The organism is Clostridium muellerianum, from assembly GCF_012926525.1.
In the GTDB taxonomy this organism is placed as follows: Bacteria; Bacillota; Clostridia; order Clostridiales; family Clostridiaceae; genus Clostridium_AM; species Clostridium_AM muellerianum.
In genome coordinates this window covers 288358-346028 of the sequence record NZ_JABBNI010000025.1, presented here as the reverse complement: position 1 = coordinate 346028, position 57671 = coordinate 288358, and the positions used below count along the sequence as shown (strand labels likewise).

Genomic DNA, 57671 nt, shown 5'->3' with positions numbered 1-57671 from the left:
ATACCTGAGAAAGTAGAAGACATAAAGGCAAGTCTAATACTTACAAAAAAGGCAGTAGAAGTGGCTATAGGCAGACATGTAGGAACTATAAAAAGAAAATTTGGTGGGGAAAGTGGTTTTATAGCTTATGGTAAAGATTTATCTCAGGTTAAATATATTATAGGAACTGGAGGTGCTCTTACAAGGCTTCCAGAAGGAGAAAAAAATCTTTTAAGTATAAGAGTTTTAAAGGATGAAGTTACTATGTTGCCTAAAAAAGGCGCTAAGGCATTAATAGATAAAGATTATATTATGGCTTCAGCAGGGGTTTTAAGTAGAATCAATAGAGAAGCAGCAGAAGCTCTTTTGAAGCAAAGCTTAAATGTGAATGAAACTATGGAAATTAAAAGTTTTTAAATATTAATAAAAAAGGAGAATTTGTTTATGAAAAGGGAATACCCTTGTGTAGAAATAGATTTGTGCAAGATAACACATAATGCAAAGACAATTCTATCAATGTGCAGCAAAAAAGGTATTGAGGTGGTTGGGGTAACTAAAGTGTTTTGTGCAGAATTATCTGTGGTTCAAGCAATATTGAAAGCTGGAATTACACATTTGGGAGATTCTAGAGTAAAAAATTTAATGAATATGAAAGACATCTGTTGTAAAAAAACTCTTTTAAGAATTTCAATGGAAAGTGAAGCGGAAGAAGTAGTTAAATATAGTGATATAAGTCTTAATTCGGAATTGGAAACTATTAAAGTTTTAGCAAAAGCGGCTAAGAATATTAATAAGGTTCATAATATTATACTTATGGTTGATGTAGGGGATTTAAGAGAAGGTGTACTTGTTAAAGATGTTATTGGAACTGTTAAAGAAATATTAAAGCTTGATAATATAAAGCTAGTAGGTTTAGGAACTAATGTTACATGTTATGGAGGAGTTCTTCCTGATAAAAATAATTTGGGAAAATTGGTAAAGTTAAAAAAAGATATAAAAAATATGTTTGGAATAGAAATTCCAATAATTTCAGGAGGAAATTCCAGCAGCCTTTATATGGTTATGAATGATACTATACCAAAAGAGATTAACCAACTCAGAATAGGAGAAGGAATTTTATTAGGAAGAGAAACAGCTTTTGGCAAACCTATACCTAAGTGCTATGATGATGCTTTTATACTCAAAGGTGAAATTGTAGAAGTTAAAGAAAAGCCAACAGTTCCTACAGGTGAGATAGGAAGAGATGCTTTTGGTGAAAAACCATATTTTAAGGATATAGGAATACGTAAAAGAGCTATTGCAGCTGTAGGAAGGCAGGATATAAAGGTAGATGGACTTACACCTTTAGACGAAAATATAAGCATTTTTGGTGCAAGCAGCGATCATCTAATTTTAGATATTACAGATAGTTCAAAAGTTCTTCAGGTTGGAGATATAGTAGAATTTAAGATGGATTATGGATGTGTTCTTGCTGCTATGACTTCACAGTATGTAAAAAAGTATTATGTAAAAGAATTAAAAGTAGCTAAAGGCAATACAAAGTCAATTAATCTTGCTTAGTGTGAATTTTGTTTTCACACTAAGTTTAGATGAATTATTCAGGGGCATAATTACTGGATAAATTTATTAATTAGGAGGAATTTTTATGAAAAGAAAGATAAAGGTAATAACTTGGGGTTTAGGTTCCATGGGAAGTGGAATAGCTAAAATGATATTAGGAAAAAAAGGGTTTACTATAGTCGGAGCTATTGATATGGACCCTAACAAAGTTGGTAAAAAACTTTGTAACATATTAGATTTAGAGGAAAACGACGACAACTGTTGTATAGTTACAGATAAACCTGAACAGGTTATTAAAAAAGGCTTTGCAGATGTATGCATGATAGCTACAGCTTCCTTTACAAAAGTAGTATTTCCATTAATAAAGATGGCAGCAGAGGCTGGAATGGATGTTGTAACTACAGCTGAAGAAATGTCATATCCAAAGGCTTTAGATCCAGAATTATCAGAGGAAATGGACAAGATAGCAAAAGAAAACAAAGTTTCAATATTGGGAACTGGCGTAAATCCTGGTTTTATTATGGATTTGATTGTTATTGCATTAACGGGTGTTTGTGATAACGTTGATAATATAAATGTAGCTAGAATAAATGATTTGGCTTGTTTCGGTAAAGCCGTTATGGTAGAGCAGGGCATAGGACTTAAAAAAGAAGAATTTATAGAAGGTGTAAAAAATGACACTGTAGCTGGACATGTTGGTTTCTTACAGTCCTTTGGAATGTTTGAAGAAGCTTTTAATGTTAAATTCAATGATGTAAAACAAGAAAAAGAACCAATTCTTACAACTGTTCCACGTTCTACAGAAATAGTATCAGTTAAACCTGGTGATGTAGCAGGGTGCAGACAATTGGGATATGCTTCATTAGGGGATAAAGTGTTCGTTAAAATGGAGCATCCTCAACAAATAAGACCAGAGCTTGAGAATGTGGGAACAGGAGATTATATAACAATAAATGGTGATCCTAAAATAGATCTTCAAATAAAACCAGAAATTCCAGGAGGTATTGCTACTATTGCCATATGTGTTAATATGATTCCTCTTGTAATGAATTCAACACCTGGACTAAAAACTATGTTAGATTTACCAGTGCCAAGAGCTATTATAGGTGATGTGCGAGATATAGTTAATGATAGAGAATAAGTATAATAATTTTATCATATATAAATATATAAGGAAAATTTTCATTAAGTAAAAATTAATTCAGATGAAGTTTATTTTAGTAGTGAGTAAATTTATATAAACTTCATCTGAATTTTACTACAATTTATTAGTTGAATAGAAAATGTTTAATTTTACAACTTTAAAATAAATTTTCAGAAAAGTCATAAAAAAGATGAATTTTGAATAAAATAATTCATTACATATCGGTAGATTATTGCCAATAAAAACAGCTGTTAGAGAGTCAGTAAGCTAAGCGCTGTAAGTAATAACCTTGATTTTAACTTTTCTTACTCCCTAAAACTTTATCAAAGTAAATTTCAAAAAATTATACACTTAAAACTAAAATCATATAAATATGCAGGATAACTTGTATATGTAATCATTGATAATGTAAAGTTTAATAAAATAAAAATAAAAAAACTGAGGGGGATTATCTAATGAATCTATTTAGGAAGAGGAGTGTAGAAGACTTTAGAGAGATAACAGAGGGGAGTGGTTTAAAAAGAAAGCTAACAGCTTTTGATATAGCAGCTCTTGGCGTTGGATCGGTAATAGGAACAGGTATATTTGTGGCAACAGGTCAAGGGTCAAAGCTTGCAGGCCCAGCAGTAATAATGTCATATGTAATAGCGGCCATAACAAGTGCGTTGTGTGCCCTTACTTATGCGGAACTTGCTACTATGTTTCCTGTTTCAGGTAGTACTTATTCTTATACTTACGTGGCTTTTGGTGAAATTATAGCATGGATTATTGGATGGAATTTGATATTAGAATATCTTGTTGTTTCAGCTACTATAGCATCAGGATGGTCATCAACGTTAGTAGGAATTTTCGAAGCTTATAATATACATTTGCCTAAAATGTTGATAAATTCTCCACTAGCAGGTGGTATAGTGGATTTACCAGCTATTATAATAATGGCTATTGTAACCTGGTTACTTTATATAGGGGTATCTGAAAGTGCCAAAGTAAATAATATTATAGTTGTAATAAAGGTAAGTGTAATACTTATATTCATAGCTCTTGGAATAACTCATGTAAATCCTGCAAACTACCATCCATTTGCACCTTATGGTTTTAAGGGAATAATGTCAGGTGCAGCAATTATATTTTTTGCATACATTGGTTTTGACGCAGTTTCTACTGCTGCAGAAGAAACAATTAATCCTAAAAGAGATATTCCACTTGGATTAGGAATTTGTATGGTTGTAATTATTATACTGTATATAGCTGTTTCTTTTACACTTACGGGAATGGTTCCATATAAAGAGATAGATGTAAATAATGCTCTTCCAGCTGCATTAAGACGAATAGGAATTAACTGGGGTTCATCGTTAGTTGCTGTGGGAGCTATTATAGGAATGATATCTGCTTTAATTGTAACCACATATGGTCAGGTAAGAATATTTATGGCTATGTCAAGAGATGGGCTAATACCAAAATCCCTTGCTAAAATATCAGGAAAACATGGGACTCCTGGAATGTGTACCATAATAACAGGTACTTTAACTGCTATTATAGGAGGTCTTTTACCATTGACTGTACTTATGGATTTATGTAATATAGGTACACTATCTGCTTTTGTAATTGTATCAATAGGTGTTATTGTTTTAAGAAAAACCATGCCAGATGTTGAAAGAAAATTTAAATGTCCAGGAGTACCTTTTACACCTATAGTAACAATACTTTTTTGCTTTTATTTAATGGCAAGTCTACCTGTAGTTACCTGGATTAGATTTGCCGTATGGACGGTAATTGGCATTTCAATTTACTTCTTATATGGCAGGAAACATAGCACATTGAATAGTGATCAGGATATTAGCGGACACGTAGGAAAGTATTAGAAGTGTATGTTAGCATTAATATAAGATTTCCAAATTAAGCACATTAAACAAAGTTAAGAGTAAATAGGTTTAACCCTTAACTTTGTTTATTTTGTTTTTCATCCAATAGTATACATCCATTAAATTCTTTATTTTAAAAGATATATGACAAGGATGTTAAGTACTGGATAATTTTAAATAGAAATTAGCCTATCTACCCCAGCCACCCCAGCCGCATGGGTTAGGCATACAGGAAAAAGGAGCGCAAGAAATAGGATAGAATGGGAAACATCCACAATTTGAGGAACATCCACAACTTGAGAAACACCCACAACTTGGGAAACAACATCTGCGACGACGATGATGATGTCCTCTGAAACCTATATCTCCATATTCAAAATCTTCTTCAGGACTGAAATCTTCATCTTCTTCCCTAAGATAAGGATATGACATTGGATAATATGGATACATTTCTTCGTAATAAGGATACATTTAAATTCCTTCCTTCAAAAATTATTATAATATATACTATGCTGATAGTAAAAAATTGTGATTAAAAGAAGCTATAATATTTAGGCATCTTCAAAAAAATAATAAGTCCATCTACTAGTCTATTTTGAGTCATGCGGCGTCGGCAGAACCCTTAGATAGTTCAACTATCTGCGGAACCTGCCTCCTTGCCTGACACAAAATATCCTTCGCATGTGGACTTATTATTTTCTTTCAGATGCCTTACTTAATAAAATATTAAGAATTAGTTTATTGAGTTTTAATAAATTAAGAAGTATAATGTATTTGTAACTATATAGCATAGTAATAATAATGTGTAAAGGTGGATCCAATGAAAGTTTATTCATTTATAGTTAAAAACATACATAAAATGATAAAGGAAGGTAGATGAGGGAATATGAACATAGCATTTTTCTTGACTCCTAAAAATGAAGTAGTATGTGAAAATATAAATTCAACTATGAGACAAGCTCTTGAAAGAATGGAGTATCATAGGTATACAGCTATACCTATTTTAGATGACAGAGGAAAATATGTAGGCACTCTTACGGAAGGGGACTTACTTTGGAAATTAAAGAATACCCAAAATTTAGGTTTCAAAGACACAAATAAAATAAAGTTAAATGATATACCAAGAAGAATGATAAATAAACCTGTTCATATTAATTCTAATATAGAGGATTTGTTTTATACTTCTGTAAATCAGAATTTTGTTCCTGTAGTGGATGATAATGATATATTTATAGGAATAATAAAAAGAAGCGATATAATAAATTATTGCTACGAAAATTTTTTGAAAACTAGGGAAAGAGTTTAATCATAACATAATGCGAAGCTTTGCTTCGCATTATGCTTATATTGTAAAAAAATATGATTTTTTACTTTAACATTGAATATAAGTAAACGAATCTTGTAGCGTGTTCTTGCTCATCAGTTATAATTTCAAAAAGTTTATCCCTCATATTTGGATTCTTTAACATAGAATGAATTTCTCTATAGAGTTCTACTGCTTCTAATTCTCCATCGATACTGGTTTGAACTGCTGATATAAGATTATCATATTTTTCAATATTAGTTGGTAGTGGAATGTTTATCTTTCTTCCTGTAAGTTGAGTGTAAATCTGATTAAACATTTTATAGTGTTTGATTTCATCATCATATGCAAACTTTATCTGTTTTTTTACTGTAGGGTCATCAGTCATTTCCATCATCATTCCATATTTTACCCTATCATGTCTTTCATCTTTCATAGCTTCAATAAGCAATTCCATTAATGATCTTACTCTATACATATTTTCTATTGGATTAAAATAATTAAAATCCATATTATAATACAAAATTAATTCCTCCTAATATCTTAATCTACAATTTATTATATGTTGCATTTCATAATAAAGTGAAACTTATTATATAGCTATTAGATTTTTTACTAAAAAACAATTAAGTTACAGTATAAAAAAATACATTTAGTGAGCAATGTTGTGTAAAATAAATAGAAAAATAAATAAAAATAAATAAAAATAAAGGAAAACAATGAAAAATGTAGAATATTTGTATAGAACTATTATATACAATTTTAAGGGAGGACAAATAGTATGTTTAAAAAATTAGATTTAGCAACCAAATTAAGTATTATACTTGGTACTATAATATTTATTGGAATTTTGCTTATAGGAGGGATTACACTTAAAAAGGTTAAACAAAATTGTTATAATCAAGCAAGTCAGCAAGCAAAAGAAGTATCAAATGCTTTTGCAAAAGATATAAATGGAGATTTAAAAGTATCACAGGCTACTGTTGAAGGAATAAGAAATACAGTTCTATTTTCTAAAAAATCAGGAAGTTTAAGCAGGGAACAGGTAATTGAACTTTTAAGAAATGAACTAAAGAATAATAAACAGATATTAGGAATATATACAGCTTGGGAACCTAATGCATTTGATGGCAAGGATAGCAGTTATATAAATAAAGATGGACATGATGCTACAGGTAGATTTATTCCATATCTTGTAAGGGAAAATGCAAATATAAAATTAGAAGCTTGTGCAAATTATGATAAGGAAGGTGAAGGAGAGTATTATTTTCTTCCTAAAAAAACGAAAAAGACTTGTTTAATAGAGCCTTATACATATAAGATAGATGGTAAAGATACTTTAATTACATCTTTAACTGTACCTATATTTGATGATAATGGAGTCTTTATGGGAGTTTTAGGAGCAGATGTGGAATTAAAAAGTCTTCAGGAGGTTACTAATCAAGCAAAACCAATGGGTGGATATGCATCAATAATTACAGATAAAGGTAAAGTTGTTGCACATGGTAAAAAAACAGAATTAATTAATAAAAATATAGTGGATGAGGATAAAAGTGAACAAGATAGTATTGGAAAAGTTTCTAAAGGAGAAAGTTTTCAAATACATAAAAAAGATGTGGAAACAGGTTTAATATCTTTAAAAGCATATTCCCCTATAATTTTAAATGGAGTAGATAACAAGTGGACATTTGTTTCAATAATTTCAGATTCACAAATGTATGTTGATTATAATCAACTTTTTAAAATAATAATGAGTTTAAATATAGTTATTACTTTAGCAGTAATTGTATTTATATTTATGCTTATTAAAAAAATTATTAATCCTATAAGTGTTGAGTGTGAGCATTTAGAGGTGCTTTCTAATGCAGATTTTACTAGAGAAGTGCCTCAAAAGTTTTTAAATAGTGAGGATGAAATAGGTAGTCTTGCGAAATCCATTGATAAAATGCAAAATTCTATTCGAGAACTTGTTATGGGGGTTAAGTCAGAATCATCAAATGTTAAAAATGTAGTTACTGATACTGTAAAGTATATGCAAGAATTAAATTCAAATATAGAAGAAGTTGCATCAACTACTGAAGAATTATTATCAGGTATGGAAGAAACAGCAGCATCTACAGAAGAGATGAATGCTACGTCAAGTGAAATAGAAAGAGCAGTAGAAGTTATAACTATTAAGTCTAAGGAAGGTGAAGAATCAGCTAAAGAAATTGATAATAGAGCAAAAGAACTTAAAATGAAGTTTTTTGAATCGCAAAAGCAAGCAACAGAAGTTTATGAAGAAACTAAGAAAAAACTACAAAGTGCTTTAGATGAATCCAAATCTGTTGAGGAAATAAGGACTCTTTCAAATACCATAATGGAGATAACAGAACAAACTAATCTTTTAGCGCTTAATGCTTCAATAGAAGCAGCAAGGGCAGGTGAGGCTGGTAAAGGCTTTGCAGTTGTTGCAGATGAAATAGGGAATCTTGCAGAAAATTCTAAAGATGCAGCTGTAAAGATTCAAGAAATAACAAACAAGGTTATAGGTTCAGTAAATAGTCTTTCACAAAGCGCAAATGGCATGATGAATTATATGGCAAATGATGTTAAAAAAGATTATAAAACTATGCTTGATGCAGCAGATAAGTATAGTGTAGATGCAGATTTTATAAAAAACATGGTTTCAGAATTCAATGATGTATCAAATCAAATTTTTGATGCTATTAAGAATATGTCAATAGTAATAGAAGGTGTGACTACTGCGGCAAATGAAGGGGCAAATGGAGTTTCTAATGTTGCAGAGAAATCTACTATAGTAGCACAAAAATCAGAGGAAGTTAAACAACTTTCAAACAAAGCTAAAGAGGGAAATGAAAAACTTGAAGAACTGGTTTCAAGGTTCAAAATATAATAATATAAAGAACAGAACATTTGAATATACCTTAACTATTAGAAAATTTTCATTACTAAATGAGCTTGCTGATAAACTGTTTTATGGGCAGGATTTTACTTGTTACACAAAAAGTTATGGATTAAATCAATATTAGGCATCTTCAAAAAAATAATAAGTCCATCGACTAGTCTATTTTGCGTCATGCGGCGTCAGCAGAACCCTTAGATAGTTCACTATCTGCGGAACCGACCTCCTTGCCTGACACAAAATATCCTTCACATCTGGACTTATTATTTTCTTTCAGATGCCTTATTTGATTTAAACCATAATTTTATATAACATATTTTAGAACACATATATAGTGACTGAAACTACCTAATAGTACAAATATGTGAAATATTTCATGAAATCCTAATATTTTTATGTTTAACTTTGGCCATTTGGCAGCATATATAATCCCTCCAACAGTATAAAATATCCCTCCAAGTAGCAACCATACTACACCACTTATTGAAAGAACTTTTGAAATAGGAGATATAACAAAGATTGCTAGCCAACCCATACCAATATAAAATGAGGTAGAAATCCATCGGGGAAGATTAAACCACACCATCTTAAACAATATGCCAAGTGCTGCCATTGACCATACAGTAACAAATAAAACCCATCTTAAGGTACCACTTAAAGCTATTAGGCATATAGGAGTGTAAGTACCAGCAATAAGTATAAATATCATAGAATGATCTAATCTTCTTAAAAATTTAATTACCTTTTCTGAAGAATTTACCAGATGGTAAACGGAACTTGCGGTATATAAAAATATTAAGCTTAAACCAAATATTATAACACCTGTAAGTTTAAGACCACTTATAGATGAGGATGAAAATACAACCTTCGTTATAAGTAAAATTAACCCTACTAGTGATACAATGGCTCCAAACATATGAGTAAAACCATTAACAGGTTCTCTAAAAATTTTTTTCATAATATTACCTCCATATAATTAAAATTGAAAGCATTTTTCAATTTGTATGTCAAGTGAGTCATGAAAGAACCTATCCAATGGCGTAGCAGCTGTTAACTAAAATCTAAGAAAAAGCAGAAAACCAAAATCTATGATTTTGTGCCAATCATTTTCACTTCGTAGAATAGGAGCGTTACAGATGATAGCCAACGGATAAAAATTGTTTAAAGTAGCATTTATCATATCTAAATAAATTATATATAAATTTATTATGTACTACTATATATATTATATAACTAATATATATAATTTCAATTTATAACTAATGTTAAAATGTAAGCTAATTAACCGTTTAATAATAAATTTCTTCGAAATACTTCAGAATGCTTCAAATACATATACAACAAGATGTAGTTTTCAAAACTATATCTTGTTGTATATGTATATTATACGTTTCTATATCTTAAAAATATGATAATAAATTAAAAAGTTAAGTTAGTGGTATTAAAATTAATTTTAATACGAGAAATAGTGATATTGTGTTAAGAATTTATTTAGTACAAAAGAAAGTATATTAAATAATTACTAAATTAATTTTGAATATTTAGAATATATAAATTTTTAATTTGCAATATAAACCTTAAAATCCAGTAAACTCATAGTCTATGTAAGATATTAAAAACAAAATAAAAGTATAAATATACAGAAATATAAAAAAAGTAGTTGACTATATGAATATAATTTGTTAAACTTCTAAACATACTAAGCGTGATTAAAAACTGAATAAATAAACAATATGATATAGAGGCCGCGGTTGTTATGAGTACTGATAATTTAATAAATTATAGGAAAGGAACACTCGCCGAAATGCATAAAATGTTGATTTTATGCATTGGGATTATACTGAATAAGTATAGTACTGTCTTTAAAAAATTGCCCGATTTTTTAAAGGAGTGCTTGTCATATTGGGGCAAAAGGTTTTGTTGTTGTACATAACAGTTGTGAGTGCCTTTTGCTCATAACTGTTTTTTATTTACCAAAAAAACTAAATTTAATATAAACAATATGGTATAGAGGCTGCGGTTGTCATAAGTAATGTATATTTAAAATACAGGAAAGGGATATCTGCCGAAGTGCATAGACATTAAAGTTGATGTACTGGGACTATGCTGAATAAGTATGGTACTGTCTTTAGAAAATAGCCCAATTTTTTAAAGAAGTGCTTATCATATTGGGGCAAAAGGTTTTATTGTTATACAAACAGTTATGAGTACCTTTTGCTCATAACTGTTTTTGTTTTATTCATGTTAGGTTTGAGAACAATTAATTTAAAAATTACGTATAAAATTAAGAAAAGAGGAAGATAGCATGAAATTATTTGGAACTATGAATGTGAATAGTAAAGGACATCTAGAAATAGGAAAATGTGATACTTTAGAATTAGTAAAAGAATTTGGAACTCCTCTATATGTAGTAGATGAAAGGTTAGTTAGAAATACTTGTAGGGAATTTAAAGAAAACTTTAAAATAGAAGGTATTGATTCTGAAGTTATATATGCATCCAAAGCATTTTTAAATTTAGCTATTTGTAAGGTTATCTATGAAGAAGGATTGTGCTTAGATGTGGTATCAGGAGGAGAACTTTATACAGCTTTAAAAATAAATTTTCCTGTAAGTAGGATTTATATGCATGGGAATAATAAAACAGAAGATGAATTAACTATGGCTATTGAAGCTGGAATAGAAAGAATAGTAGTAGATAATAGAGAAGAATTAGGAAATATTGAATATTTATGCAAAAAATTAAACAAAAAAGTTGATGTGCTTTTAAGGGTAAATCCAGGAATAGAAGCTCATACTCATGAGTACATTCAAACTTCAAAAAATGATTCGAAGTTTGGAGAGTCTATATTTGATGAAAATATGGGTGAAATTATAAAAAAATTTCAGAATAGTGGGAATGTAACTTTAAAGGGATTTCATTGTCACATAGGTTCTCAAATTTTTGAAGAAAAATCATTTTACTCAGAAGTTTCAGAAATGATTAAGTTTTTAGTAAGAATGAAAAGTCAGTATGGATTTAGTACTGAAGAGTTAAATTTAGGAGGAGGCTTTGGGGTATATTACTCTGAGGGTGATAAACCTGTTGATTTAAAAAGTTGTCTTAAAAACATGCTTTCAATACTTAAAGAAGAAGCGCAAAAATCAGGTTTAAATATTAGAAAGGTTATGATAGAACCAGGCAGATCAATAATTGCTAATGCAGGTACTACTTTGTATAAAGTAGGAGGAACTAAAAAAACTTATGGTGGTAAGCAGTATGCATTTATAGATGGAGGTATGACAGATAATCCAAGAACAGCATTATATGATGCAAAATATGAGGCTGTAGTTGCAAATAAAATTAATTCAGAAAATATTGAAAAGTACACATTAGCAGGTAAATGCTGCGAATCTGGGGACATAATAATAAAAGAAATTGAACTTCCCAAGGTTGAAAAGGAAGATATTTTAGCAGTATTAAGTACTGGAGCATATAATTACAGCATGTCCAGCAATTACAATAGAATACCTAAGCCAGCAGTAGTATTTGTTAAAGAAGGTGAAGCTAGACTGGCAGTAAAAAGAGAAACTTATGAAGATATTATTAGAAACGATATATTGATTTAATAAAGGAGGTAATGAACGTTGATTACAATAGTACAAAAATATGGTGGAACATCTGTAGGAACAATAGATAAAATAAAGGCTGTTGCGAAAAAAGTAATAGAGAGAAAGAAGCAGGGCAATGACATTGTAGTAGTAGTTTCTGCTATGGGTAAGACTACAGATAAACTTATAGATATGGCAAAGGAAATTTCTGAAAATCCTAGTAAAAGGGAAATGGATATGCTTATATCAACTGGAGAACAAGTAACAATTGCACTATTATCTATGGCATTTCAAGAGTATGGATATGACTCGGTATCATTAACAGGATTTCAAGCTGGAATAAGAACAGGAGGAGTTCATACTAAAAATAGAATATTTGATATAGATATTAAAAATGTAGAAAATCATTTAAAAGATGGAAAGATAGTTGTAGTTGCCGGATTTCAGGGTATGAATGAAAATGGAGATATAACAACTTTAGGAAGAGGTGGCTCAGATACTACTGCTGTAGCATTAGCTGCAAAGCTTAATTGCACCTGTGAAATATATACTGACGTAGATGGAATATATGGTGTTGATCCAAGAATTTGGCCTAATGCAAAGAAGTTGGATTATATAAGCTATGAAGAAATGATGGAAATGGCAAGCTTAGGGGCTGGTGTTATGGAAACAAGAGCAGTGGAAATAGGATGTAAATATAAAATTCCTATTTATGTAGCATCAACACATGGAAACCGAAAAGGAACTTATATAAAGGAGTATGATGAAACAATGGAAGAAAAAGTAATAACAGGCCTTTCAATTAGTGATGACGTTCTTATGGTTACAGTTAACAATGTACCATATAATGCTAAAAATATATCAATAATATTTGACAAGTTGGCTAAACATCATGTAAATATCGATATGATAAGTCAAACAGCACCGTTTAATGGATATATAAATGTTTCCTTTACTGCATCCAGGGAAGATGTAAATACGATTAACGATGTTGAAAAAGAATTAAATGCTGAAATACAAGGTATTAAAGTTTCCAAGGAATCAGACATTACAAAATTATCTGTAGTTGGAATAGGTATGATGAAGCAGTCTGGAGTTGCAGCTTCTATATTTACCATATTTTCAGAAAATGATATTGAATTTAAGCAGGTAACTACTTCAGAAATAAGTATATCTTATACTTTAGATTCAAAGGATAAACAAAAAGCGGTAACAGTTTTAGCAGAAAAATTAAACTTATAGAAGTTAATAACTTAACTTTCGCACACATAAAGTTTTGACTTAATATGAGCATAATGCAACACAACTGCAAGTAGCCGAAGAAATTTTCACCGCCCTTTGTATCGCATTGTTTTTAAACTGCGGAAGTTGAACTCTTAATTATTAGATCTTAATTATTAACTGAAAAATATGTATGAGGTGATTGAAATGAAAAAAGCAAATATTGCTATTGTTGGGGCAAGTGGAATGGTTGGAAGAACATTTTTAAAAGTATTAGACGAAAGAAATTTTCCTATTGATAATTTATACCTTTTTGCATCAAAGAAATCTGCTGGAAGCAAGATGGAGTTTAGAGGTAAAGAATATGTAGTAGAAGAATTAAATGAAGATTCATTTAAAAGAGATATAGATATAGCATTATTTTCTGCTGGTGGAGATATTAGTAAAAAATTTGCTCCTATAGCAAAAGAAAATGGAGTAACAGTAGTAGATAACAGCAGTGCATGGAGAATGGATAAAGACATTCCCTTAGTAGTACCAGAAGTGAACCCAGAAGATGTAAAGAAAAATACAGGAATTATTGCAAATCCTAATTGTTCCACTATTCAATGTGTAGTGCCACTTAAAGTATTGCATGATGCATTTAAAATAAAGAGAATAATTTATTCTACTTATCAGGCAGTTTCTGGATCAGGAGTTGGTGGAATAAAGGATTTAGAAAATGGTATAAAAGGAGAAACACCTAATAAATATTCTTACCAAATAGCTTACAATTGCCTTCCTCATATAGATGTATTTATGGAGAATGGATACACAAAAGAAGAAATTAAAATGATAGAAGAAACTAAAAAGATATTAAATGATTATGATTTAAAGATAACAGCAACTACAGTTAGAGTTCCAGTGAGATATGGACACAGTGTTTCTATAAATTTGGAATTTGAAAAACCTTTTGAACTAGATAAGGTATTTGAACTTTTAGGAAACGCTAACGGAATAATTTTACAGGATGATGTTAAAAATACGGTTTATCCAATGCCAATAAATGCTGAAGGAACTGATGAAGTTTATGTTGGAAGAATAAGAAGAGATTTTAGTATAGAAAATGGGCTTAATTTATGGGTTGTAGCTGACAATATAAGAAAAGGCGCAGCTACAAATACAGTTCAAATAGCAGAAGTATTAGTTAAAAATCTTTAATTTATTTTAGGAGGGTTATTTATGTGTTTATTTGAGGGATGCGGAGTAGCGTTAGTTACTCCATATACAGAAAGCGGTATAGACTATGAAAAATTAGGTGAATTAATAGATTGGCAAATAGAAAATAAAACAGATGCAATAATTATATGTGGAACTACTGGTGAAGCTGCAACTATGAGTGATGCGGAGAGAAAAGAAACCATAGAATTTGCAGTTAAGAGAGTAGACAAGAGAATACCAGTTATAGCAGGTACTGGAAGCAATAACACGGCTTATTCCATAGAATTAAGTAAGTATGCAGAGGAAGTAGGAGTTGATGGATTGCTACTTGTAACTCCTTATTATAATAAGAGTACACAAAAAGGCGTTATAGAACATTTTAAAGCTATAGCAAGCAGCGTGGAACTTCCTGTTATTCTTTATAATGTTCCAGGAAGAACAGGTATGAATTTAAAGGCAGAAACAGTGTATGAGCTGTCAAAGGTTGAAAATATAGTAGCCATAAAAGAAGCTAGCGGTGATATAGTTTTGGCAGCTGATATTGCTAGATTATGTGGAGAAGATTTTGCTATCTATAGTGGAAATGATGATATGGTAGTTCCTATATTGTCCCTTGGAGGTAAAGGTGTAATTTCAGTAGTTGCTAATATACTACCAGGGGATACTCACAACATGGTTATGGAATATTTAAATGGCAATGTTAAAGAAGCAAGAAAACTGCAGCTTAAAATGAATGGAGTTATACATGCATTATTTATAGAGATAAATCCTATTCCTGTTAAAACTGCTATGAACCTTATGGGAATGAATGTTGGAAAATTGAGAATGCCTTTAACTACTATGGAAGATAAAAATAAGAAGGTATTAATAGACAATATGGAAGAATACGGTATAGAAGTAAAGGAGAAATAAGATGTTAAAGGTGATAATAAGTGGATGCAATGGAGCTATGGGACAAGTTTTAGCTAAGACCATAGAATCAATGGAAAATACTGAAATATCTGTGGGCATAGATAAAAATGTAGATAGATGTAAAAATAATTATGATGTGTATAGTGATATATGTGATTATAAAGGAACTGCAGATGTGATCATTGATTTTTCTAATCCAGCTGGTTTAGAAAACTTGTTAAATTACGGAATTGAAAACAAAACCCCAATAGTAATAGCAACAACAGGGCTTTCTTCTGAAAATGTGGATAGTATAAAAAAAGCTTCTGAAAAAATAGCTGTATTTCAATCAGGAAATACTTCACTTGGAATTAATGTGTTAACTAGTTTGGTAAAAAAGGCAGCAGCTTCCTTAAGTGAAAGCTTTGATATAGAAATTATAGAAAAACATCATAATAAGAAGGTTGATGCACCTAGTGGAACTGCCTATATGATAGCTAATGCAATAAATGATGAATTAAATAACTCAAAAGAGTTCATATATGGCAGAGAAGGAATAAGAAAAAGAGAAAAAAATGAAATTGGCATACATTCAGTTCGTGGAGGTACTATAGCGGGTGAACATACTGTTATATTTGCAGGTACGGATGAAATAGTAGAAATAAAACATACTGCAATGTCTAAAAACATATTTGCTCAAGGAGCAGTGAAAGCTGCTAAATATCTTGTTAATCAGGATAAAGGTCTATATAATATGGATGATTTATTAAGTTAATCTTAATGATTAATTTGAAGATAATGTAAACTTTAGCTACTTTTATTATAAAAACTTTAATAATAACATAAAATTAGATTGTATAAGTAATTTATAGAGGCGAATATAATATGAGTTTTATATTTAGTTTAATACTACTTGCCTTAGTTATAATTCCTATTATAGTTGAGTGTATTAAAACAAATAGAAAACATAAGTTGCTGCCAATTCTTATTTATTTCAATTTAATAATCATATCTTTTCTCGAAAGATTAAGTGTTAATAGACATTTAATAATACTAGCATTATGTGCTAACTTAGTTTTTGTAATTAGATTTATATATATGGAATATAATGATAGGTATGAAAGTAAAAAATGGTGAGATGTTATATATTAAAAAATAGGTTTTAGCTTTTAAAAAATGGGGCTGTAGCATTAAGAAAATTATATACAATATATTGACTTGTAAATAAATTACAAGAACAGTATGTTGTAATGTTTATTCTTAGTGTCACAGCGCTTTTTTTGTGCATAAAAGAAAACAATCAGCTTACCAAAGCTGTTAACCAAAATACATAATTTTAGTAAGTCGATGGACATTTATTAATACAGTACAAGTAAATTAGTTGATGATATGGATAATCAAGTATTACGAGGAATGGTTTTAATATTTTTGAGTAAGAATAAGAAGATAAAAATAAGGAAAATGAATTCAAATAAGTTTGTAAAATTTTTTTATAGTACGTGTATTTAATAAACTTTTAAAGTATTTATAAAAGTAAAACAACACAATAAATGGAGATGATATTAATGTTTAAATTATTTAGGTTTTTAAAAGGATATGAATTACATATTATAGCAATAATTTTGTTGATTTTTACTCAAGTACTTGCAAATTTGTATTTACCAACTTTGATGGCTGATATAGTTGACAAAGGTATAGTACAAAAGGATATAGTTCAAACTATTTCATTTTTAGGATTCACCGGATCTTATAAAGGGGTAGATTATATTATTAGAATAGGTGGACTAATGTTGCTTGTTTCGGCAGGTGGTGTTATATGCTCGGTTATAGCTGCATTTTTATCTTCAAGAACTGCTGTAGGACTTGGTAGAATTATCCGTAACAAATTATTTACTAAAATTGAAGCATTTTCTCTACATGAATTTGATAAGGTTGGTACAGCAACTCTCATAACTAGGACTACAAATGATGTTACTCAAATTCAATCAGTAACCATAATGATTTTTTCTATAATGCTTTTCGCTCCTTTAACTGCATTAGGTGGCATTTTTATGGCGTTAAGAGAAGATAAAGCTTTAACCTGGATTTTTGCAGTTGTGATACCGCTTCTTGGAGTTATTATTGGAGTAGTTCTTAAGTTTGCTATGCCCTTATTTAAATTGATGCAAGTAAAGATAGATAAATTAAATCTTGTATTACGTGAACAACTTACTGGGATTAGAGTAATACGCGCTTTCAATCGTATAAATACTGAGAAAGAAAGGTTTAATAATGCTAACATTGATCTTATGGAAAATGCTATAAAAGTAAATAAAATTATGGCATTTCTCATGCCAATAATGATGCTAATTATGAATGTTACAACAGTTTTTATTATTTGGTTTGGTGCAAAGAGGATAGACAATGGAGATATGCAAGTTGGTTCATTAATAGCATTTATTCAATATGGAATGCAAATTTTATTTGGATTCTTAATGCTTGCTATGATATTTATAATGATACCAAGAGCTCAAGCTTCTGCAATAAGAATAAATGAAGTATTAGATATGGAACCAGAAATTGTGGATGCAAAGAATACTATAATGGCTAATGAAGAAAGTGGATATATTGAGTTTAAAAATGTAAGTTTTAGCTATGAAGGTGCAGAACAGCCGGCTATTAGTAATATAACTTTTAGTGCAAAGCCTGGTGAAACCACAGCTATCATTGGTGGTACAGGTTCTGGTAAATCTACACTGGTAAATTTAATACCACGTTTTTATGATGTGTCTAGTGGTTCAGTGCTAGTTGATGGTGTAGATGTGAGGAAAATGAGTCAGGAACATTTAAGATCTAAAATAGGTTTTGTTCCTCAAAAAACAGTACTTTTTTCTGGAAGCATTGCTGAAAATATTAGATATGGTAAAGATAATGCCACTATAGAAGAAATTAAGCATGCAGCAGCAGTGGCGCAAGCTGAGGGATTTATTAATAGTATGAATGAAGGTTATGAACATATTATTTCTCAGGGAGGAACTAATGTTTCTGGTGGACAGAAACAACGTTTATCCATAGCGCGTGCTTTAATTAGAAAACCTGAAATATATATTTTTGATGATAGCTTTTCAGCGCTGGATTTTAAAACTGATGCAAAGCTTAGAGCAGCACTTAAAAAGGAAACAGGAAGGGCTACTATGATTATTATTGCTCAAAGAGTTACAAGTGTTATGGATGCAGATAGGATTATAGTTTTAGATGATGGAAAAATTATGGGTATGGGAACTCATAAAGAACTTTTAGATAATTGTGAGGTTTACCGTGAAATTGTAGCTTCACAGCTATCAAAGGAGGAGTTAGCATGAGTGAAAATAATAAAAACAGTGGAAATGAAAGAGGCATGGGACGTCATGGCGGCGGACCAATGGGATCTTTTGCTGGTCCTGTAGTAAAAGCAAAGAACTTTAAAGCAAGCTTAAAAAGGCTTTTGAGTTATTTAAAACCACAAAGACTTAATTTTATATTAGTATTTATATTTGCAATTATAAGTACTATTTTTAGCATAGTAGGACCTAAGATTTCAGGAAAGGCTATAACCAAGTTAGTTGAAGGTTTAATAGCAAAATATACAGCAATAGCAAAAAATGCTGCTTTGATTAAAGCAGGTAGAAAAACACAGATTCCAATACCTGTCATAGATTTTGCATATATAGAGCGTATTATTTTAATACTAATTGGATTATACTTACTAAGTACAATTTTTGCCTTCTTTCAACAATATATTATGGCTGGAGTTGCACAGAAAACTGTTTATAATTTGCGTAGGGATGTTCAGGATAAACTTTCAGTTTTGCCTCTTAAATTTTTTGATGCAAGAACTCATGGTGAGATATTAAGTCGTGTAACAAATGATATTGATAATATTGCAACTACTTTGCAGCAAAGTCTTACTCAACTTATTACATCTATTGTTACTATTATTGGTGTCATCATTATGATGTTAACCATAAGCCCATTACTAACAATTGTGGTTATCTTAACTTTACCTTTATATGTTGTTGTAACAGCTTTTGTTGCAAAACGTTCTCAAAAGTATTTTGCATCTCAGCAGAAAGAAATAGGTATGCTTAATGGTCATGTTGAAGAAATGTATACTGGACATAAAATTGTTAAATCTTTTGGACATGAGGAGGAGTCTATTGAAGAATTTAAAAAAATTAATGATAGATTATATAATGCTGGTTGGAAAGCACAATTTATATCTGGAATAATAATGCCTATGATGAGGTTTGTTAGTAATATAGGTTATGTAATAGTTTGTGTTGTTGGTGGCTATTTGGCAACAAAGGGAAAAATAAATATTGGGGATATTCAAGCATTCATTCAATATTCTAATCAATTTACGCAACCAATAGTTCAAACAGCCAATATTGCTAATATAATACAATCTACAGTTGCATCAGCTGAGCGTGTTTTCGAACTTTTAGATGAAACTGAAGAGATTCCAGATAGTATTGATGCTCAAGTTATAGAATCACCAAAGGGAGAAGTTGAATTTAAAAATGTTTATTTTAGTTATAAAGAACAGGAGCCTCTTATTAAAAATATGAATATTGATGTAAAACAAGGTCATACTATTGCAATTGTAGGACCAACAGGTGCTGGTAAAACTACACTTGTTAATTTGCTTATGCGTTTTTATGAGATAGATGGTGGATCTATTAAAATTGATGGAGTAGATATTAGAAATATAAAACGCATGGAACTTCATAATATGTTTGGCATGGTACTTCAAGATACCTGGCTTTTTAATGGTACTATAATGAAAAATATTGCTTATGGAAAAGAAGGAGCAACGGAAGAAGAAGTTATACAGGCAGCAAAGGCAGCTCATGCCCATCATTTTATTAAGACTCTTCCAGATGGATACAATACTATACTGAATGAAGAGGCTTCAAATATATCACAGGGCCAAAAGCAGCTTTTAACTATAGCTAGGGCAATACTTGCGAGTCCAACTATTATGATACTTGACGAAGCCACAAGCAGTGTTGATTCTAGAACAGAGGTTTATATACAAAAAGCTATGACAGCGCTAATGGAAAATAGAACAAGTTTTGTAATTGCACATAGACTTTCTACAATTAGAGATGCAGAGTTAATATTAGTTATGAATAAAGGAAGTATTATTGAAATGGGTAATCATAATGAACTTCTTGCTAGGAAAGGTTTTTATGCGGATCTTTATAATAGTCAATTTGCTGGAGCAAATTTAGATAGTGAAATTGTATAAATTATACTCTGTTTTAATGAAAGTAAAGATATTTTAGTTCACTAAGTTTTTAGCAGGGTTAAGAAGTGGCTAAAACAAAACATTAAGCATTTAATGATATATTTTAAATGGGACTGTTGCAATAACAATTTTTTTAGTTAGTGTAACAGTCCGTAATATTTATATGCAGAGGTGTTGACCATGCGGTCAATAAGTAGTATAATATTCCTATATTGACCACATGGTCAATGTAAAAGAATTTTATTGGAGGATAATAAAAATGTACGAGAATTTTGAAAAAATATCGGAAGAAAAAAAGAATAGAATTATTAAATCAGCTTTAAAAGAGTTTGCTGTAAAGGGGTATGAAGAGGCATCTACTAATAGCATTGTAAAAGATGCAGGTATATCTAAAGGAATGATATTTCATTACTTTGAGAATAAGAAGAACTTATATTTATATATTTTAGACTACTGTGCTGAGTTATATTTTGAAAAAACAAAAGAAATATGTGAGAAATATCAGGATAGTGCATTTGAAAAATTTAATCAATTATTAGAAGAAAGAACAGAATGGCTTAAAGGTGAAATGTATTTAGGAATTATTATTTCAAATGCACTTTTGTGTAATTTACCAAATGAACTGCAACCTATAGCAACTGGAAAAACTCAAAGCTTAATAGAAAGAATGAAAAAAGTTATGCTTAATAACATAGATAAGTCAGATTTTAATGAAAATGTGGATTTAAATAAGGTGTTTGATATGTTTTCATTTATATTTCAAGCACTTACAATGAGATATTTGAAAAAATATTCTTTTATTCAAAGTGAATTAAAAGAGGAAGAAGTGATAGAAGAATTAGAAATGATGAATAAAGAACTTATATGTTTTATAGAAATAATAAAGCATGGTATTTGCAAGAGAGAGTAAATATATTTTTAAAAGGAGGGATAAAATGAAGGATTATATAAAAAAATTAATTCTAATATTATTTACAATTCCAATATTATTAAATGGGTGTACTTATTTTAAATCAAATGAAAAAGAAAGTATTAGTGCAGCATCAGCTCCAAGAGAAGTTTTTATTTTTGCTGGAAAAATTCAAGCTGATAATTCCATAAATTTGGCTTCCAAAATTTCACCTTCTAAGGTTACGAAAGTTAATGTACAAGTAGGAAGTAAAGTTAATGCTGGAGATCCAATTATATATCTAGATACCACAGATTTAAAGAATCAGCAAAATCAAGCAGAAGCAAAAGTAAATACAGCTAAGGCTGCTCTGGATAAAGTGCAGAGCAAAGCAAGACCTGAAGATATATCCATAGCAGAAGCAGCTATAGATAATGATAATAAAATTTATGAAAATACTCTTAATAATTATAATCGAATAAAAAAGTTATATGATACTGGAAATGAAACAAAACAAAATTTAGAACAAATGGAAGCAAGCTTAAATAGTGCTAAGGATAAGTTGATTTCAGACAAAGGTACTTTAGATAAACTTAATAGTGGTGCTACAAAAGAGGATATAGCTTCATCCCAGGCTTTGGTAAATGAAGCACAAGTTGCAGTAAATTCAGCTGTAAGTCAAGTAAATAATGGAATCATAACTTCATCAATATCTGGAACAGTAAGTGAATGTAATATACATGTAGGAGAAATTGCGGGAACAGGTGTTACTTTAGTTAAAATTGTAGGCAATGATCAGCTTTATATAGATGGATATGTACCTGAAAATGTGTTTAAGAAAATTAAAGTAGGTGAAGAGGTTGTTGTTAAATCAGATGATATACCAGATAAAAGATTTAAAGGTGAAATATCTGTAATAAATCCTATGCTTAGTTCTAATGGAAAAAATGTAGTTAGAGTTACTTTAAAAGAGGGAAATGACATTTTGAAGCCAGGAATGATTACAGAAGTAGGACTTAAAGAGTAGAGGAGATGAAAAAGCATATGAAATCGAAAAAGAAGATAATAATGAGCGGTATATTAATACTTATGATGGTAACTATGGTAGGAATAGTAGGATATTATTGGTATAATAGTACTCATTTTGTTTCCACAGAAGATGCTAAGCTTAATGCAGATTTATTAAAAGTAAGTCCTCAAATATCTGGTAAACTTCTAGAATTTAATGTTGAAGAAGGAGACAGGGTAAACAAAGATCAAATAATTGGAAGACAGGATATAGTGGGACAGACTAGTGATACCTTAGAAAATGCTATTATTCGTTCTCCTATAGATGGAATAATTATAAAAAAACAAGCAAATGTAGGTGAAATGTGTGCAGCAGGTCAGACACTTGCTTATGTAATAAATCAGGATGACATATATGTAACAGCTAATATAGAAGAGACAAAATTAACTAGATTAAGATGCGGTGAAAAAGTTGATATTACTATAGATAAATATAAAAATAAAAAATTTACTGGAAAAGTAGATTCTATTGGTGAAGCATCTACTGCTACATTTTCTTTACTTCCAACGTCCACCAGTGCTAACTTTACAAAAGTTGTGCAAAAGGTACCAGTTAAAATTAAATTAGATAAATATAGCAATGTTAAACTTTTACCAGGTATTAATGTAGTAGTTAATATACACATAAAGTAAAAGAAAAGATTATAAAGGCAGGTGAAAAGTGTGGAAGAAAAAGAAGCTCCTTCTTACAAATGGTTATGCTTAGGAATAGTGATTATTGGAACTTTTATGGCATTTCTTGATACTAGTATTGTAAATATAGCTGTAACAAAAATAATGTCTTCTTTTGGATCAACTTTAGATAGAACTCAATGGGTTTTAACTGGATATATGCTAGCATCAGGAGCTGTAATACCTCTCACTGGATATCTAGAGGACAGTTTTGGAATGAAAAAAGTATATGTATTCTCTTTAATTATTTTTACATTAGGATCATTTATGTGTGGAGTTTCATGGAATATAAATGTATTAATATTTTCAAGAGTAGTACAAGCAATAGGTGGAGGAATGATTATGCCTGTTAGCATGTCTATGGTATATAAAATAATGCCTAAAGATAAGATTGGAATAGCTACAGCAATTTACGGAATAGCAGCAATGGCGGCACCAGCTATTGGACCAACTTTAGGTGGATATATAGTTGAATATTTAAGTTGGAATTTGATTTTTACGGTCAATGTTCCTATTGGAATTATTGGAACCTTTTTAGCTATAGTGATTATAAAGGATAGTAACGGAATGAAAGGACAAAAATTAGATTACATTGGAGTATTAACTTCAACTTTAGGATTAGTAAGTATTCTCTATGTCATAGGTGAGGGATCTAATATAGATTGGGGAGAAATAAAGTATCCATTACTAATTGTTTTTGGAACCTGTAATCTTATACTCTTTGTCGTACAAGAACTCACTACAGATAATCCTTTATTAGATTTAAGAATATTAAAAATATATAAATATACCCTAAGTTTAATAGTAACAAGTATTATAATGTTTGGTATATATGGTTTGTTACTTTTAATGCCGTTATTCTTACAGAATTTAGTGGGCTTAAGTGCTGTGAAAACTGGTATTATGATGATGGCCTATGCATTTGGATCGGCCTTATTTATGATGATAAGTGGCAAAATTTCAAGTAAAATTGGAGGTTTACCTTTAATCGTTTTAGGCATGATTTTAATGTCAGTTTCAACTTATAAATTATATTTCTTAAACCTGGATACAAGTAACAGTATTTTTACTTTATTAGTATTTCTAAGAGGAGCTTCAGTAGGAATTTGTATTATACTGATTCAAAATGAGGGAATGAATGCTTTGCCTAAGGAATTAGTAGGCAGAGGATCTTCTCTTCAAAATACTGTAAAACAAGTAGTGGGATCTTTAAGCATAACTATACTTACAATATTCCTTCAACATAGGCAGAATTTGCATTATTATAGATTGGCTGAGCAGTTTAATAGTATAAGTCCTATAAGTGCAAATTTTTTAAATTCAGCTAAAGAGTATATACTAGGAAAAGGTTTTGAGTCAGTAAATTCTCAAACTGGAGGTTTGTACCTTGCTTATTCATATTTAGGAAAAAAAGCTTATTTGCATGGAATAGATGATGCTTTTATGCTAACTTTATTTATTATGTTAGTAACTATACCATTAGTATTTTTATTTAAGAAAACTGTCTAATGAAAAGATAATCCATGACCATACTGTATTTTACAGTACGGCTGGATTTTTTTGTAAATTATTTGAAGTAAAATTTATATAAGAATCAATTTATATAAAACTTAAAGAAAGCTAAAAATATAATTTATATAAGCTTATAATATAAAACTTCAATACTTTGAGAATTGAAGTTTTTCATTTCATTTAAGCTTAACATATAAATAAAATTTAATGATAAGCTTTTGTATAAAGTGTACTTAATAATTTGTTTTCTGAATGTGAAGTCATTTCTTTTACAATATCTAAATATCTTTGAGATACATCAGGGCATACAGATAGAATACTATCTATAACACTATCGATATTGCTATCATCAACTTTTTTTAAACTGTTATTTTCATCAGAAATCATGTCTGTACTGCTTAAAGAGTTATATATAACATCTGTTATTGGAGATTGCATAACATCATCATTTTCTAAGCACTTTTCTGAAAAATATAAAGTGCCGTCTATTACTGTAAATTCTCCATATGCATATTCTTTTGAACCTTTACCTGAAGGACAGTCATATTTAGTATGTTCAACATGCTTTATATCAAGTATATTTTCTTCTTCTTTTCTTGTTAGAACACACCGTACTTCTAAATCTAATAGTCTTTCTTTCATATGTTCAGAAAAGTTTTCGCCAAATTCTGAAATAAAGTGTTTTACTGATATGGTTTTCTTGATTTTATAATTTTTTCTCATTAATAGATCCTCCTTTAATATATGAAAATACTTTTAATTGAAGGTTTTAACATGCAAAATAAAGTAAATTTTAGTTTATTTAATCCAAAGGCAGAAAGGATTATACACAATACAACAAACTACACTGCACAAGAACTCTAATTGCTTAAACAAAAGAGTTTCTGCAGCTACCTTTCGAGAAAAGGACATTTTTACGTATAATGCTATTGGGTTAAGTTAAAATTTAGATGCATGTTTAAACGTTCTATAAGATAAAAAAACACCTATGAAAAGGTGGTAGAAAATTTAATGTAGATAAAATATTAAAACTTTCAATATTTTAAAGTTGTAGATACATTTTAGAATATTAAGTGTTTCAGATCTTTTATTCTGTTTTTCTACTTAAAACTTGAGTTTAATCTTCTTAAAAGGTGTTGTTGATATCAACAACATTTAGCTTATTCTTCTAGTATACCACAAAAATTGAAAATTAACAAAATTTTTTTCTTTTGTAATGCTAAACTAAGAATAACTTGACAATTTAGTATGAGAAAATTAAAGGCCTACAAAGTTTTATAGCAAAAATAGATGATTTATATAAAAAGCTGTGAAATATAAGGGTTAATATCTTAATTTCACAGCTTTTAAATTGAAAGAAAACTTACATTGTACAAAAAATATGAAATTTTATATGTCATTTTTTAAAACCTTATTATAAATGCATCTTATTATAAGACTAATTTTCATAAGTAGATTTTAATTCTTCATAAAAGTTAGCCTGAGCAGTTTCATAGTAAGGTAGAATCCATATAAAGCCTATACCTAAAGTTAATATTCCAAGCAAAAACCATCCAATAAAACTTAGAACTAAATGGAATAGTCTAGCTTTATGGCCATCCATCATTTCAGTACTTAAATTTATAGCGTCTATAACACTTAAATCGGGATTATCAATTATTATATAGTAAGCCATTGAATACTTAAACCATGCAACAATTCCAGGAATTATTAAAAGTAAAGTCCATAAAATTATAAATAAAGATTTTATAAGCTCTAGTAAGAATAGTTTTCCAAAGGTACCAAAGTTTTTAAAACCATATAGTAAATCCTCAACTAAAGCATTTTGGTTTCTTATTAATTTTAAAAAGAATAAAGAAGAACCTGCATATAATGCACCACTTAATAAGAAACTTATAATATCGAAAGTTGTATTAACTGGTGAATTGTCTACAAAATTTAAATGAACATGAGTATTTAAGAAAGAAATAGAGTTAATACTATCATTAACGGATGATATATTTGAAAAAGAATCTGCAATAAGCCAGCATATAAAACAAACAAGAGCAGCTTTAAGCCAGTTATTTTTCAGTTTTTCTTTAGCTAATTCCTTTAATTCTTTAGAATTTTTTAAAATGTAATTATCTGAAGTCATAGATAATTCCCCCTTAATATTATTAGTATTCGTTAATTGATTATACAGTATAATATACCACATATAACGATAAAAGTCAACCTGTTTTGTGACAAGTTTAGTTATTCATGAATGTGTAAGACAATTTTATCTTATATACAATACTCAAGAAAAAATTGTTGTTTAATACTATATATATTACATTTTGTAAATAAAGGTTATACATAAAATTTAATATATAAATAAAATTAACACAAAGATAATTAGAAATATCAAATATTAAAAGTTTAGAATAATTTTCGTTTATTCAATCTAAAACTGTGACAATTGAAGGCTTAAAATGTATAATTTAACATAATTGTATTTTAAAATTTAAAGTACTAGTATAATATATAATTAATAAAATTATTCCAATTTTTATAAGGGGGACTTCAAATGAATAAAAGGCTAAAATCTATAATAGCGTTAACAGTGGTAACAATGTTATCTTCACAGGCATTTGTAATGGGACTATCAAGCAATGTAAAAGCTGAAAGTGTCAATGTTCAAACCGCAAGTACTATTAATAATTCCTTAGGGGGATTTCAATTAGTTTCTAAAAAGTGGATAGAAGACTTAAAGGCAAATGTATGCATATATAAACATGCCAAAAGTGGCGCACAGCTTATATATGTGCAGAATGATAGCGATAATAAAATGATGTGTGTAAATTTTAGAACACCTACAAAGAATGATAATGGAGTTAATCATGTAATAGAACATTCTGTTCTTTATGGATCAAAAAATTATCAAGTTAAGGATGTTTTAACTCAAATGTCTAAAAGGTCTTTAAATACATATTTAAATGCTATTACTACAAGTGATATGACTATGTATCCTGTGGCAAGTAAAAATGATAAAGATTTTGAAAATTTAATGGGTGTGTATTTAGATGCAGTTTTTTATCCTAATGTTTTAAAGGATAAAAAAATTTTTAAGCAGGAAGGCATAAGATATGAACTGAATTCTCCAAAAGATGAATTAACATATAATGGTGTAGTATATAGTGAAATGAAAGGAAATTACTCTTCGCCTAATTGGATAATAAATAGAGCTGTAAATCAATCTCTTTTTCCAGATACATCATATAAATATGAATCAGGTGGTATTCCAGATGAAATGCCAAATTTAACTTATGATGAGCTTGTAAAAACTTATAATGAAAATTACAATCCTTCAAATAGTTATTTTTATTTGTATGGAAAAATGGATATTGAAAAAACTTTAAAGTTTATAGGAGAAAAATATTTAAATAATTTTGATAAAAAAGAAGTAAAAACTGAGTTAACAGTTCAAAAACCTTTTACAAAAAGTGTAGAAAAAACAGCAGAATATTCTTTGCCTCAGGGAGTTTCCACTAAAAATAAAACTTACCTAAGTTTAAATTATGTAATTGATAAAAATACCAATAAGGATTTAGTGGAACAATTCACTTTACTTCAAACTTTATTAGGAGGAATACCATCTTCACCAATAAGAAAAGCATTAAAGGATAATGGATTTGGAGAAAATGTACTAGTTTCATTTAATTTCTTTGGTATTCAACCAGTATTTAGTATAGAAGTTGAAAATGCGGATGAAAATCAAAAAGATAAATTTAAAGAAGTTGTAAATAAGGCATTAGAGGATATAGTAAAGAATGGTTTTGAAGATCAACTATTAAATTCAATTTACAAAGTTTATGAATTGGATAATCGTAAATTAAAAGGTGATTATGATCTTGAATATAATGAGATTATTATGAGCAGTTGGATGCATGGTGGAGATCCTACAGCCTATTTAAATATAAATTCGGATATGGAAAATATCAAACGAAATATTAAACCTGAATATTTAAAAGAACTTGTAAAGACATATTTATTAGATAACAAAAGTTCATCTTTAGTAATTTTAAAACCAGTGGCAGGTCTTGCAAATAAGAAAGAAGCTGAATTAAAATCTAAATTAGCAGCGTACAAAGCATCTCTTTCAAAGGAACAGTTAGATGCATTAGTAAAAGATACTCAGGATTTAAAAGCATGGCAAAATACACCACCAACACAGGAAGAGTTAAATACACTGCCAACTCTTACTCGTGAAGATATAAATACAAAGACTAAAGAATATAAAACTGTGGAAAAGACAGAGAATGGAGTTAAGGTTTTAAAGCATCCTATAAATACTAATAATGTAGATTTTACTACGTTGTATTTTGATAGCAGTACTGTACCACAGGATAAATTAGGATATATATATTTATTAAGTGAAATTCTTGGTAATGTAGATACAAAAAATTATTCTAAAGATGATTTGCAGGAACAGGTTTTAATTAATACTGGAGGAATTAAAATTTCTCCAAGTTTTATAGTAGATCATAATGATAATAATTTATATTTTCCAAAAATGGTGGTGAATTTAACATCTCTAAATGAAAATTTAAGTAATGGATTTAAAATTTTAAACGAAGAGGTGTTTAATAGCAATTTAAATGATAAAGTACGTATTAAAGAAATAATAAGTAACTTAAAGATGGCAAAAGAACAAAACTTGGCTTATAATGGTTCGGTAATAGGTGGAGAAAAATTGTTATCTTATATGTCTGAATCAGGAAAATATAATATTTATAAAGATGATGGATTTTATACTTTTTTATGTGATTTGGATAAAAGCTTTGACAGTAAAAGTGATGAAGTTGTAAAGAATTTGCAACAAGTTAGAGATCTTATATTTAACAAAAAGGATATGATAGTAAGCTTTATTGGAAATGAAGAAAATTATAAAACTTTTTCTGATAACTTAAATAAGTTTTCAGGCGGATTAAAAAATGAAAATCTTAAAAAATATAAGTATAGTTTTGATAGTTCAAAAATAAATGAAGGTTTAATTATTCCTTCTACTGTGCAGTATGTATATAAAGGTGGAGATATTAAAAAATCAGGTTATAGTGAAAATGGAAAATTTAAAGTTCTTCAAAATATATTATCAAGCAGCTATTTATCTCCAATTATAAGAGAAAAAGATGGAGCCTATGTAGCTTCCATGGCAGTAGAAAATGGCAATGTGATATTTTTATCTTATAGAGATCCTAATCTTCAAAAGACTATAGATACCTTCGATAAATCACCTGAATATTTGAAGAATTTTAGTGCTGATGAAAAAGAAATGACTAATTATGTAATAGGTACTGTAGGACAAGATGATAATAAAAATAGTCGTTTAATTAAAAAGTATGGTCCAGCTGCTGATGGGTATATAGCTGATGATTTATATTTATCTGGAATTAAGCAGTCGGATTTAGAAAAGGAGAGAAAAGAACTTATATCTACTACAGCTGAAGATATAAGAAATTTTGCACCTGCCATAGATGCTGTTTTAAAACAGAATTATCTTTGTGTTGTGGGTGGAGAAACAAAAATAAAAGAAAATAAGAAAAACTTTATGACCATAAAAAATGTGTTAACCTCAGAAGAGGAAAAAGGAACAACTTTGGACATGGAGAAGAAGGAGAACGTAGCCTGTGATAAAACATGGACTTTTAAATTTGAAAAAGATTTAGATGAGGTAACAGTAAATACTGCTAATGTATATGTGTTAAATGATCAGAATCAGCAGGTAAAGGTCAACGTATCCTATGATAAGAATAATAAGGCTATTAAAATAGCTCCAGTAAATTCTTATGAAAAGGGTAAAAAGTACACCATATTTATAAAAGACATTCAGTCTGTGAAAAAGAATGGGGTGACATCTAAACTTATTGCTCCTGTAGATATGGAATTTGTAACTCAAAAATAGTTAACCTTTTAATACTCAAAAGTAAAAATGCTAAGTGCCTTAGTTACAAACTAAAGTACTTAGCAAATATAAGTATTTGAATAATAAATATCAATGGTATTCCAATTGCAAATCTTTTATGTTTAGTTTTATGTCTAAATAAATGCATACCTATAAGTATACCTGGGCTTCCAAGGAGTAGAGCTGTAATAAAAAGAGTTTTTTCAGGTATTCTCCATTTTCCTTTTTGAGATTTTCTTTTGTCAGAATGTATTAAAAATATTCCATACAAGTTTATAAGTAAAATATAACATAAAAAAATTTTCATAGTTTATATTAATATACCTTTTAAAGTATACTTCCCTTTGGAATCCTCCTATTTATAATTATTTACATTTTTCACTTAAATCTTTAAATATAGCTTCTACGCCTTTACCCCAATTTTTATCCTCAGCATAGTTTTTACCTACCCATAAAAATGGATCTGAACCTTTGGGCATATCTTTAGATAGGTTAATAACAGTTCTTGCAGCTATTTTTGAAGCATCTTTTATATCTGTATTGTATTCCTGCCAGCTGTGAAAAACGTTAAAGGGATTATTAGCAATTTTAGATGCGAATTTTGCATCTTCGGGTACAAAACTTTGTTCTTGTCCGGTTATTGCAAAGAGAACTAGTGGGTTTAAATTAAATTCTTTTCCAACAGACATAATAGTTGAAAAGTATGGTTCTTTTGCAAGTAAAGATTTGCGCCCGGTTAAAAATCTCTTTAGTTTTGTTTCATTTATATTTTTATATCTCATGTATTCAGGAAGATGAGCATTTGAAAATTTACTATTAGTACTTTGCAATAAACTTTGAGAAACACTTTTTTCCTTAAAAGAATAAAATTTAAAATTACTTTTAGAACTCATGCTGTAGACAATTTTACTTACTGGATAAAATATAACTGCAAGAATTATAACACTGCAAATAATAATAACTTTATTGTTAAGTTTAAAATGTTTAAAAGATTTTAAGTTACTATTTGAAATCTTTGAAGTTTCATTATCAATAGCAATATTTTTATCAGCATTAGCATCAATAGGAATACTATCAATAGGAATACTATCAATAGATTTATGATCATTAGTATTTTTAACTTTTTTTTCGTTATTTAAATATGCATTTAAGTCTTCATCACTAATAGGAACACTTACATTTGAGTTAATCCAATTTGTTAATATGCTTGTACAATTATTTTTAATATCATTTTCAATTAAGCAGGAATCAAAAACATCATACATAGTAATTGATGTTTTATTTTTGGCAAATGTATTTTTTAGAATGTTTATTTTTATAGAAGATTTATATTCATCTGGTATACCTTCTAATTTTGTATATAATATGTGATGAATTGTATTTGAAAGCATGCTAGCTCTTTCTTTAACTTGATTTTGGGCATATTTTTTATCAATATAGCTTTTAAAAGTTTCAATATCAGTTTTGCTTATAACTTTTTTTGATTTTAGTTCATCTATAAATTTATCCATAGTTTTCACAACCTGTAAAAAATATTAAATCGCATCATAATTTTATCGTAGTTTTTTTGTATAACTTTATATTTTAAAATAACTTATAATGCAAGATAAGTTTCAAAAGTGGATACTTAGTTACAATAAGTATACTAAAAAACATAAAAGTGCCATATTGAAAAGAGTATAAAGTTAGTGATAATATGTTAGTATATAATTTTAAAGTTTACATTTATATGTAAATAATTTAGAAGGGTTGATATTATGAATTTTAAAAAACTAACTTTAGAGGATAAGGATTTATTTCAAAGGTATACTTCTCCATATACTTTTTTAAGCTGTGAATATTCTTTTACAACTTTATACATTTGGAAGGATGCTTGCGATGTGAAATATACCATATATAAGAATGCATTAATAATTAAAAAGAGAGATTTTGAAGGCAAGTATCATTTTATACAGCCTTTAGGATATAAAAAGGAGGATTTGAAAGACATTATTGAAGTATTGATAAAATATAAGGAAGAAAACAATATTAAATATTTATTTAAAGATCTGGAAGAAAGTTTTATATGTGAAATAAAGGCTTTATTTTCTAATATAGATGACTTTTATATTAAAGAAGATAGAGATAATTTTGATTATCTCTATGAAGCTAAAAGACTTATGAGCCTTTCAGGTAAAAAGCTTCATGGTAAGAAAAATCATTATAATAATTTTGTTAAAAATTATGAATATGAAGTAGTTGAAATAAAAGGTGAAAAGGTAATAAGAGATGTTATAGAAAAAGCACAGCAGTTATATGAGGAAAGAGAAGATGAGGATTGCATGCTTTATTATGAGCTTCAAGCAATAAAAGATATAGTTTCCAATATGAATAAATTTTTATTAAAAGGAATAGCTGTATATGTTAATGGAAAATTAGAAGCATTTAGCATTGGCGAAAAGTTAAATAAAGATTTAGCTGTAATCCATATTGAAAAAGCAAACAAAAACATTAATGGGATGTACAGTTTTATAAATAGAACATTCATTGAAAAGTGTTTTAACGATGTAAAAATAGTAAATAGGGAGCAAGATTTAGGATTAGAAGGTCTTAGAAAGGCTAAGATGTCTTACTATCCATTAAAACTGGAAAAAAAGTTTATTTTTGGATTATAAAATACAGGTGTGGAATATAATTTCACACCTGTATTTTTTTGAAGGGAAATGAAATCTTTTGTAGAATAATTTATTTAAGGAGGGAGGTGTGATGTATGTTAAATCATTTACAGGGGGAATTTAATACATTCGATGGTACAAAATTATTTTATACTAAGGATGTAGTAGATTCTGCAAAGGCAGTAATTATAATAGTTCATGGTCTTTGCGAGCATTTAGAAAGATATGATTATTTTACAAAAAAATTAAATGATTTTGGATATACAGTTTATAGATTTGATAATAGAGGTCATGGAAAATCTGGAGGGGAAAGAGGTTATGTAGAGAATTTTCAGGACTTTTTTAAAGATGCAGATAAAGTAGTAGATATGGCTTTAGAAGAAAATAAAGGATTACCCTTATTTATGTTTGGACATAGTATGGGAGGATTTATTACAGCAGGTTATGGAATGAAATATAAAGATAAATTAAAAGGCCAAATATTATCAGGAGCTGCAGTTATAGAACCTCAGGCATTTAAAGACTTAAAAAAGGATGACTATTTTGAAAAGCATCCAAGAGAAAAATCACCTAATGCTTTATCTAAATTTATTTGTAGGGATGAAAATGTAGTTAAAGATTATGATAATGATCCTCTTGTGCTTAAAGAAACTAATATAAAACTTTTAGGAGAAGCATTTATAAAAGGTTCTAAATGGATTAGTGAAAATGTTAAAAATTATGAGTATCCATGTTTTATACTTCATGGAGAAATGGATAGGATAGTTAAAAATGAAGCTTCTAAGTGGTTGATTAGCAATATACATTCGGAAGATAAATCTATGAAGATATATTCTAAATGCTATCATGAAATATTAAGTGAAAAAGATGAAAAGGACGATGTTATAAAGGACATACATAATTGGATTGAAGAAAGAATTTAAAGAATTTTTACAAATAATTTGATTTGATAGGTACAAAGTATTCTCATTATGTAGTATACTAATATAAGTTTAAAGTTAAAGACGGGAGAAGCCTAATGAGAAAAAAAGTAAGTAGTATATTTAAAATAATTGTTGCATTAATTATATTGTTTGGAGCTTTTAAGGCAGTAAAATATTATATAAATAAGAATGATCATATTAATGCAAAAAATATCAATATAAATCTTTATATTGATACTGTAGACAGTGTAAGTAAAGATAAACTTCAAGTGAATTGGAAACAAGTTGCAGCTATTGATGGAGTTAGGTATAAGAGAGACTTTTCAAAGGGAAATACAGAAAATATAACAAAATTAGCAGATATGTTTTTAATAAAGAATACATCAACTAAAAGTGTTGGTAAGAGCAAATATAAGCTGTTAAGTTTGGATGAAGTTTTGGACAAACTATCCTTTGAAAAGAAAGAAAAAGAAAAGGTATATAGGTATTTAAAGGATTTGGATTCTGTGGCGTTAAATAATAAATTAAAAGAAGATGATTCTTATAAAAAGTTCATAGATGAATTAACTCCAGCAGCGGTAGATATATATAATAAATATGGTATTTTGCCTTCTGTAACTATATCACAAGCTATACTAGAATCTGGTTGGGGAAAATCACAGCTTACTTCTAAATCTAACAACTTATTTGGTATAAAAGCTGATAGCAGTTGGAAGGGCAAAAGTGTAGTTATGAAAACTTCGGAGTATTATAATAAGATTATTAATGATTCATTTAGAGTTTATGCTAGTAAAAGTGAATCATTAAAGGATTATGGTGATTTCCTTTATAAAAATAAGAGATATAAGGATAAAGGAGTACTATCGGCTTTAAACTACAAAGATCAAGCAGAAGCTATAGAAAAAGCTGGTTATAGTACTATACAGGACGAAAAAGGAAATGAAATTTATGCAGATTTAGTAATAAAAATAATAAAACAAAATAATCTTCAACTTATAGACAATAAAATTCAATTGGAAAAAAGTCAAGCATTATCTAAGTGATTAAATAATTTTAAGTTGGTTATAATTAAAAATACAAAATATTTAGTGCCACAGCAGGGATACAAGGTGGCAGCAACAGGCACTTGAATTTCAAGTGCCTGTAAAATTTTTAGCATATTCTAGGAAGACCATAGCCTGAAGGCATGTCTATAATTCTTTTCCCACCTATAAAAGTATTCATGTAAACTTCCATAGAACCTTTATTTACTACTTTACCTATAATAGATGCATTAATTCCTAAAGGATGATTTTTCATTTTACATAGAACGTCATAAGCATATTTTTCTGGTACAAAGCAGCATATTTTTCCTTCATTAGCAATATACAATGGATCAAGTCCAAGCATTTCACAGGTCCCTTTTACTTCTTCTTTTACAGGAATAAAATTTTCTTCTAGCTCAATAGATATATTACTCATTGATGCAATTTCATTTAGTACAGCTGCAAGGCCACCTCTTGTAGCATCTCTAATTACATGTATGTACGGGCATGTTTCTAATATATTTTTAATTAAGAAATTTAAATGGGTGCAGTCACTAGATAAGTTTCCATACATTTCTATATTGTTTCTTTCACACATAATTTCTATACCATGATCTCCTAAAGTACCATTAACAATAATTACATCGCCTATTCTGGCATTTGAAGCTTTTATATCCACATTATCATAAAGAAAACCTATGCCTGAAGTATTAATGAAAATACCATCTGTGGAGCCTTTAGGTACTACCTTTGTATCTCCAGTAACAATTTTTACATTAGCAATTTCAGCGGTTTTAGCCATGGATTTTACTATTGTTTCTAAGCTCTCCATAGAAAACCCTTCTTCTATTATGAAGGAACTACTTAAATACATAGGTTTTGCTCCACTAACAGCTAGGTCGTTTACTGTACCACATATAGATAATTTTCCTATATCTCCACCTTTAAAAAATATAGGATTTATTACAAAGGAATCTGTAGTAAATGCAACATTTTTACTTTTTACACTAAGTAGAGCAGAATCATTTAATTCATTTAGTACAGTATTATTAAAGTATTTTAAGAATAAACTATTTATTAAGTCATTAGTTCCTTTTCCACCACTTCCATGAGCAAGTGAAATTTTATTTTCCATATTACTACCTCCAATTATTATACTTATAGTAAGTTGAACAAGTTCCTTCACTAGATACCATACATGGACCTATAGGATTTTCTATAGTACATATTTTTTTAAATAGTGGACATTCAATAGGGGAAACTTTTCCCTTTAATATTTCACCACATTTACATTCATTAGCTTTAGTATAATTATTAAGTTTTAATTTAAAATGTTTTACAGCGTCAAACATTTTGTAGTCTTCATTTAATTCATAGCCGCTATTAGGAATAATACCTATACCTCTCCAGCTGCTATCTACTACTTTAAAAACTTTTTTCATATATTCTAAAGCATTGACATTCCCTTCGTATTTTACAATTCTTTTATAACAGTTAACTATTTTAGGTGTATTACTATGAATTAACTGCAGGATTATTTTTATGCTTTGAAGTATATCTACAGCTTCAAAACCAGTTATAACTCCAGGTATTTTGTAGTTATCAGGCAAAAAATTGTAAGGCTTTTCTCCAATAATAGCACTTACATGTCCTGGAAGAAGAAAGGCGTTTATATGAAGATCTTTATCTTCCAATAAATTTTTAAGAACAGGAGTAACTAATTTATGAGAAGTTAAAAAAAACAGATTTTTTATATGACTTTTCTTAGCTTCAATAGCTGTTACAGCTGTCATTGGGGTTGTAGTTTCAAAGCCTATAGACAATAAAACTATATTTTTGGATGGGTTTTTTATTGCTAATGTTAAAGCATCCATAGGGGAGTAAACAATTCTTACATCATTACCTTCTGATTTACTTTTTATTAAGGAAGAAGCTTTGCCTGGAACCTTCATCATATCTCCAAAGGTAGCTATAATTACATTTTCAATGTGGGATAATTGTACTGCAGCATCAATATAATTTTCAGGGGTAACGCAAACAGGGCAACCAGGACCAGATATTAACTTTATATTCGAAGGGAGAACATCACGCAGTCCATACTTAAATATAGACGAGGTATGTGTTCCGCATACTTCCATAATGTTTATTTTTTCATCAGTTATATTTTTAATAGATTTTATAATGCCTTTAGCATAATAACTATTTCTAAATTCATCAACAAATTTCATGTTCAGCTATCTCCTTAAGTAATTTAAGAGTTTTAAAAGCTTCTCTTTCATTTATAATTTCAATAGCACAACCAGCATGCACAAGTACATAGTCACCAACCTTTACATCGGGTATCAAATGAATAAATATCTCACGGTTTAAACCTCCTATTTCTACTGTTCCTCTATTTTCTTTGCGCTTTATAAGTTTACCAGGTACAGCAACACACATGCTAAGACCTCCTTAGATTAATAGTGGTGTACAAAAAATTTATTTTAAAATACGAGCCTACTTTAAAGTCTATGAGTTTATTTTATACTTATTTAAATTAAAAAAATTTTATACCATTTTAATGATATTTAGTTATAAGTTAAATTAACCTTAAGTAAATCCAGATTTAAGGTAATAAAATTAAGGTTTTTAAATATATTTACATTGAAGCTTATAAGAGGGAGGAGTTTATGGATAAGAATAATTTAAATCAACTGCAAGGCATGCTTCAGGAAATAAATCATTACAAGAAAATGATTAAAGCTACTTCATGTCCTTATAAAAAAATGCACTTTATAAATAAAATTGCTTATAAGGTAACAAAAATTTTAGATAGTATGAATGTGGAAAAAATTATGAACAGGGAAGAGGCACAGCCATTAAGGAAGTTTACTATTGAAGAGTTATCTAAATATGATGGTTCTATGGGAAAACCTGCTTATGTAGCAGTAAATGGAGTGGTTTACGATGTAAGTCGCAGCAGCGTTTGGGGAGGAGGAACTCATTTTGGATTATATGCAGGTAAAGACCTTTCAGAAGAGTTTAAGGGATGTCATGGTGATAAAATTGAAATATTAAAGAGTCTTCCAGTAGTTGGAAATATTAAATAAACAATATAAGAATGTTATAGGAGGTATAAAGCTTTGTCTTTAATGAAGCTGGTATATGAAGCCGTAGATAAAATTAATAGAGGATTAATAAAAAAGCCTAATTTTATGTGGTTAGAATGCACTGGTTGTGAGGGAAACATAATTTCTTTTCTTAATGCAGATAAACCAGATTTTAAGTATTTTCTTGAACAAATGGTAAATTTAAAATATAGCAATAGTTTAATGCAGCCAGATGGAGAAAGAGCTTATGAAAATTTTCTAGAAACCTTAGATACAGATTTTATACTTGGAGTAGAAGGAGCACTTACAGAAAAGGATAATGGGTTTTATACATTAATGGCACATTATAAAGGAAAACAAATTTCTGCAGCAGAAGGAGTTAGTTTAGCAGCAGCAAAGGCAAAAAAAATAATTGCTATTGGAACTTGTGCTTCTTTTGGTGGAATATCTGCTGCAAAACCAAATCCTACTGGGTGTGTTAGTTTAAGTAAGTTTTTAAATAGGAATATTATAAATATTCCAGGATGTCCGGCCAATCCTTTATGGGTTATAGGTACTATTGCTGGTTTAATTTTGTATGGTGATGTGGAAGTAGACGATAAAGGAAGACCATTAATGTTTTATAAAGAAACAAACCATACTGATTGTGAAAGACGTTCATATTTTGATAATGGTATATTTGCCAAAAAGCTTGGAGAACATGAATGTATGTTTAAACTTGGGTGCAGGGGACCTATAACAAAAGCTTACTGTCCTATAGGAAAGTGGAATTCACGAATTAATTGGCCTGTAGAAGGTAATACCCCTTGCATAGGTTGTGCTAGCGAATATTTTCCAGATGGTACAGAACCTTTTGTAAGGTACTAAAGGAGAGGATTTGGTATGGCTAAGAAGATAACTATAGAACCAATAACTAGGATTAGCGGGCCTTTAAGTATAGAGGTTGAAATTGAAAAAAATAAAATAGTGGATGCTAAAAGCAGCGGAGTGTTATTTAGGGGATTTGAAAGTATGCTCACGGGAAGACCTCCACTGGATGCTATATATTTTACTGAAAGAATATGTGGTATATGTTCAACTGCCCATGGTGTTGTAGCAAGTTTAGCATTGGAAGATGCTTTAAAGGTAAAACCAGATGAAAATGGTGTAAGAATAAGGGACTTTGCTCATGGAGCTGATTTTATTCAAAATATTATAAGGCAAATTTGCCTTTTCATATTTCCTGATTATGCTAAGATAGAACAAGTTCCAGGAAGTATAGATTATGATTTCAGACTTCCAGAAAAATTGACTAAGAAGATTGGTGATGATTATTTAAAAGCATTAGAATATAGTCGTTTTGCCCACGAAATGGTAGCTCTTATCGGAGGAAAAGCTCCTCACAATCATGGTGTATTTGTAGGAGGTACCACTGTAAATTTAGATGCTTCTAAAATAATAAGGCTTAAATATTTACTGCAGCAAGTTAATGAATTTATATGTTCATATATGATTGAGGACATAAGTATTATATCCGCATATTATCCTGAATATTTTAAAATAGGTGCAGGAACAAATAATCTTTTAACATTTGGTTTATTTAATGATTTACCTGAAAAAGAATTAGTATATGTTTATCCTTCTGAATATATTGATGGTAAAAAGGGTGATTTAGATGCAGATGCTATAAAGGAAGGTGTTGAATATTCATGGTACAAGGATACAAAATTAAATACAGTGCCATCTAATAAACCATCAGAATTAGATATTAAGAAGCCTGGAGCATATACTTTTGTAAAAGCACCTAGATATAAAGGAAAAGTTGTTCAAGTAGGACCTTTAGCTCGTATGGTTTTAGGTGGCTATTACAAATACAGTATATCAACTATGGATAGATTAATTGCTAGAGTACTTGAAGGTAAAATATTATCAGAAAAGATGCTTAAACTTTTGGATTTAATAACTCCTACACCAGCAGTGCAAAATCAGTATATAGTCCCTAAAAGTGCAGAAGGAAAAGGACTTTATGATGCAGTAAGAGGAGCACTTGGTCATTGGATTAAAATAGAAAATGGAGTTATAAAAAATTATGATATAATCACACCAACAGTATGGAACATTTCACCAAAAGACAGCATGTCACAGCATGGAGCTATTGAGGATGCTCTTATAGGCACTGAAATACAAAATGTAAAGAACCCAGTAGAAATAGGAAGAATAATTCGATCTTTTGATCCTTGTATATCCTGTGCAACACATGTTACTACAGATTGCTGCAAAGATTATAACATTGAAATTGTATAAGGTAATATAAAAATAATGCGAAGCAAAGTGAAAGTTTTTTCGGTTACTTGCGTCACATTATGATTAAAATATAGCGTATATTTTTATGGGGATGGTAAAAAGTGCATGAGATTTCTATGATGGAAAGTACTATTGATATGGTGATTGAAAAAGCTGAAGAATATAATCTTAAAAGTATAAAAAAGGTTACATTAAGTATTGGAGAATTAGCAGGTGTGATGGATGAGGCTTTAAATTTTGCATTTAATGAGTTAAAAAAGGATTCTATTTTGAAGGATGCAGAGCTTTGTATAGATAGATTAAAAGCAGAAGCTTATTGCGATAAATGTAGTTTAAACTATCCAATAGATCATTTTAATAAATTGTGTCCAAGATGTGGAGGCTTTTATGCAAAGATTTTAAGTGGATATGAATTATATTTATATTCCATAGAAGGAGAATAGAATATGAGTGAGATTAAAGTTATTGTAAACATGCTTCATACTAATGAAGAAATGGCTTTGGAAAATAAAAAGCTTTTTGATGATGAGGGAATATTTGTAATAAATTTAATGAGTGCCCCTGGTTCAGGAAAAACTTCTATACTTGAAAAATTAATTTTCACAATTAAACAGAATTTAAATATGGCAGTAATAGAAGGTGATATATACACTACAAAGGATGCAGATAGAATAGAAGCTGAGGGAATTCCAGTGATACAAATAAATACTTCAGGAGCCTGTCATTTAGATGGAGATATGATAAGAAAAGCAGCACTTAATTTTGATTTAAGAAAGTTAGACGTCATTATCATAGAAAATGTGGGTAATCTGGTATGCCCTGCGGAATTTGAAGTGGGAGAAGATATGAAAATATGTGTACTTAGTGTAACAGAAGGTAACGATAAACCATTAAAATATCCACTGATGTTTGAAAAAAGCGAAGCATTAATTTTAAATAAAACGGATTTAATACCCTTTACTAACTTTAATAAAGAAGAATTTTATGAAGATATTAGATCTGTAAATCCTAAAATTAAAGTATTTGAGACTTCTTGTACTAAAAATAAAGGTATAGAAGATCTTAGTCAATGGATTTTAAAAAAAGTAAATGAAAAAAATATTGTATAGAAATTTTTTTAGATGTCTTTAAAGAATTAACAGGTCAAATATGTCATAGATAGTTAGCATGAGTTAAGGATTAGGATAAATTGATAGGTGTTTTATCAGAGAAGCCTGAAGCTATTGTATGATGTAAAGTGGATTACCATGCTAACTTGTTATTTTTTAAATGTGTATTAATTGATTTAAGGTATGTGAGGGATGTAATATGGGTAAAAGGGTTATTGCTATAGGGAATAGGCTTATGATGGATGATGGAGTAGCATTATTCGTGATAGAAAGTATAAAGAATGTTTTGGAAAATAAAGGTGTAGAAGTTATAATTGGAGAAACAGATGTAGACTTTTGCTTTTTTAAATTAAATAAAGATGATGAATTTTATATAGTAGATGCTTTTTTGGGCAGTGAGTCTCCTGGTACTTTAACATTTAAAAATTTAAAGGATATGAACGAAATAAAAAGACAGATTGGTATTCATTCATTAGGAATAATAGACTTAATAAATAGATATTCATTGGAAGTGAAGGGGTATTTTATAGGAATAGAAATAGGAAAAATAAGTATGAATATAGGATTAAGTAATATTTTGCAGCTACAATTTAAAGGGATATGTAGTAAAGTATTGAATTTCATAGTAGTTAATAAGTATTAAGTCTATATTTTTAAGAATTTAATATTTAGAGAATTCTCAAAAATGATTTTGTTTTTCCTAATTCACATTTAAAAAATATGAATTAAATACAGTAACAACTAATAGTGATGAATGATATAATTCAAAATTTAAATATATAACAGGGCACTTGAATAAATTTCAAGTGCTCCATTTAAAGAGTTCAATAAATTTATATTTGATTTACCAAGGAAAATCTTCTCTATGATGATGTTTATGATGATAAGGGTATTTAGGATAATATGGATAGTAAGGGTAATAAGGGTAATAAGGGTATTGAGGATAGTGATGATAGTTGTGATAAGGGTAAACCCTATCGTTATCAACTTCAATATCAACATCCATATCCTCGTCTTCACCACGCATTCCAGCGCCACAAGAACAATTTGATTGAGCTTGAGCTTGAGCTCCTTGGAATGGCATTGTTGGGAAATAAGGGCTTCCTTGGAATGGCATTGTAGCTCCTTGGAATGGCATTGTTGGGAATCCACCACCCATCCAAGGAGAACAGCTATTCATCCAAGGAGAACAACTATTCATCCAAGGAGAACAACAATTCATCCAAGGGAAAAATGGCATGCAGCAGCAATGGCGTCTGCGACGATGGCGGGTTTGATCATCATCAATGTCAATATCAACATCGATATCTTCATCCTCACCACGCATTCCGGCGCCACAAGAACAATTTGATTGAGCTTGAGCTCCTTGGAATGGCATTGTTGGGAAATAAGGGCTTCCTTGGAATGGCATTGTAGCTCCTTGGAATGGCATTGTTGGGAATCCACCACCCATCCAAGGAGAACAGCTATTCATCCAAGGAGAACAACTATTCATCCAAGGAGAACAACAATTCATCCAAGGGAAAAATGGCATACAGCAGCAATCGCGTCTATGATGATGACGACGGCTTTGATCCATATCAATGTCAATATTAGGGTTAGTATTAATATTCTCGCTATCATTTTGATAGTACATGTACATACCTCCGTAAAATCTATCTTCACTATATATAATATAAAAAAAACAGGAAATGGTTACAACTTTTTAAAAAAATAGACTGTGTAAATAAAAAAATACACAGTCTTATTATTATGATGTTTTTTATCTTTTGAAAAAATAAAATAATGCTATAATTATTAGCAATATAAATAATGGACCAGCAAAAAATATTTTAAATATTAATGCTACGATTGAAATTACTATTCCTACAGCGAAAATAACAGCAAATATAGGTAGAGCTACTGCAGCAACTACTGATCCTATAAGAATAAATATTACAGCTAACAAAAGAATTGTTAAAAGTATCATTAAATAAACCTCCAATTATTAATTAGTTTTAAATGGTCAACATTCAAACAGTATTCAAATGTGTGTTATAAGGTATATTATACTACTTAATAGAGAAAGTACAAAGTTTATTTATTGCTGAAATTATTCAATTTATTTCAAATTGAAATGTGTATAAAGAAATAGTTTATATTTCTCACAAAAGCTAAAATTTACTTAGCAATAGTGGTTAATATGCGTTAATAAAAATTAGTCTTAATGGAATATACAAGTTTTGAGTTAAATATACATAAACGATTATAAATATTTAAAAAAATCAAAAAATATCCTCAAAAACAAGAATTGTTTGTTGACACGGTAAAAATATATGATATAATTACAAATAATATCAAGTTAATTTTAACATAAACTAATAAAAATTGTTTTGGAGGGAAAAGTCATGAAAAATATCATTGGAAAGGGAATAAGCGGAAAATTTTATTTTTACTTTAGCTGGGGCTATCTCTATTTTAGCGCTGGTTACTTTTTCTGCAAAAAAATATATTTTCCTATTTTCAATGAGTTTAATAAATCGAAATTTATTTTGTGTAAGTAGTGCTATAACTATATCACTATACACTTGATTTAAAGTAAGGCTCATTAGAGCCTTACTTTTTTTTATCCATAATTAAGCAAAATGTTTAATTATAGAATATGTTTTATAAAAAAACAATAAATTAATTCTATTTTATTAAGAACAATTTTTTAAGCTAGCAAAAAAATTGTTTAATATAAACACTAATATATATAATAATATTTTTAAAATTTAAGGAGGGCTATTTTATGGTAGTAATTATGAGATGCGATGCAACAAGAGAGGAAATATTAACAATTAAAGAAAGAATAGAGGCGGAAGGCTGTAGAGTTAACTTAATAGAAGGTGAAAACCAATGCATACTAGGGATTATTGGTGATACTACAAAGCTTGATCCAGATAAAATTCAGGCTAATGAATGTGTAGAAAGAGTTACTAAGGTACAGCAGCCTTTTAAATTAGCAAATAGATTATTTCATCCAGGTAATACAGAAATAAAAGTTAGAGATAGAGTAATAGGTGGAGATAAGATAGCTATTATGGCAGGACCTTGCTCAGTAGAAAGTGAAGATCAAATTTTGGAAATTGCAAAGACTGTAAAGGAAAGTGGAGCTAGCTTTTTAAGAGGGGGAGCTTTTAAGCCTAGAACTTCACCATATAGTTTTCAAGGGCTTGAAAAGGAAGGACTTGAATTACTTAAGCTTGCAAGAAAGGAAACAGGACTTCCTATAGTAACAGAAATTATGTCTCCTGATATGATAGATACATTTGTTGAAGATGTAGATGTTATTCAAGTAGGCGCAAGAAATATGCAAAACTTTGATTTGTTAAAACAACTTGGAAAGACAAGAACACCAATTCTTTTAAAAAGGGGCTTATCTGCAACTATTGAGGAATTAATCATGTCTGCGGAATATATAATGGCAGGTGGAAATGAAAATGTAATATTATGTGAAAGAGGTATAAGAACCTTTGAAACATATACAAGAAATACTTTAGATTTAAGTGCTATACCTGCAATAAAGAGATTAAGTCACTTACCTATCGTAGTTGATCCAAGCCATTCAGCAGGAATGTGGTGGATGGTAGAACCTTTAGCAAAAGCAGCTTTGGCAGTAGGAGCAGATGGACTTATTATTGAAGTACACAATGATCCAGCTAATGCTAGGTGTGATGGACAGCAATCTATAAAACCTGAAAGATTCAAAGAACTTATGGAAGGATTATCAGAAATAGCAAAAATAGAGAAAAAATCAATTTAAAATTTGGAGGGGATTACAGTGGCTGAAGGCGGTTTTAATTTTAATATAGTTATTGTTGGTTTAGGTCTTATAGGAGGATCATATGCCATGGCACTTAAAAGATTAAACCCCTCTAGTATATGTGGTATTGATGTTGATGAAAATTCTTTAAAAGAAGCTTTAAATATGGGAATAATAGACCAAGGATTTACAGATGGTAAAGAAGTTTTAAAAAATGCAGATTTAGTTATTATAGCTCTTTATCCTGAAAAAATTATAAACTTTATAAAGATCAATATAGATAATTTTAAAAAAGGAGCTGTAATAACTGATACCTGCGGAATAAAGGAAGGACTAATAGATAATATAAATTCATTTTTACCAGATGATTTAGATTTTATTGGAGGACATCCCATGGCTGGCAGAGAATCCAAGGGGATTAAGGTTGCTTCCAAGGATATTTTTAATAATGCTAATTATATAATTACACCTACTGAAAGAAACTGCAAAGAAAATGTAATGCTTATAGAAAAAATGGCAAAAGATATAGGGTGTAAGAAGGTAATAAATATATCACCTAAAGAGCATGATAGAATAATATCATTTACCAGTCAGCTTCCACACGTCATAGCAGTATCACTTATGGATTCAGATTTAATAGAAAGTGATATAGAAACTTTTACTGGAGGAAGTTTTAAAGATGCCACTCGTGTTGCAGTTATAAATTCTGAATTATGGTCAGAACTATTTTTCCTTAATTCAGACAACTTGATTGCTGAAATTGAGAAATTTCAAAAGTCTATAGAGAAAGTAAAAAATGCTATAATGTTAGAAGATAAATGTACTTTGAAAGATATATTTGAAAGTGCCACGGTAAAAAGAAAGAAGATGGTATAAATTATGAAGATAATTGAAGTAAATCTTAAAGCTAATAGTTACAAAATATATATTGAGAAAAATATTTTAGAGAAAATATCAATTTATTTAAAAGAAAATCATGCAAACAAAAAAATTGTTATAATCACGGATGAAAATTTAGAAAAATTATATATAGAGACTTTGAACAGGTATATACAGAAGGAGAATTTTAATACAAGGATTATTTCTATAAAACCAGGAGAAAAAAGTAAATCTATAGATACACTAAAGAAATTATATGAAGATTTTTCTGATTTTAAGCTTACAAGAGGAGATTTAATATTAACTTTTGGAGGCGGTGTAGTTGGAGATTTAGGCGGTTTTGCAGCTTCTACTTATTTAAGAGGAGTACCATATATACAAATACCTACATCACTTTTAGCTCAAGTAGACAGTAGTATAGGTGGTAAGGTTGCTGTGGATTTACCTTGGGGAAAAAATTTAGTAGGAAGCTTTTATCAACCTAAAGCTGTTTTTATAGATCCAGAATTACTTAAAACTTTAGACAAAAGATTTTTGCATGATGGATTGGCAGAAGTAATAAAATATGGCTGTATAAAAGATGAAAATATACTTAATACACTTATGAGCTACAAGGATGATGAGGAACTTTTAGATAACATAGAAAAAATAATATATACATGTTGTAACATAAAAAGAGAAGTAGTAGAGCATGATGAAAAGGACCTGGGTGAGAGAATGATTTTAAATTTTGGTCATACTTTAGGTCATGCGGTAGAAGAATACTTCAATTATTCTAAATACACTCATGGGGAAGCTGTGGCTATAGGCATGGTTGAAATAACTAAAAGAAGTGAAGAACTTAATATTACTAAAATTGGTACTCATAATTTTATAGAAAAGGTACTTAAAAAATATGAATTACCATACAAAAGAGTAGAAATGGACAAGGAAAAAGTACTTCATACAATAAAGTTAGATAAGAAAAGTAGTGGGGAAAATATTAATTTAATTCTTCTAAATAAAATAGGTGAAGTTTTTATTAAAAAAGTAGCTACTTGCGAAATAGAAAATTATATTTAAAAATAGGGGGCTAAGTCTATGAAATATATAATGATTAACCCAGGTAAATTAAGTGGAGAAGTAAAAATTCCAACTTCAAAAAGTGCCTGCCATAGAGCAGTAATTTGTGCAGGCCTTTCAAATGGAATTAGTAATATTTCTAATGTAGTTTTTTCACAGGATGTAGAGGCTACCTGTGAAGCAATGAAAAGTTTGGGTGTAAGTATTAAAAAAGGAAGAGATTCTCTTGAGGTAAAAGGATTAGAAAAATTAAAGCCAATAAATCCAAAGATGGATTGCTTAGAATCTGGATCAACATTAAGATTTTTAATACCTATAGGGGCAACCACAGGAGAAAAACTTACTTTTGAAGGAAAAGGAAAGCTTATAGAGAGACCTTTAAAATCTTATTATAATATATTTGATGAGCAGAAGCTTAAATATAATAATGTTAATGGAAAACTTCCATTAACTATAGAAGGTAAATTAAAACCAGGTGAATATAAAATTAGAGGAGATATAAGTTCTCAATTTATTAGCGGATTAATGTTTGCTCTTCCACTTTTAGATGGAGATTCAAAAATAATAATTACTACAGAATTGGAATCAAAACCTTATGTAGATTTAACTATGGATATGCTTAAAAAGTATGGCATACAAATAGAAAATAGAGACTATGAGGAATTTATTATAAGAGGAAATCAAAGCTATAAATCATCAGATTGTGAAGTAGAAGGAGATTATTCTCAAGCAGCTTTTTGGCTTGCAGCAGGATTACTTGGCAATGATATAGTGTGCCAGGGATTAGATATAAATTCTCTTCAAGGTGATAAGGCTATACTTAGTATAATAGAAAGTATGAATGGAAAAATTTCTATAGAAGGAAATAAGGTAAAAGCTATGCCTTCTAAAACAAAGGGTACAATTATAGATGCTTCTCAGTGTCCAGATCTTGTACCTGTATTAACATCACTAGCAGCATTGAGCGAAGGAACTACAGAAATAGTAAATGCAGCTAGACTTAGAATTAAAGAATCTGATAGATTAAGTGCTATAAGTACAGAACTTAATAGACTTGGAGCAGATATAGAGGAAAAAGAAGATGGCTTAATAATAAGAGGAAAAGAAAGATTAAAAGGTGGAGAGGTTCAAAGCTGGAATGATCATCGTATAGCTATGGCATTAGCAGTAGCTTCTATAAAGTGCAGTGAGCCTGTTATAATAAAAGATGCATCTTGTGTTAAAAAATCATACCCAGATTTTTGGCAACATTTCAGAGCTTTAGGAGGTAATATAGATGAGTGGAGTTTGGGGCAGTAAAGTAAAGCTTTCTATTTTTGGAGAGTCCCATGGAAAAGCTATAGGCATAAATATTGATGGTATCAAGCCAGGCATAGAATTAGATTTAGATTATATAAATAAAGAAATGAAAAGAAGAGCTCCAGGAGAAAGTGAACTTGCTACTCCTAGAAAAGAGGAAGACAATTTTGAAATATTAAGTGGATATTTTAATGGAAGAACTACAGGAACACCTTTGTGTGCTATTATTTATAATAAAAATCAACATTCTAAGGATTATGAAAAAACCAAGAATTTAATGAGACCTTCCCATGGGGATTTAACAGGATATGTTAAATACCAAGGTTTTAATGATTATAGAGGAGGGGGCCACTTTTCAGGAAGGATAACTGCTCCCTTAGTATTTGCAGGTGCTATCTGTAAACAAATATTAGAGAAAAAAGGTATATTTATTGGAAGTCATATAAAAAGTATAGCTAAGATAGAAGATGTAAGCTTTAATATGACTGAAATAGAAAACGAAATCTTAAAAAGTTTAAATGAAAGTAAATTTCCTGTCTTAACTGAAGAAATAGGTATTAATATGAAAAACAGCATAGTAAAAGCTAAGGAAGAGATGGATTCTTTAGGTGGGGTCATAGAAACAGCAGTAAATAATTTACCAGTAGGTCTTGGAGAACCTTTCTTTGATTCTGTAGAAAGTGTTTTATCACATTTATTATTTTCTATTCCAGGGGTAAAAGGAGTAGAATTTGGTGAAGGCTTTAATATATCAAAAATGAAGGGTTCAGAAGCCAATGATGGATTTTATATTGAAAATGAAAAGATAAGAACTTACAGCAATAATAATGGAGGTATTTTAGGTGGAATTACAAATGGAATGCCTTTAATATTTAAAACAGCCATAAAACCAACACCATCTATTGCAAAAACTCAAAATACAGTGGACATACAAAAGAGAGAAAATGCTAAAATAGAGATAAAAGGAAGACATGATCCTTGTATTATACCTAGAGCCCTTCCAGTAGTGGAAGCTGCAGCTGCAATAGCAATAATTCAATTTATAGATTAAGGAAAGTGATAAACATGGAAGATTTAAACTATCTAAGAGAGCAAATTAATGAAATAGATGAAGCGTTAGTAGAACTTTTTAAAAAGAGAATGTCGGTAGTTTCTAATGTAGCTAATTATAAAATAGAAAACCACATGGAAGTATTAGATAGTAGTAGAGAAAATCAAATTATAAACAAGCATTTGAAAAATGTTGAAGATAAAGCCTTACAAAACTATTTAAAAGAATTTCTTGAAGATTTAATGAGTATAAGTAGAGAATCCCAAAAGAAAATACTCTCTAAGGCATCCTGTGATTGTAAAGTAGATGAAGATAGTGAATTTAAAGTAGGCTTTCAAGGGGTTCCTGCTTCATTTAGTCACCAAGCAGTAAATGAGTATTTTGGTGGCAATGTAAAATCAGAGCATTTTAAGAGTTTTAAAGATATTTTTGAAGCAGTACAAAAAGGTGATATAAAATATGGTGTTTTACCTATTGAAAATTCATCAACAGGTGGCATTACTGAAGTTTACGATCTTATGAGGGAATATGGATTTCATATAGTTGGTGAGAAATGTGTAAAGGTAGATCATAATTTAATGGGAACTAAGGATGCTGAAATTTGTGATATAAATGAAGTTTACTCACATACACAAGGTTTTTTGCAGTGCAAAGAATTTTTTGATGTTCACAGTGATTGGAGATTAATTCCATACTTTAATACTGCTAAAAGTGCAGAGTATGTAAGCAAGGAAAATTTGAAAAATAAAGCTTGTGTAGCAAGTAAAAAGGCAGCGGAGATTTATGGACTAAAAATTTTAAAAGAAAATATAAATTATAACAGCAATAATTATACTAGATTTATAATTATAGGAAGAAAACAAGAACATAATGATAATTGTGATAAGATAAGTGTAATTATGTCAATATCTCATAAAGTAGGGGCCTTGTATAAAATTTTAAAGCATTTTTCAGATAACAATTTAAATATGATGAAAATAGAGTCAAGACCAATTGTAGATAAATCCTGGCAGTACTTTTTCTATATAGATTTTCAGGGTAATGTGTTAGATGAAGATACAAGAAGTGCACTAAGAGATATAGAAGAAGAAAGCTTATATTTTAAGTTTTTAGGTAACTACAAAAGTGAGGTGAACTAAAGGTAAATGAGTAGCTTATATGGATTAATTGGGGAAAGGTTAGGGCATAGTCTTTCTCCTGAAATACACAGTTTAATTTTGGAAAAACTGAATTTAAAGGGACTATACAATTTGTTTGAAGTAAATAATGATGATTTAAAAGAAGCAGTAATTGGATTAAAGGCTCTTGGAGCCAAAGGTGTAAATGTAACAATACCTTACAAAGTAGAAATTATGCAGTATTTAGACAGCATATCTAAAGAAGCAGAAAAAATAGGTGCTGTTAATACCATAGCTTTTAAAGAAAATGGAATTATAGGATATAATACAGATTATTACGGCTTTGGAGAATCTTTAAAGAATGGAAAAATAGATATTTATAATAAAAATGCTGTTATATTAGGTACAGGTGGAGCTTCAAAAGCAGTGCTGCATTACTTATTAGATAATGGAGTAAAGGATGTTGTATATGTAAGCAGAAATCCTGAAAATGCTATGAAGCAAGTAAAAAATTTTAATATTATATCTTATGAAGATATGAATAAATTAAAAAACACAGACATTATTATAAATTGTACTCCCTGCGGGATGTATCCTAAAGTAGAATACTCACCAGTAAATAGAAGTATATTAAGTAAATTTTCATCAGCAGTGGACCTGATATACAATCCTAAAGAAACTATTTTTTTAAAAGAAGCTAGAGAAACTGGAGCTAAAACTGTAAATGGACTTTATATGTTAGTTGCTCAAGCTGCAGCTTCTCAGGAAATATGGCAGGAAAGAAAAATTAGTGAAGAAATTATAAAGCAGATATATGAAAAAATGTAAGTAAAGTATACAAATAAGTGGCAAATAAAAGAGAAAGGTATTATGCATATGTTAAGCAGAAATATAGTGTTAATTGGTATGCCAGGCAGTGGGAAAACAACTATAGGTAAAATGTTAAGTGAAAGATTAAAAGTTAAGTTTATTGATACAGATGACTATATAGAAGATGTTGCTAAGCAAAGTATACCTGAAATATTTAAACATGGAGAAGAATATTTTAGGAAATTGGAAAGACAGGCAGTTTCTGAATTAAGTATAGAAAAATCAGTTATAATATCTACTGGTGGTGGAGCAGTAAAAAATTATTTAAACATAAAGGATCTTAAGAAAAATGGTATTATAATTTTTATAGATAGGCCTATAAAAAACATTGTACAAGATGTAAATATATCAAATAGGCCTCTTTTAAAACAAGGCCCTGGAAAATTATACGATATTTTTGATGAACGATATGAACTTTATAAAAAGTATTGTGATTTTTGGATTATAAATGATGAAAAAATAGAAGATATTGTACAAAAAATATTGAAAATTATAATTTAAGAATAATACTCATTTTATAGCTTCCTAAATTTTAAAGAGGTGAACATCAATGAAAGAAATAGTTGCGGTTAAAAATGTTGTAATTGGTGAAGGAAAGCCTAAAATTTGTGTTCCTATAGTAGGTAAAGACATATCACAAATTATTGAAGAAACTAATTTTCTTAAGAATTTAGATTTTGACATTGTAGAATGGAGAGCAGATTTTTTTGATAATGTTACTAATATAGATAAGGTAAAAGAAATATTAAATAATATCAAAATAATATTACCCTGCAAACCTATAATTTTTACATTCCGTAGTGTTAAAGAGGGTGGAGAGAAAGAAGTTAGCACAGAATTTTATATTAAATTGAATAAATCAATTGCTAGAGCGAAGCTTGTGGATATCATTGATATTGAATTGTTCAATACAGAAAAAGATATAAAAGAATTAATTAAATTAGCTCATGAAAATAATGCAGCAGTTATTATTTCAAATCATGACTTTAATAAAACACCAGAAAAAGAAGAGATAATATCAAGGCTTAGAAAAGCTCAAGAATTAGGTGGTGATATTGCTAAAATAGCAGTGATGCCTAATTGTAGTGAAGATGTTATTATATTATTGGATGCAACACGCATAATGAGAGAAAAGTATGCTAATGTGCCTATTATAACAATGTCTATGGCCGGAAAAGGTATTGTAAGTAGAATATCAGGTGAAATATTTGGTTCTGATATAACCTTTGGTGCGGCTAAAAAGGTTTCTGCTCCAGGACAGATTGCGATATCAGATTTACGCAAAATTATTGAACTACTACATAATAATTTGTAAAATAAATCACAGATTCACTTGGGCTTTATTTGATTGCTATCACTCCGTAACACTATCATTTTTTTAGATGGAAGTGTTACGGATGATATGCGCCCTAGATAAGTTCTTTCTTCTAAGATTTATTTTCTTTCATAAAATCAATTATAGATGTTTGTACTTTTCCATCTAAACAATTCAAAGCTATAACAAACTTTCTTTTCAGTATAAATTCCTTCTTGTAACTAATTAAATTTTTTTAAAGTATTTTAATAAATAAGTATAATAAAAATATTTTTAACATTATTATATTTGTGTTATAAAATGTATTCAATAATAAAATAATTAAAATAAAAAGGTTTTTAAATTTATTTGTAATAAGTTACTATGTTATAATAATTTATAGTTTGTTATAATAAGAGGAAAATTTATAAATGAGTTAGGAAGTAGATTTAATGAAGATTTATGAAGTTGTAGCTAGATTATTATTGGCTATAATTATTGGAGGATTAATAGGTTATGAAAGGGAGTACAAAAACAGGCCAGCAGGTTTTAGAACTCACATACTTGTATGTATAGGTGCTTGTGTAATATCCATGATACAATTATATGATGTTGAAAAAACTGTTGAAATGATAGTGAAAAACCCACAATTGGGCAGTGCTTTAAAAGCAGATATAGGAAGAATAGGAGCGCAAGTAGTAAGTGGAGTCGGTTTTTTAGGTGCTGGTACAATACTGCATGAGAAGGGTTCGGTAAAAGGGCTTACTACAGCTGCTAGTTTATGGGTAGTTGCATGCATTGGTCTTGCAGTGGGATTAGGTTATTATGTATTAAGTATTTTATCAACTGTTGCTGTAGTTATTGCACTAGTTAGTTTGAAAAAGTTTGAATCTAAATTTATAGACAAAGCTAATCTAGTAAAGTTAGAAGTAGAATATATCGATAAGCAGGGAATGGTACAAATGGTTAATGGGTATTTTGAAGGAAAAAATATAAAAATAAAAAATATTGAGTTTTTAATTGAAGAAGTAGATGGTGAAGAAGGATTTATGAAGAGTTTATATACCATATTAATACCAAGACATATAAGAAAATCGGAAATTATTAAACACCTAGCATCTATAGAGGAAGTTATAAGCGTAAAAATAATGTAATAAGTTTATCTATACTTAGTGGAGGAATAAGCTCCCTCTAAGTAGATTTATTGATTAAAAATGAATTTTTAACATAAGAATAAATAAAGAAGCTATGAAGTGATTTTTAGGCTAAGGGTGTATCTTATTTGTAAGAAATACTTTTTTACTTAAGTCTTAGAATGAAATAGCTTCTTTATTTTTTTGCTAAAAAGCATAAATTTTGCACATTTGCTTTTACAATATTTAATATTTTACAAGTTAAAAGTTGTGATAAAATGAACTTAAAGTTAATAGGGGGGATTTTTACATGCTAAAATTAAAAAAAACATTTTCTATGCTAATGGCTGTAACTTTAACTGTAGGATTATTTGCAGGATGTGGGTCAAAAAGTTCTGAAGCAACTAATGCACAGGGAAAAGATCAAAAACTTACAGTTTATTGTGGACTTATGGAAGATCATATGGTAGCAGCAACTAAACAATTTCAAAGTGAAACTGGAATAAAAGTAGAAGCTGTTAGAATGAGTTCTGGTGAAATAATGGGAAGGATAAAGGCTGAAAAAGAAAATCCAAAGGCTTCAGTTTGGTTTGGAGGTCCAGCAGATGGATTTATACAAGCTCAAAAAGAAGGGCTTCTTGAAAAATATGTATCACCAAATGCAAAAGAAATTCCTGATCAGTTTAAGGACAAAGAAGGATATTGGACAGGAATATATAAAGGATATTTAGGAATTGTATCTAATAAAAAATTACTTGCAGAAAAAGGGGTTGAAGCTCCTAAGAGTTGGCAAGATCTACTAAAACCTGAATTTAAAGGACAAATAGTAGCAGCTAATCCAGGTTCATCAGGAACAGCATATACATTTCTTGCTACCGTTGTACAGATTATGGGAGAAGAAAAAGGTATGGAGTATATGAAAAAGTTAAATGGACAAATTAAATCATATCAAAAGTCAGGAACAGCTCCAGGAAGAATGGTTGGACAAGGTGAAGCAATAGTAGGAATTACATTCCTTCACGATGCAATAAAATATAGAGAAGAAGGAATGAAAGATATAGTATTATCTACACCAAGTGAAGGGACAGGCTATGAAATAGGTGCAGTAGGTATTGTAAAAGGTGGGCCAAATCAAGAATTAGCTAAGAAGTTTGTTGATTGGTGTTTAACTAAAAAAGCACAAGAAATTGGACAAACAGTAGGTTCATACCAGTTTTTAACTAATCCTAAAGCCAACCCACCAAAACAAGCTGAAGAATTAAAAGATGCAAAACTAATAGATTATAAACTTGAATGGGCAGGATCTCACAAAAATGAATTAGTAGAAAAATGGAATAATGCAATCAAATAACATGAAGTTGGGAATGAAGTAAAAACTACATTCATTTCCAATTTCCCATTTCCAATTTAAAACGAGGTGATGGTATGAAAAATGGTTTTAAAACAGAAATAGATGACGCAAAAAAGATATTTAGGGATCCTATACTTTTAACTACAATAATTTTAGTTATTTTATCACTTTTAATTTTTATAGTTTGGCCATTATATGATGTTTTCAAGGAAAGTTTTTTAACCCAAAACGGTTCTATTACATTAAAATATTATAAACAAGTTTTAAGTCAAACAGAAACTAAAAAGGTTCTTGCAAACACTTTGATATTGGGGATTTTCGTTAGCCTAGTATCAACAGCGATAGGTTTTCTATTTGCTTATGCTGATGCATATATAAAGATTAAGTTTAAAAAAATGTTTAGCATACTTACTATTTTACCTATAGTATCTCCTCCATTTGCATTAGCGATGTCTTTCATAATGCTTTTTGGACAAAGAGGATTTATAACTTATAATATACTTCACATGAAAAATGCTAATATATATGGATTTACAGGACTTGCTACAGTTCAAATATTAACCTTTTTTCCAGTAGCATATTTAGTACTAGCAGGATTATTAAAGCAAATAGATCCATCTTATGAAGAAGCAGCAAGGAATATGGGAGCTTCTAGAGGGTATATATTTAAAACTATAACACTTCCACTTTTGAAACCAGGAATAGCTAATGCTTTCTTGCTTGTATTTATACAGAGTGTGGCTGATTTTGGAAATGCCATGGTTATTGGAGGAAACTTTACAACTTTGGCTGCTAAAACTTACCTGCAAGCCATGGGAAATTATGATTTAAAAGGTGGTACAGCATTAGCTACTATACTACTTTCAATATCTATATTGATGTTTGTTGTTCAAAAGTATTGGGTAGGAAATAAATCATATGTAACTGTAACAGGAAAGCCTTCAAGACAAAGAGATTATATTACAGAAAAGTCTATAACTGTTCCAGTACAAGGGCTTTGTTTTGCAATTTGTATATTTATAATGGTTCTATATGTATTAATACCTTACGGTTCTTTTGTAAATCTTTGGGGTATAGACTATACACCAACTCTCAAGCACTATAAATATATTACATCATTAGGAGTGAAACCTATAATAGATACCACTATATTATCATTGATAGCAATGCCTATAACAGGAATTTTAGGTATGATAATAGCTTTCTTAATAGTAAAAAAGAAATTTTTAGGAAGAAGAGCGGTAGAATTTGTATCTATGCTTTCTATGGCAGTACCAGGTACAGCTATAGGTATGGGATATATACTAGCTTATAATAAAGAACCTCTTATTTTAACAGGAACTTCTATTATAATAATTCTAGCATTTATATTTAGAAGTATGCCTGTAGGCATAAGATCTGGTGTTGCATCTCTCCAACAAATTGATTCAGCCATAGAAGAAGCAGCTCAAGATTTAGGTGCTAATTCATTTAAGGTGTTTACTTCAGTTACAATACCTCTTATAAAATCCGCATTTTTTAGTGGACTTGTATACAGCTTTGTAAGAAGTATGACAGCTGTAAGTGCAGTTATATTCCTTGTATCTGCAAATTACAACCTTTTAACAGTAACCATAATGTCACAGGTGGATGTGGGAAGAATTGGAGTTGCAGCAGGATATTCAACTATACTTATAATTATAGTACTTATAGTTGTTGGAATAATGAAATTTTTACTTAGTAAAATTGGAATAACTACTTCAACTAGAGAGGCATAGGAG

51 protein-coding genes and 2 riboswitches (1 of these 53 running past the window's edge) are annotated in these 57671 nt (G+C 29.4%); of the genes, 39 read left to right on the top strand and 12 right to left on the bottom strand.

Annotation, left to right across the window (positions count from 1 at the left end; translation table 11 throughout):
• From HBE96_RS14530 to HBE96_RS14515, 4 genes are all read left to right on the top strand, one after another.
• On the top strand, window positions 1-396 hold the 3' end of the coding sequence (locus tag HBE96_RS14530) for a GlmL-related ornithine degradation protein (RefSeq protein WP_169298448.1). 978 nt of this gene lie to the left of the window's left edge; 396 of the gene's 1374 nt are visible here — the last part of the coding sequence; its start codon lies beyond the left edge, outside the window; its stop codon occupies window positions 394-396.
• A 27-nt stretch (window positions 397-423) separates the two neighbouring features.
• Entirely contained in the window at window positions 424-1539 is a 1116-nt protein-coding gene (gene orr, locus HBE96_RS14525) for an ornithine racemase Orr (protein WP_169298447.1), read from the top strand.
• Between the two features lie 85 nt (window positions 1540-1624).
• Window positions 1625-2680 carry a 2,4-diaminopentanoate dehydrogenase gene (gene ord / locus HBE96_RS14520; protein WP_169298446.1) on the top strand — a complete coding sequence of 352 codons (1056 nt, stop codon included), beginning with the start codon at window positions 1625-1627 and terminating at the stop codon, window positions 2678-2680.
• 458 nt (window positions 2681-3138) lie between these two features.
• Window positions 3139-4545 (top strand): APC family permease, encoded by a 1407-nt coding sequence (locus HBE96_RS14515; protein ID WP_169298445.1) that lies wholly within the window; start codon window positions 3139-3141, stop codon window positions 4543-4545.
• Window positions 4546-4734: 189 nt separating this feature from the next.
• Here the strand turns inward: HBE96_RS14515 and HBE96_RS14510 are convergent, their stop codons facing one another.
• Window positions 4735-5016 (bottom strand): hypothetical protein, encoded by a 282-nt coding sequence (locus tag HBE96_RS14510; protein WP_243186941.1) that lies wholly within the window; start codon window positions 5014-5016, stop codon window positions 4735-4737.
• Between the two features lie 415 nt (window positions 5017-5431).
• Here HBE96_RS14510 and HBE96_RS14505 point away from each other — a divergent pair, with 415 nt between their 5' ends.
• Window positions 5432-5851 (top strand): CBS domain-containing protein, encoded by a 420-nt coding sequence (locus HBE96_RS14505; protein WP_169298444.1) that lies wholly within the window; start codon window positions 5432-5434, stop codon window positions 5849-5851.
• Between the two features lie 61 nt (window positions 5852-5912).
• Here the strand turns inward: HBE96_RS14505 and HBE96_RS14500 are convergent, their stop codons facing one another.
• A complete protein-coding gene (locus tag HBE96_RS14500; protein ID WP_169298443.1) occupies window positions 5913-6371 on the bottom strand; it encodes a ferritin-like domain-containing protein in 459 nt (152 codons plus the stop codon).
• 258 nt (window positions 6372-6629) lie between these two features.
• On the opposite strand from HBE96_RS14500, the gene HBE96_RS14495 reads away from it, so the two are divergent.
• Window positions 6630-8744 carry a methyl-accepting chemotaxis protein gene (locus tag HBE96_RS14495; protein ID WP_169298442.1) on the top strand — a complete coding sequence of 705 codons (2115 nt, stop codon included), beginning with the start codon at window positions 6630-6632 and terminating at the stop codon, window positions 8742-8744.
• 313 nt (window positions 8745-9057) lie between these two features.
• Here HBE96_RS14495 and trhA read toward each other — a convergent pair whose 3' ends face one another.
• Window positions 9058-9711 carry a PAQR family membrane homeostasis protein TrhA gene (trhA, locus tag HBE96_RS14490; protein ID WP_169298441.1) on the bottom strand — a complete coding sequence of 218 codons (654 nt, stop codon included), beginning with the start codon at window positions 9709-9711 and terminating at the stop codon, window positions 9058-9060.
• 773 nt (window positions 9712-10484) lie between these two features.
• Window positions 10485-10656: riboswitch (Lysine riboswitch) on the top strand.
• 97 nt (window positions 10657-10753) lie between these two features.
• A riboswitch (Lysine riboswitch) is annotated at window positions 10754-10923 on the top strand.
• Between the two features lie 135 nt (window positions 10924-11058).
• Between trhA and lysA the strand changes: the two genes are divergently transcribed.
• The 11 genes from lysA to HBE96_RS14430 all read left to right on the top strand — a co-directional run bounded on the left by lysA (window position 11059) and on the right by HBE96_RS14430 (window position 25061).
• On the top strand, window positions 11059-12360 hold the full coding sequence (gene lysA / locus HBE96_RS14485; RefSeq protein ID WP_169298440.1) for a diaminopimelate decarboxylase: 1302 nt from the start codon (window positions 11059-11061) through the stop codon (window positions 12358-12360).
• An 18-nt stretch (window positions 12361-12378) separates the two neighbouring features.
• Complete coding sequence (locus tag HBE96_RS14480; protein ID WP_169298439.1) at window positions 12379-13584, top strand: aspartate kinase; 1206 nt, start codon at window positions 12379-12381, stop codon at window positions 13582-13584.
• 186 nt (window positions 13585-13770) lie between these two features.
• Window positions 13771-14763 carry an aspartate-semialdehyde dehydrogenase gene (locus HBE96_RS14475; RefSeq protein WP_169298438.1) on the top strand — a complete coding sequence of 331 codons (993 nt, stop codon included), beginning with the start codon at window positions 13771-13773 and terminating at the stop codon, window positions 14761-14763.
• A gap of 21 nt (window positions 14764-14784) precedes the next feature.
• On the top strand, window positions 14785-15675 hold the full coding sequence (dapA, locus tag HBE96_RS14470) for a 4-hydroxy-tetrahydrodipicolinate synthase (protein ID WP_169298437.1): 891 nt from the start codon (window positions 14785-14787) through the stop codon (window positions 15673-15675).
• 1 nt (window position 15676) lies between these two features.
• Window positions 15677-16429, top strand: coding sequence for a 4-hydroxy-tetrahydrodipicolinate reductase (gene dapB / locus HBE96_RS14465; RefSeq protein WP_169298436.1), 753 nt, complete (start codon window positions 15677-15679; stop codon window positions 16427-16429).
• 790 nt (window positions 16430-17219) lie between these two features.
• Entirely contained in the window at window positions 17220-18995 is a 1776-nt protein-coding gene (locus HBE96_RS14455; protein WP_169298434.1) for an ABC transporter ATP-binding protein, read from the top strand.
• Window positions 18992-20923 (top strand): ABC transporter ATP-binding protein, encoded by a 1932-nt coding sequence (locus HBE96_RS14450; RefSeq protein ID WP_169298433.1) that lies wholly within the window; start codon window positions 18992-18994, stop codon window positions 20921-20923. The genes HBE96_RS14455 and HBE96_RS14450 overlap by 4 nt, the downstream gene beginning before the upstream one ends.
• A 259-nt stretch (window positions 20924-21182) precedes the next feature.
• Window positions 21183-21833 (top strand): TetR/AcrR family transcriptional regulator, encoded by a 651-nt coding sequence (locus tag HBE96_RS14445; protein ID WP_169298432.1) that lies wholly within the window; start codon window positions 21183-21185, stop codon window positions 21831-21833.
• A gap of 25 nt (window positions 21834-21858) precedes the next feature.
• On the top strand, window positions 21859-22839 hold the full coding sequence (locus HBE96_RS14440; protein ID WP_169298431.1) for an HlyD family secretion protein: 981 nt from the start codon (window positions 21859-21861) through the stop codon (window positions 22837-22839).
• Window positions 22840-22856: 17 nt separating this feature from the next.
• Window positions 22857-23513, top strand: a complete 657-nt coding sequence (locus tag HBE96_RS14435; protein ID WP_169298430.1) for an HlyD family secretion protein — start codon at window positions 22857-22859, stop codon at window positions 23511-23513.
• A 30-nt stretch (window positions 23514-23543) separates the two neighbouring features.
• Window positions 23544-25061, top strand: a complete 1518-nt coding sequence (locus HBE96_RS14430; protein ID WP_169298429.1) for a DHA2 family efflux MFS transporter permease subunit — start codon at window positions 23544-23546, stop codon at window positions 25059-25061.
• A gap of 207 nt (window positions 25062-25268) precedes the next feature.
• On the opposite strand, the gene HBE96_RS14425 is transcribed toward HBE96_RS14430, so the two are convergent.
• Entirely contained in the window at window positions 25269-25787 is a 519-nt protein-coding gene (locus tag HBE96_RS14425) for a hypothetical protein (protein ID WP_169298428.1), read from the bottom strand.
• 715 nt (window positions 25788-26502) lie between these two features.
• Window positions 26503-27198, bottom strand: coding sequence for a DUF975 family protein (locus HBE96_RS14420; RefSeq protein ID WP_169298427.1), 696 nt, complete (start codon window positions 27196-27198; stop codon window positions 26503-26505).
• A gap of 414 nt (window positions 27199-27612) precedes the next feature.
• Between HBE96_RS14420 and HBE96_RS14415 the strand changes: the two genes are divergently transcribed.
• Window positions 27613-30987, top strand: coding sequence for an insulinase family protein (locus HBE96_RS14415; RefSeq protein WP_169298426.1), 3375 nt, complete (start codon window positions 27613-27615; stop codon window positions 30985-30987).
• Window positions 30988-31030: 43 nt separating this feature from the next.
• Here HBE96_RS14415 and HBE96_RS14410 read toward each other — a convergent pair whose 3' ends face one another.
• Both HBE96_RS14410 and HBE96_RS14405 read right to left on the bottom strand, forming a co-directional pair.
• Window positions 31031-31294 carry a DUF1294 domain-containing protein gene (locus HBE96_RS14410; protein ID WP_169298425.1) on the bottom strand — a complete coding sequence of 88 codons (264 nt, stop codon included), beginning with the start codon at window positions 31292-31294 and terminating at the stop codon, window positions 31031-31033.
• A gap of 58 nt (window positions 31295-31352) precedes the next feature.
• Window positions 31353-32498: a hypothetical protein gene (locus HBE96_RS14405; RefSeq protein WP_169298424.1), complete on the bottom strand. Its 1146-nt coding sequence runs from the start codon at window positions 32496-32498 to the stop codon at window positions 31353-31355.
• 246 nt (window positions 32499-32744) lie between these two features.
• On the opposite strand from HBE96_RS14405, the gene HBE96_RS14400 reads away from it, so the two are divergent.
• The 3 genes from HBE96_RS14400 to HBE96_RS14390 all read left to right on the top strand — a co-directional run bounded on the left by HBE96_RS14400 (window position 32745) and on the right by HBE96_RS14390 (window position 35607).
• On the top strand, window positions 32745-33641 hold the full coding sequence (locus HBE96_RS14400) for a DUF2156 domain-containing protein (RefSeq protein ID WP_206154942.1): 897 nt from the start codon (window positions 32745-32747) through the stop codon (window positions 33639-33641).
• 95 nt (window positions 33642-33736) lie between these two features.
• Window positions 33737-34564, top strand: coding sequence for an alpha/beta hydrolase (locus HBE96_RS14395; RefSeq protein WP_169298423.1), 828 nt, complete (start codon window positions 33737-33739; stop codon window positions 34562-34564).
• Window positions 34565-34659: 95 nt separating this feature from the next.
• On the top strand, window positions 34660-35607 hold the full coding sequence (locus HBE96_RS14390; RefSeq protein WP_169298422.1) for a glycoside hydrolase family 73 protein: 948 nt from the start codon (window positions 34660-34662) through the stop codon (window positions 35605-35607).
• Window positions 35608-35716: 109 nt separating this feature from the next.
• Here the strand turns inward: HBE96_RS14390 and hypE are convergent, their stop codons facing one another.
• Genes hypE through HBE96_RS14375 form a run of 3 tightly spaced genes read right to left on the bottom strand, consistent with a single transcriptional unit; the run spans window position 35717 to window position 38028 of the window.
• Window positions 35717-36724, bottom strand: a complete 1008-nt coding sequence (gene hypE / locus HBE96_RS14385) for a hydrogenase expression/formation protein HypE (RefSeq protein ID WP_169298421.1) — start codon at window positions 36722-36724, stop codon at window positions 35717-35719.
• Window positions 36725-36728: 4 nt separating this feature from the next.
• The gene (hypD, locus tag HBE96_RS14380; RefSeq protein ID WP_169298420.1) at window positions 36729-37817 is read right to left on the bottom strand and encodes a hydrogenase formation protein HypD; all 1089 of its coding nucleotides are present in this window, start codon (window positions 37815-37817) and stop codon (window positions 36729-36731) included.
• Window positions 37804-38028, bottom strand: a complete 225-nt coding sequence (locus tag HBE96_RS14375; protein WP_169298419.1) for a HypC/HybG/HupF family hydrogenase formation chaperone — start codon at window positions 38026-38028, stop codon at window positions 37804-37806. Before HBE96_RS14375 ends, hypD begins: the two co-directional genes overlap by 14 nt.
• 230 nt (window positions 38029-38258) lie before the next feature.
• Here HBE96_RS14375 and HBE96_RS14370 point away from each other — a divergent pair, with 230 nt between their 5' ends.
• The 6 genes from HBE96_RS14370 to HBE96_RS14345 all read left to right on the top strand — a co-directional run bounded on the left by HBE96_RS14370 (window position 38259) and on the right by HBE96_RS14345 (window position 42713).
• Window positions 38259-38678 (top strand): cytochrome b5 domain-containing protein, encoded by a 420-nt coding sequence (locus tag HBE96_RS14370; RefSeq protein WP_169298418.1) that lies wholly within the window; start codon window positions 38259-38261, stop codon window positions 38676-38678.
• A gap of 42 nt (window positions 38679-38720) precedes the next feature.
• The gene (locus HBE96_RS14365; RefSeq protein ID WP_243186948.1) at window positions 38721-39545 is read left to right on the top strand and encodes a hydrogenase small subunit; all 825 of its coding nucleotides are present in this window, start codon (window positions 38721-38723) and stop codon (window positions 39543-39545) included.
• Window positions 39546-39560: 15 nt separating this feature from the next.
• On the top strand, window positions 39561-40961 hold the full coding sequence (locus HBE96_RS14360; protein WP_169298416.1) for a nickel-dependent hydrogenase large subunit: 1401 nt from the start codon (window positions 39561-39563) through the stop codon (window positions 40959-40961).
• Window positions 40962-41062: 101 nt separating this feature from the next.
• The gene (gene hypA, locus HBE96_RS14355; protein ID WP_342590185.1) at window positions 41063-41404 is read left to right on the top strand and encodes a hydrogenase maturation nickel metallochaperone HypA; all 342 of its coding nucleotides are present in this window, start codon (window positions 41063-41065) and stop codon (window positions 41402-41404) included.
• Window positions 41405-41407: 3 nt separating this feature from the next.
• On the top strand, window positions 41408-42070 hold the full coding sequence (hypB, locus tag HBE96_RS14350; protein WP_169298415.1) for a hydrogenase nickel incorporation protein HypB: 663 nt from the start codon (window positions 41408-41410) through the stop codon (window positions 42068-42070).
• Between the two features lie 199 nt (window positions 42071-42269).
• On the top strand, window positions 42270-42713 hold the full coding sequence (locus HBE96_RS14345) for a hydrogenase maturation protease (protein WP_169298414.1): 444 nt from the start codon (window positions 42270-42272) through the stop codon (window positions 42711-42713).
• Between the two features lie 201 nt (window positions 42714-42914).
• On the opposite strand, the gene HBE96_RS26360 is transcribed toward HBE96_RS14345, so the two are convergent.
• Both HBE96_RS26360 and HBE96_RS14335 read right to left on the bottom strand, forming a co-directional pair.
• Window positions 42915-43271, bottom strand: a complete 357-nt coding sequence (locus tag HBE96_RS26360) for a hypothetical protein (protein WP_243186940.1) — start codon at window positions 43269-43271, stop codon at window positions 42915-42917.
• A 561-nt stretch (window positions 43272-43832) separates the two neighbouring features.
• Window positions 43833-44039, bottom strand: a complete 207-nt coding sequence (locus HBE96_RS14335; protein WP_169298413.1) for a hypothetical protein — start codon at window positions 44037-44039, stop codon at window positions 43833-43835.
• 801 nt (window positions 44040-44840) lie between these two features.
• Here HBE96_RS14335 and aroF point away from each other — a divergent pair.
• The 12 genes from aroF to HBE96_RS14275 all read left to right on the top strand — a co-directional run bounded on the left by aroF (window position 44841) and on the right by HBE96_RS14275 (window position 57668).
• Window positions 44841-45854, top strand: coding sequence for a 3-deoxy-7-phosphoheptulonate synthase (gene aroF / locus HBE96_RS14330; protein WP_169298412.1), 1014 nt, complete (start codon window positions 44841-44843; stop codon window positions 45852-45854).
• Between the two features lie 18 nt (window positions 45855-45872).
• A complete protein-coding gene (locus HBE96_RS14325; protein WP_169298411.1) occupies window positions 45873-46730 on the top strand; it encodes a prephenate dehydrogenase/arogenate dehydrogenase family protein in 858 nt (285 codons plus the stop codon).
• Window positions 46731-46733: 3 nt separating this feature from the next.
• Window positions 46734-47795, top strand: coding sequence for a 3-dehydroquinate synthase (gene aroB / locus HBE96_RS14320; protein WP_169298410.1), 1062 nt, complete (start codon window positions 46734-46736; stop codon window positions 47793-47795).
• Between the two features lie 18 nt (window positions 47796-47813).
• A complete protein-coding gene (gene aroA, locus HBE96_RS14315; protein WP_169298409.1) occupies window positions 47814-49094 on the top strand; it encodes a 3-phosphoshikimate 1-carboxyvinyltransferase in 1281 nt (426 codons plus the stop codon).
• Window positions 49072-50145 carry a chorismate synthase gene (gene aroC, locus HBE96_RS14310; protein ID WP_169298408.1) on the top strand — a complete coding sequence of 358 codons (1074 nt, stop codon included), beginning with the start codon at window positions 49072-49074 and terminating at the stop codon, window positions 50143-50145. The genes aroA and aroC overlap by 23 nt, the downstream gene beginning before the upstream one ends.
• Before the next feature lie 14 nt (window positions 50146-50159).
• The gene (locus tag HBE96_RS14305) at window positions 50160-51284 is read left to right on the top strand and encodes a chorismate mutase (RefSeq protein ID WP_169298407.1); all 1125 of its coding nucleotides are present in this window, start codon (window positions 50160-50162) and stop codon (window positions 51282-51284) included.
• Window positions 51285-51290: 6 nt separating this feature from the next.
• Window positions 51291-52091, top strand: coding sequence for a shikimate dehydrogenase (aroE, locus tag HBE96_RS14300; RefSeq protein ID WP_169298406.1), 801 nt, complete (start codon window positions 51291-51293; stop codon window positions 52089-52091).
• Window positions 52092-52133: 42 nt separating this feature from the next.
• Window positions 52134-52634 carry a shikimate kinase gene (locus HBE96_RS14295; RefSeq protein WP_169298405.1) on the top strand — a complete coding sequence of 167 codons (501 nt, stop codon included), beginning with the start codon at window positions 52134-52136 and terminating at the stop codon, window positions 52632-52634.
• A gap of 49 nt (window positions 52635-52683) precedes the next feature.
• The gene (gene aroD / locus HBE96_RS14290) at window positions 52684-53448 is read left to right on the top strand and encodes a type I 3-dehydroquinate dehydratase (RefSeq protein WP_169298404.1); all 765 of its coding nucleotides are present in this window, start codon (window positions 52684-52686) and stop codon (window positions 53446-53448) included.
• 431 nt (window positions 53449-53879) lie between these two features.
• Complete coding sequence (locus HBE96_RS14285; protein WP_169298403.1) at window positions 53880-54581, top strand: MgtC/SapB family protein; 702 nt, start codon at window positions 53880-53882, stop codon at window positions 54579-54581.
• 289 nt (window positions 54582-54870) lie between these two features.
• On the top strand, window positions 54871-55911 hold the full coding sequence (locus tag HBE96_RS14280; RefSeq protein WP_169298402.1) for an ABC transporter substrate-binding protein: 1041 nt from the start codon (window positions 54871-54873) through the stop codon (window positions 55909-55911).
• Window positions 55912-55985: 74 nt separating this feature from the next.
• Window positions 55986-57668 carry an ABC transporter permease gene (locus tag HBE96_RS14275; protein ID WP_169298401.1) on the top strand — a complete coding sequence of 561 codons (1683 nt, stop codon included), beginning with the start codon at window positions 55986-55988 and terminating at the stop codon, window positions 57666-57668.
• Window positions 57669-57671 lie beyond the last annotated feature (3 nt).

What these genes read in the sequence shown, in the direction of transcription:
- HBE96_RS14365 (WP_243186948.1), top strand. Translation starts at nt 38,721, where the DNA reads ATGAAGCTGGTATATGAAGCCGTAGATAAAATTAATAGAGGATTAATA.
- HBE96_RS14445 (WP_169298432.1), top strand. Translation starts at nt 21,183, where the DNA reads ATGTACGAGAATTTTGAAAAAATATCGGAAGAAAAAAAGAATAGAATT.
- HBE96_RS14295 (WP_169298405.1), top strand. Translation starts at nt 52,134, where the DNA reads ATGCATATGTTAAGCAGAAATATAGTGTTAATTGGTATGCCAGGCAGT.
- orr (WP_169298447.1), top strand. Translation starts at nt 424, where the DNA reads ATGAAAAGGGAATACCCTTGTGTAGAAATAGATTTGTGCAAGATAACA.
- HBE96_RS14450 (WP_169298433.1), top strand. Translation starts at nt 18,992, where the DNA reads ATGAGTGAAAATAATAAAAACAGTGGAAATGAAAGAGGCATGGGACGT.
- HBE96_RS14275 (WP_169298401.1), top strand. Translation starts at nt 55,986, where the DNA reads ATGAAAAATGGTTTTAAAACAGAAATAGATGACGCAAAAAAGATATTT.
- ord (WP_169298446.1), top strand. Translation starts at nt 1,625, where the DNA reads ATGAAAAGAAAGATAAAGGTAATAACTTGGGGTTTAGGTTCCATGGGA.
- HBE96_RS14505 (WP_169298444.1), top strand. Translation starts at nt 5,432, where the DNA reads ATGAACATAGCATTTTTCTTGACTCCTAAAAATGAAGTAGTATGTGAA.
- HBE96_RS14475 (WP_169298438.1), top strand. Translation starts at nt 13,771, where the DNA reads ATGAAAAAAGCAAATATTGCTATTGTTGGGGCAAGTGGAATGGTTGGA.
- dapB (WP_169298436.1), top strand. Translation starts at nt 15,677, where the DNA reads ATGTTAAAGGTGATAATAAGTGGATGCAATGGAGCTATGGGACAAGTT.
- HBE96_RS14285 (WP_169298403.1), top strand. Translation starts at nt 53,880, where the DNA reads ATGAAGATTTATGAAGTTGTAGCTAGATTATTATTGGCTATAATTATT.
- HBE96_RS26360 (WP_243186940.1), bottom strand. Translation starts at nt 43,271, where the DNA reads ATGAATAGTTGTTCTCCTTGGATGAATAGCTGTTCTCCTTGGATGGGT.
- HBE96_RS14435 (WP_169298430.1), top strand. Translation starts at nt 22,857, where the DNA reads ATGAAATCGAAAAAGAAGATAATAATGAGCGGTATATTAATACTTATG.
- dapA (WP_169298437.1), top strand. Translation starts at nt 14,785, where the DNA reads ATGTGTTTATTTGAGGGATGCGGAGTAGCGTTAGTTACTCCATATACA.
- HBE96_RS14410 (WP_169298425.1), bottom strand. Translation starts at nt 31,294, where the DNA reads ATGAAAATTTTTTTATGTTATATTTTACTTATAAACTTGTATGGAATA.
- aroA (WP_169298409.1), top strand. Translation starts at nt 47,814, where the DNA reads ATGAAATATATAATGATTAACCCAGGTAAATTAAGTGGAGAAGTAAAA.
- HBE96_RS14440 (WP_169298431.1), top strand. Translation starts at nt 21,859, where the DNA reads ATGAAGGATTATATAAAAAAATTAATTCTAATATTATTTACAATTCCA.
- hypD (WP_169298420.1), bottom strand. Translation starts at nt 37,817, where the DNA reads ATGAAATTTGTTGATGAATTTAGAAATAGTTATTATGCTAAAGGCATT.
- aroF (WP_169298412.1), top strand. Translation starts at nt 44,841, where the DNA reads ATGGTAGTAATTATGAGATGCGATGCAACAAGAGAGGAAATATTAACA.
- HBE96_RS14395 (WP_169298423.1), top strand. Translation starts at nt 33,737, where the DNA reads ATGTTAAATCATTTACAGGGGGAATTTAATACATTCGATGGTACAAAA.
- HBE96_RS14360 (WP_169298416.1), top strand. Translation starts at nt 39,561, where the DNA reads ATGGCTAAGAAGATAACTATAGAACCAATAACTAGGATTAGCGGGCCT.
- HBE96_RS14455 (WP_169298434.1), top strand. Translation starts at nt 17,220, where the DNA reads ATGTTTAAATTATTTAGGTTTTTAAAAGGATATGAATTACATATTATA.
- HBE96_RS14425 (WP_169298428.1), bottom strand. Translation starts at nt 25,787, where the DNA reads ATGAGAAAAAATTATAAAATCAAGAAAACCATATCAGTAAAACACTTT.
- HBE96_RS14415 (WP_169298426.1), top strand. Translation starts at nt 27,613, where the DNA reads ATGAATAAAAGGCTAAAATCTATAATAGCGTTAACAGTGGTAACAATG.
- HBE96_RS14510 (WP_243186941.1), bottom strand. Translation starts at nt 5,016, where the DNA reads ATGTATCCTTATTACGAAGAAATGTATCCATATTATCCAATGTCATAT.
- HBE96_RS14280 (WP_169298402.1), top strand. Translation starts at nt 54,871, where the DNA reads ATGCTAAAATTAAAAAAAACATTTTCTATGCTAATGGCTGTAACTTTA.
- HBE96_RS14420 (WP_169298427.1), bottom strand. Translation starts at nt 27,198, where the DNA reads ATGACTTCAGATAATTACATTTTAAAAAATTCTAAAGAATTAAAGGAA.
- hypB (WP_169298415.1), top strand. Translation starts at nt 41,408, where the DNA reads ATGAGTGAGATTAAAGTTATTGTAAACATGCTTCATACTAATGAAGAA.
- HBE96_RS14370 (WP_169298418.1), top strand. Translation starts at nt 38,259, where the DNA reads ATGGATAAGAATAATTTAAATCAACTGCAAGGCATGCTTCAGGAAATA.
- HBE96_RS14335 (WP_169298413.1), bottom strand. Translation starts at nt 44,039, where the DNA reads ATGATACTTTTAACAATTCTTTTGTTAGCTGTAATATTTATTCTTATA.
- HBE96_RS14305 (WP_169298407.1), top strand. Translation starts at nt 50,160, where the DNA reads ATGGAAGATTTAAACTATCTAAGAGAGCAAATTAATGAAATAGATGAA.
- HBE96_RS14495 (WP_169298442.1), top strand. Translation starts at nt 6,630, where the DNA reads ATGTTTAAAAAATTAGATTTAGCAACCAAATTAAGTATTATACTTGGT.
- aroE (WP_169298406.1), top strand. Translation starts at nt 51,291, where the DNA reads ATGAGTAGCTTATATGGATTAATTGGGGAAAGGTTAGGGCATAGTCTT.
- trhA (WP_169298441.1), bottom strand. Translation starts at nt 9,711, where the DNA reads ATGAAAAAAATTTTTAGAGAACCTGTTAATGGTTTTACTCATATGTTT.
- aroB (WP_169298410.1), top strand. Translation starts at nt 46,734, where the DNA reads ATGAAGATAATTGAAGTAAATCTTAAAGCTAATAGTTACAAAATATAT.
- hypE (WP_169298421.1), bottom strand. Translation starts at nt 36,724, where the DNA reads ATGGAAAATAAAATTTCACTTGCTCATGGAAGTGGTGGAAAAGGAACT.
- HBE96_RS14405 (WP_169298424.1), bottom strand. Translation starts at nt 32,498, where the DNA reads ATGGATAAATTTATAGATGAACTAAAATCAAAAAAAGTTATAAGCAAA.
- HBE96_RS14400 (WP_206154942.1), top strand. Translation starts at nt 32,745, where the DNA reads ATGAATTTTAAAAAACTAACTTTAGAGGATAAGGATTTATTTCAAAGG.
- HBE96_RS14390 (WP_169298422.1), top strand. Translation starts at nt 34,660, where the DNA reads ATGAGAAAAAAAGTAAGTAGTATATTTAAAATAATTGTTGCATTAATT.
- lysA (WP_169298440.1), top strand. Translation starts at nt 11,059, where the DNA reads ATGAAATTATTTGGAACTATGAATGTGAATAGTAAAGGACATCTAGAA.
- aroD (WP_169298404.1), top strand. Translation starts at nt 52,684, where the DNA reads ATGAAAGAAATAGTTGCGGTTAAAAATGTTGTAATTGGTGAAGGAAAG.
- HBE96_RS14345 (WP_169298414.1), top strand. Translation starts at nt 42,270, where the DNA reads ATGGGTAAAAGGGTTATTGCTATAGGGAATAGGCTTATGATGGATGAT.
- aroC (WP_169298408.1), top strand. Translation starts at nt 49,072, where the DNA reads ATGAGTGGAGTTTGGGGCAGTAAAGTAAAGCTTTCTATTTTTGGAGAG.
- HBE96_RS14375 (WP_169298419.1), bottom strand. Translation starts at nt 38,028, where the DNA reads ATGTGTGTTGCTGTACCTGGTAAACTTATAAAGCGCAAAGAAAATAGA.
- HBE96_RS14515 (WP_169298445.1), top strand. Translation starts at nt 3,139, where the DNA reads ATGAATCTATTTAGGAAGAGGAGTGTAGAAGACTTTAGAGAGATAACA.